The sequence below is a fragment of the Faecalibacillus sp. TM498 genome, assembly GCF_020589955.1.
GTDB classification, from domain to species: Bacteria; Bacillota_I; Bacilli_A; order Erysipelotrichales; family Coprobacillaceae; genus Faecalibacillus; species Faecalibacillus intestinalis.
On sequence record NZ_JAJDKB010000018.1, the window covers coordinates 1 to 50,164 of the forward strand.

At 28.3% G+C, this 50,164-nt stretch carries 44 protein-coding genes, 1 pseudogene and 1 other annotated feature; of the genes and pseudogenes, 40 read left to right on the forward strand and 5 right to left on the reverse strand.

The features are described from left to right. Positions 1-244: 244 nt before the first annotated feature. The 24 genes from LJD32_RS07210 (at position 245) to dusB (ending at position 25,009) form a co-directional block, all read left to right on the forward strand. On the forward strand, positions 245-1,714 hold the full coding sequence (locus LJD32_RS07210) for a family 1 glycosylhydrolase (protein WP_227392063.1): 1,470 nt from the start codon (positions 245-247) through the stop codon (positions 1,712-1,714). 77 nt (positions 1,715-1,791) lie between these two features. Next, a complete protein-coding gene (locus tag LJD32_RS07215; protein WP_227392064.1) occupies positions 1,792-2,358 on the forward strand; it encodes a DUF2232 domain-containing protein in 567 nt (188 codons plus the stop codon). 44 nt (positions 2,359-2,402) lie between these two features. Then, entirely contained in the window at positions 2,403-4,358 is a 1,956-nt protein-coding gene (locus LJD32_RS07220; protein WP_147579773.1) for a DHH family phosphoesterase, read from the forward strand. 5 nt (positions 4,359-4,363) lie between these two features. Beyond that, positions 4,364-4,810 carry a 50S ribosomal protein L9 gene (rplI, locus tag LJD32_RS07225; protein ID WP_227392065.1) on the forward strand — a complete coding sequence of 149 codons (447 nt, stop codon included), beginning with the start codon at positions 4,364-4,366 and terminating at the stop codon, positions 4,808-4,810. Positions 4,811-4,821: 11 nt separating this feature from the next. Next, positions 4,822-6,195, forward strand: coding sequence for a replicative DNA helicase (gene dnaB / locus LJD32_RS07230; RefSeq protein ID WP_022001325.1), 1,374 nt, complete (start codon positions 4,822-4,824; stop codon positions 6,193-6,195). A gap of 11 nt (positions 6,196-6,206) precedes the next feature. After that, the gene (locus LJD32_RS07235; protein ID WP_032091176.1) at positions 6,207-6,821 is read left to right on the forward strand and encodes a thymidine kinase; all 615 of its coding nucleotides are present in this window, start codon (positions 6,207-6,209) and stop codon (positions 6,819-6,821) included. A 196-nt stretch (positions 6,822-7,017) separates the two neighbouring features. Beyond that, entirely contained in the window at positions 7,018-7,992 is a 975-nt protein-coding gene (locus LJD32_RS07240) for an AEC family transporter (RefSeq protein ID WP_227392066.1), read from the forward strand. Between the two features lie 112 nt (positions 7,993-8,104). Next, complete coding sequence (locus LJD32_RS07245; protein WP_032091177.1) at positions 8,105-8,413, forward strand: PadR family transcriptional regulator; 309 nt, start codon at positions 8,105-8,107, stop codon at positions 8,411-8,413. Positions 8,414-8,417: 4 nt separating this feature from the next. Beyond that, positions 8,418-9,575, forward strand: a complete 1,158-nt coding sequence (locus LJD32_RS07250) for a DUF2812 domain-containing protein (RefSeq protein ID WP_227392067.1) — start codon at positions 8,418-8,420, stop codon at positions 9,573-9,575. Between the two features lie 118 nt (positions 9,576-9,693). Continuing rightward, a complete protein-coding gene (locus LJD32_RS07255) occupies positions 9,694-10,320 on the forward strand; it encodes a hypothetical protein (protein ID WP_227392068.1) in 627 nt (208 codons plus the stop codon). Between the two features lie 194 nt (positions 10,321-10,514). Continuing rightward, positions 10,515-11,438: a hypothetical protein gene (locus tag LJD32_RS07260; protein ID WP_227392069.1), complete on the forward strand. Its 924-nt coding sequence runs from the start codon at positions 10,515-10,517 to the stop codon at positions 11,436-11,438. Positions 11,439-11,632: 194 nt separating this feature from the next. Further along, entirely contained in the window at positions 11,633-12,235 is a 603-nt protein-coding gene (locus LJD32_RS07265) for a hypothetical protein (protein WP_227392070.1), read from the forward strand. Positions 12,236-12,308: 73 nt separating this feature from the next. Next, positions 12,309-12,824, forward strand: a complete 516-nt coding sequence (locus LJD32_RS07270; protein WP_227403811.1) for a hypothetical protein — start codon at positions 12,309-12,311, stop codon at positions 12,822-12,824. Positions 12,825-12,938: 114 nt separating this feature from the next. Then, positions 12,939-13,727, forward strand: a complete 789-nt coding sequence (locus LJD32_RS07275; RefSeq protein ID WP_227392072.1) for a YoaK family protein — start codon at positions 12,939-12,941, stop codon at positions 13,725-13,727. A gap of 83 nt (positions 13,728-13,810) precedes the next feature. Next, positions 13,811-14,887, forward strand: a complete 1,077-nt coding sequence (prfA, locus tag LJD32_RS07280; RefSeq protein ID WP_022002396.1) for a peptide chain release factor 1 — start codon at positions 13,811-13,813, stop codon at positions 14,885-14,887. Further along, positions 14,887-15,744 carry a peptide chain release factor N(5)-glutamine methyltransferase gene (prmC, locus tag LJD32_RS07285; RefSeq protein WP_032091181.1) on the forward strand — a complete coding sequence of 286 codons (858 nt, stop codon included), beginning with the start codon at positions 14,887-14,889 and terminating at the stop codon, positions 15,742-15,744. The genes prfA and prmC overlap by 1 nt, the downstream gene beginning before the upstream one ends. A 1-nt stretch (position 15,745) precedes the next feature. Next, on the forward strand, positions 15,746-16,243 hold the full coding sequence (locus LJD32_RS07290) for a GNAT family N-acetyltransferase (protein WP_032091182.1): 498 nt from the start codon (positions 15,746-15,748) through the stop codon (positions 16,241-16,243). A 153-nt stretch (positions 16,244-16,396) separates the two neighbouring features. Next, positions 16,397-18,577 carry a SpoIIE family protein phosphatase gene (locus LJD32_RS07295; protein ID WP_227392073.1) on the forward strand — a complete coding sequence of 727 codons (2,181 nt, stop codon included), beginning with the start codon at positions 16,397-16,399 and terminating at the stop codon, positions 18,575-18,577. A gap of 29 nt (positions 18,578-18,606) precedes the next feature. Beyond that, positions 18,607-19,851 carry a tRNA lysidine(34) synthetase TilS gene (tilS, locus tag LJD32_RS07300; protein ID WP_227392074.1) on the forward strand — a complete coding sequence of 415 codons (1,245 nt, stop codon included), beginning with the start codon at positions 18,607-18,609 and terminating at the stop codon, positions 19,849-19,851. 10 nt (positions 19,852-19,861) lie between these two features. After that, a complete protein-coding gene (gene hpt / locus LJD32_RS07305) occupies positions 19,862-20,395 on the forward strand; it encodes a hypoxanthine phosphoribosyltransferase (RefSeq protein ID WP_022002391.1) in 534 nt (177 codons plus the stop codon). Positions 20,396-20,407: 12 nt separating this feature from the next. Then, positions 20,408-22,357, forward strand: a complete 1,950-nt coding sequence (gene ftsH, locus LJD32_RS07310; RefSeq protein WP_227392075.1) for an ATP-dependent zinc metalloprotease FtsH — start codon at positions 20,408-20,410, stop codon at positions 22,355-22,357. 135 nt (positions 22,358-22,492) lie between these two features. Further along, positions 22,493-23,362: an Hsp33 family molecular chaperone HslO gene (gene hslO, locus LJD32_RS07315; RefSeq protein WP_022002389.1), complete on the forward strand. Its 870-nt coding sequence runs from the start codon at positions 22,493-22,495 to the stop codon at positions 23,360-23,362. A 36-nt stretch (positions 23,363-23,398) separates the two neighbouring features. After that, the gene (locus LJD32_RS07320; protein ID WP_032091186.1) at positions 23,399-23,890 is read left to right on the forward strand and encodes a DUF1307 domain-containing protein; all 492 of its coding nucleotides are present in this window, start codon (positions 23,399-23,401) and stop codon (positions 23,888-23,890) included. A 141-nt stretch (positions 23,891-24,031) separates the two neighbouring features. Further along, positions 24,032-25,009: a tRNA dihydrouridine synthase DusB gene (gene dusB, locus LJD32_RS07325; RefSeq protein WP_227392085.1), complete on the forward strand. Its 978-nt coding sequence runs from the start codon at positions 24,032-24,034 to the stop codon at positions 25,007-25,009. 9 nt (positions 25,010-25,018) lie between these two features. Here dusB and LJD32_RS07330 read toward each other — a convergent pair whose 3' ends face one another. Continuing rightward, positions 25,019-25,636: a TetR/AcrR family transcriptional regulator gene (locus LJD32_RS07330; protein WP_175301754.1), complete on the reverse strand. Its 618-nt coding sequence runs from the start codon at positions 25,634-25,636 to the stop codon at positions 25,019-25,021. 153 nt (positions 25,637-25,789) lie between these two features. On the opposite strand from LJD32_RS07330, the gene LJD32_RS07335 reads away from it, so the two are divergent. From LJD32_RS07335 to LJD32_RS07375, 9 genes are all read left to right on the forward strand, one after another. Then, complete coding sequence (locus tag LJD32_RS07335; RefSeq protein WP_227392076.1) at positions 25,790-27,883, forward strand: efflux RND transporter permease subunit; 2,094 nt, start codon at positions 25,790-25,792, stop codon at positions 27,881-27,883. A 1-nt stretch (position 27,884) separates the two neighbouring features. Further along, the gene (locus LJD32_RS07340; RefSeq protein WP_227392077.1) at positions 27,885-29,456 is read left to right on the forward strand and encodes a hypothetical protein; all 1,572 of its coding nucleotides are present in this window, start codon (positions 27,885-27,887) and stop codon (positions 29,454-29,456) included. A gap of 203 nt (positions 29,457-29,659) precedes the next feature. After that, positions 29,660-30,016 carry a DUF6465 family protein gene (locus tag LJD32_RS07345; protein WP_217498475.1) on the forward strand — a complete coding sequence of 119 codons (357 nt, stop codon included), beginning with the start codon at positions 29,660-29,662 and terminating at the stop codon, positions 30,014-30,016. A 117-nt stretch (positions 30,017-30,133) separates the two neighbouring features. Further along, complete coding sequence (locus tag LJD32_RS07350) at positions 30,134-31,003, forward strand: aldo/keto reductase (protein WP_119362514.1); 870 nt, start codon at positions 30,134-30,136, stop codon at positions 31,001-31,003. Positions 31,004-31,093: 90 nt separating this feature from the next. After that, positions 31,094-31,326: a binding site (T-box leader), on the forward strand. Between the two features lie 33 nt (positions 31,327-31,359). Then, a complete protein-coding gene (gene lysS / locus LJD32_RS07355) occupies positions 31,360-32,850 on the forward strand; it encodes a lysine--tRNA ligase (RefSeq protein ID WP_032091192.1) in 1,491 nt (496 codons plus the stop codon). A gap of 227 nt (positions 32,851-33,077) precedes the next feature. Further along, a complete protein-coding gene (locus LJD32_RS07360) occupies positions 33,078-34,988 on the forward strand; it encodes a BglG family transcription antiterminator (RefSeq protein ID WP_227392078.1) in 1,911 nt (636 codons plus the stop codon). 172 nt (positions 34,989-35,160) lie between these two features. Continuing rightward, positions 35,161-36,447 carry a PTS sugar transporter subunit IIC gene (locus LJD32_RS07365; protein ID WP_107029674.1) on the forward strand — a complete coding sequence of 429 codons (1,287 nt, stop codon included), beginning with the start codon at positions 35,161-35,163 and terminating at the stop codon, positions 36,445-36,447. Between the two features lie 60 nt (positions 36,448-36,507). Continuing rightward, positions 36,508-38,010 carry a glycoside hydrolase family 1 protein gene (locus LJD32_RS07370; RefSeq protein WP_118346966.1) on the forward strand — a complete coding sequence of 501 codons (1,503 nt, stop codon included), beginning with the start codon at positions 36,508-36,510 and terminating at the stop codon, positions 38,008-38,010. A gap of 379 nt (positions 38,011-38,389) precedes the next feature. Then, a complete protein-coding gene (locus LJD32_RS07375) occupies positions 38,390-39,958 on the forward strand; it encodes a prolyl oligopeptidase family serine peptidase (protein ID WP_227392079.1) in 1,569 nt (522 codons plus the stop codon). A 99-nt stretch (positions 39,959-40,057) separates the two neighbouring features. On the opposite strand, the gene LJD32_RS07380 is transcribed toward LJD32_RS07375, so the two are convergent. Both LJD32_RS07380 and LJD32_RS07385 read right to left on the reverse strand, forming a co-directional pair. Further along, complete coding sequence (locus LJD32_RS07380; RefSeq protein WP_147579759.1) at positions 40,058-40,492, reverse strand: hypothetical protein; 435 nt, start codon at positions 40,490-40,492, stop codon at positions 40,058-40,060. Positions 40,493-40,711: 219 nt separating this feature from the next. Next, positions 40,712-41,173 carry a sigma-70 family RNA polymerase sigma factor gene (locus LJD32_RS07385; RefSeq protein WP_117782878.1) on the reverse strand — a complete coding sequence of 154 codons (462 nt, stop codon included), beginning with the start codon at positions 41,171-41,173 and terminating at the stop codon, positions 40,712-40,714. A 251-nt stretch (positions 41,174-41,424) separates the two neighbouring features. Between LJD32_RS07385 and LJD32_RS07390 the strand changes: the two genes are divergently transcribed. Further along, entirely contained in the window at positions 41,425-41,796 is a 372-nt protein-coding gene (locus tag LJD32_RS07390; RefSeq protein WP_227392080.1) for a hypothetical protein, read from the forward strand. A 129-nt stretch (positions 41,797-41,925) separates the two neighbouring features. Here LJD32_RS07390 and LJD32_RS07395 read toward each other — a convergent pair. Continuing rightward, positions 41,926-42,771, reverse strand: a pseudogene (locus tag LJD32_RS07395) (IS3 family transposase); the annotation flags it as partial. Positions 42,772-43,449: 678 nt separating this feature from the next. Here LJD32_RS07395 and LJD32_RS07400 point away from each other — a divergent pair. The 6 genes from LJD32_RS07400 (at position 43,450) to LJD32_RS07425 (ending at position 48,864) form a co-directional block, all read left to right on the forward strand. Further along, positions 43,450-44,568, forward strand: a complete 1,119-nt coding sequence (locus LJD32_RS07400) for an aldo/keto reductase (RefSeq protein WP_227392081.1) — start codon at positions 43,450-43,452, stop codon at positions 44,566-44,568. Positions 44,569-44,686: 118 nt separating this feature from the next. Further along, positions 44,687-45,280 (forward strand): hypothetical protein, encoded by a 594-nt coding sequence (locus LJD32_RS07405; RefSeq protein ID WP_022002375.1) that lies wholly within the window; start codon positions 44,687-44,689, stop codon positions 45,278-45,280. Between the two features lie 158 nt (positions 45,281-45,438). Further along, a complete protein-coding gene (locus LJD32_RS07410; protein ID WP_175301748.1) occupies positions 45,439-46,107 on the forward strand; it encodes a response regulator transcription factor in 669 nt (222 codons plus the stop codon). Continuing rightward, complete coding sequence (locus LJD32_RS07415; protein ID WP_227392082.1) at positions 46,100-47,668, forward strand: sensor histidine kinase; 1,569 nt, start codon at positions 46,100-46,102, stop codon at positions 47,666-47,668. The genes LJD32_RS07410 and LJD32_RS07415 overlap by 8 nt, the downstream gene beginning before the upstream one ends. Before the next feature lie 91 nt (positions 47,669-47,759). Beyond that, the gene (locus tag LJD32_RS07420) at positions 47,760-48,242 is read left to right on the forward strand and encodes an RNA polymerase sigma factor (protein WP_227359339.1); all 483 of its coding nucleotides are present in this window, start codon (positions 47,760-47,762) and stop codon (positions 48,240-48,242) included. After that, positions 48,229-48,864 (forward strand): hypothetical protein, encoded by a 636-nt coding sequence (locus tag LJD32_RS07425; RefSeq protein ID WP_227392083.1) that lies wholly within the window; start codon positions 48,229-48,231, stop codon positions 48,862-48,864. The genes LJD32_RS07420 and LJD32_RS07425 overlap by 14 nt, the downstream gene beginning before the upstream one ends. A 218-nt stretch (positions 48,865-49,082) precedes the next feature. Here the strand turns inward: LJD32_RS07425 and LJD32_RS07430 are convergent. Continuing rightward, the coding region (locus LJD32_RS07430) for a transposase (protein WP_227403812.1) at positions 49,083-50,164 on the reverse strand (1,082 nt) is incomplete at its 5' end.

Sequence of the window (50,164 nt, forward strand, 5' to 3'; positions counted from 1 at the left end):
AAAGAAAATATAGATATCTTTGATTTTGAATTAAATGAAGAAGAAATGAAACAAATCTCATCATTAGATATGGGTTATTCAGGATCAAGAGCTAAACATTTTGATGTTGAATTTGTGGAAATGTGTTTAGCTAAAAAAATACATGATTAATGAGTAAGTATGATTATTTTCATTAAATGAAATAATCATGCTTTTTTTATATAAGGTGTTAAGATGGTTTTAGAGAAAAGCGGAGGATATTAAAATGGTAAAAAAATTTCCAGAAGGATTTTTATGGGGTGGCGCTGTTGCTGCTAACCAATATGAAGGTGGATGGAACGAAGGAGGAAAAGGTGTTTCTGTTTCAGACTGTGCCCGTCACCATTTAGATGTAGATGTTCAAGATTATGCTAAACAAAATGAAATTTCTACAAAAGAAATTTTAGAAGCAATGAAAAGTGATGATACAAGTCTTTATCCAAAAAGACATGGTTCAGATGGGTATCATCATTATAAAGAAGATATTAAATTATTTGCTGAAATGGGATTTAAAGTCTTTAGACTTTCTATTGCTTGGTCACGTATTTTCCCAAATGGAGATGACAAAGAACCAAATGAAGAAGGTTTAAAATTCTATGATGATATTTTTGATGAATGTCATAAATATGGTATTGAACCTTTAGTTACAATGTCACACTATGAACCACCAATCAACTTAGTATTAAATTATAATGGTTGGTATGATCGAGAAATTATTGATATGTTTGTTAAATATGTAGATGTTATTACTGATCGTTATAAAGATAAAGTCAAATATTGGCTAACTTTTAATGAAGTTGATTCAATGATTCGACATCCTTATACAACAGGAGGACTTGTAAGAGATCGTTTTGAAGGTAAAAACTTTACAGAAGTTATTTTCCAAGCAATGCATCATCAATTTGTCGCAAGTGCTCTTGCAACAAAAATTGCGCATGAAAAAAATCCAGACTGTAAAGTAGGATGTATGCTTACAAAATTAACTTATTATCCATATACTTGTAAACCAGAAGATGTTTTACAAGCACAACAAGATATGAGAAGTACGTATTGTTATAGCGACACTCAAGTCTTTGGAGAATATCCTGCTTATTTATTAACTAAATTTAAAAATGAAGGTTTAAATATTAAAATGGAAGAACATGATTTAGAAATCATGAAAAAATATCCAGTTGATTTTGTTTCATTTAGTTATTATTCATCAAGTTGTGTTGCTAAAGATGATGCTGGATTAAAGAAAACAGCTGCTAATACTAATATTGCGATTAAAAACCCTTATATTCCAAGTTCTGATTGGGGATGGCAAATTGATCCAATCGGTTTAAGAGTTTCTTTAGTAGATTTATATGATCGTTATAGAAAACCATTGTTTATTGTAGAAAATGGTTTAGGAGCTAAAGATGAACTTATTGATGGTAAAGTAGATGATCAATATCGTATCGATTATTTTGATGCTCACTTTAGAGAAATGTATAATGCAATCTATGAAGATGGTGTTGATTTAATGGGTTATACATCTTGGGGATGTATTGATTTAGTATCTGAAAGTACAAAACAAATGTCTAAACGTTATGGATTTATTTATGTAGATGCAGATGATTTAGGTAATGGTACTTATAAAAGATATAAGAAAAAATCATTTGATTGGTATAAACATGTTATTGGAACAAATGGAGCTTGTTTATTTGAAGACTAGAGATTCTAAGGAATCTCTTTTTTCTTTATATAAGTGACAGATAAGCGATAAAGTTGTATGATAATCACGGTGATGAAATGAATAGAGAAAAGACAAAACAAATTGTAACAGGAGCATTTATGGCAGCCCTTTTTGGTGTGTTATCGGTTGTAAATGTTTATACAGGAACGATGTTCGATATTATTTTTATTTATCTAATGACAGTTGCGTTAGCTTATTATACGTTTAAGTTTAATGCAAAGATGGCTTTTCTTGTCTTGTTTACAAGTACGTTTATTTTATTTTTAACAGGTGAATTATTTTTTACTTTGTATTCTTTTTTTACTTTACCATTAGGTATTTTATATATTTATTGTATAAAAAAGAATATTGATGGTAAATGGATTTTAAGAGTTTATAGTATGTTGAAGAATTTTGTTGTTTTATTTTTATTGAATTCTTTACTAGGTTTAAATACTTTTACAGATGCGAAAGATATTTATTATAGTATTGTAGGACTTTTTCCTTTTTTAGAAAGTGATTTTTTAAAGAATGGAATGTTTATTATTTTATGGATCGTCTTATCTTTTTCAGAAGTTTATATTATTAAAGTTTATACGAATCTATTTATCCTTCGAATGAATAAAAATAAGATGATGAAATAAATGAATTCATGTATAATATAAGGTAATAAAGAGGAGGGTATTTCATGATTAAGAAGCTTATGCAACTTAGAAATACAATAGTTGCTTTATTAGGTATAGAATTTGTATTAGCTTTATTAACTTATATGTTTTTACAAAATCGTGTTACTTTAGCTTTAATGATTTATATTTTAATAAAAAATGTTGTTTGTATCATTGTTCTCTATTATCTCCATAATATGTTTAGTGAAACAACTTATAGTGTTAAAGAAGCATTAAATAATGAATCAAAGAATGCTTTGATTTTTGGTGGAATAGGGCTTATTAAATATGATGAAAATAGAAATGTTGTTTGGGTCAGTGATTTATTACATGAACTTGGTATTCGTATCGTAGGGAAGAAATTACTTGAATGGCAACCTTTACTCGCAATACTTTTTGAAGATGAAGATGTTAGAACAATAGATATTAATTCTAGAAGATATGAAGTTTATAATTCTAGAAATAATCGTTTATTATTTTTAAAAGATGTAACAGATTTAACAACGATTGAAAAAGAATATAATGATCAACAATTATGTGTTGCCTATTTAACAATTGATAATTATGATGATTCTATTGAATATGCAGATGAACAAAAATCAGTCATGATTGAAACAACTTCAAGACAAATGATTTTTGATTGGGCCAAAGATAATGGAATTATCTTAAAAAGATATAAAGAAGATGGTTATTTAGCTGTTTTTAATGAAAGAATTTATCGTAAACAAGTAGAAGTTCATTTTTGTATTTTAGATGAATTTAAACAAAAGATGGAATCAATTGGTGCCGTGATGTCTTTATCAATGGGAATAGGAAGAGGATCTAAAGTTTTACGTGAATTAGATGAACTTGCTTTTAGTGCTATTTCTTTATCGTATTCTCGTGGTGGAGATCAAGTGGCAGTAAAAACATTAGATGAAGAAATTCGATATTTTGGTGGAAATAGTGAAAATAGTGAAAAAGCGAACCGTGTTAGAGCACGTGTTATTTCACAAACACTAGCAAGTTTAGTAAAACAAAGTCAAAATGTCTTTATTATGGGACATAAGCAATCTGATTTAGATTCTTTTGGAGCGAGTTTAGCGGTTGCTAAGTTTGTTAAAGCATTTGAAAAGTATGCTTATGTGATTGTTGATGAAAATTCTTTAGAAGAAAAAACAGGAAATATTGCACGTCGTTTAATGGCAGAAGATTTATATAAAGGAAAAATTATTTCTCCTGCAAAAGCTATTGATTTAATTGATGAAGATGCATTACTTATTTGTGTTGATAATCATAAGCCAGCATTGGCTATTAGTGAAGAACTTTTGGATAAGGCTGAAAAGATAGTCGTGATTGATCATCATCGTCGAGGGGAAGACTTTGTTGATTCACCAATTTTAACTTATTTGGAACCAGCTGCTTCTTCAACTGTAGAATTAGTGGTTGAATTATTTGAGTATCAAAGAGTTGAAATTGAAGTTTTACCAACAGAAGCAACTGTTATGTATGCGGGAATGTTGGTGGATACAAACTATTTTAGAAATCATGTTGGATCACGTACTTTTCAAATTGCTTCAAAGCTTAAAGAAAAACAAGCGAATGTTTCTAGAGCTTATGAGTTCTTGCAAGATGATTACAAAACGACACAAGAAAAAATGTCTATTTCAGCTAATGCATATCGTTTTGGAAATGATATACTAATAGCATATGGAAATGAAGAAGAAATTTATACAAGACCTCTACTAGCGAAAGTTGGTAATGAGTTATTAAATATTGCTGAAATTAAAGCGGTATTTGTTGCAGGACGCGTAGATAAGGATAAGATTGCTATTTCTGCTCGTTCTAAGACAGAGGTTAATGTACAGTTGATTATGGAAAAACTTGGAGGTGGTGGTCATTTTTCAATGGCTGCTTGTCAGGTTGAAGAAAAAACTGTTAAGGAAACGATCGATAAGTTAGAAGAAGCTATTGATCAATATTTGGATGAAAGAGGGTAAAAAAGATGAAAGTAGTTTTATTAGAAGATGTTAGAAAAGTAGGTAAAAAAGGTGATGTTGTCAATGTATCTGATGGATATGGACAAAACTTCTTAATTAAAAATAAATTAGCTGTTAAGGAAACAGCAGGTTCTAAAAAGATTTTAGAACAACAAAAAGAAGAAGCAAGATTACAAGATATTGAAAATAAGAAAAATGCGGAAGCACTAAAAGAAAAAATTGAAGGTATTACATTAGAATTTGTTTTAAAATCTGGTAAAGATGGTAAAACGTTTGGAAGTGTTTCAACAAAACATATCGTTGAACAATTAAGAGAAAAATATGATATTAGAGTCGATAAAAGAAAATTTATCAATGCACATCCAATTGGAGCATTAGGATATTCAAACTTAAAAGTTGAACTATATAAAGGAGTTATCGCTACTATTAGAGTTCACTTATCTGAAAAATAGGAGGGAGATTTATGCCAAGAGTTTTCCCACATGATTTAGAGGCAGAACGATCTTTACTGGGATCTATGCTTATATCAAAAGAAGCTTGCCAAGATATTTTGAATAAGTGTGAAGATAGAGATTTTTATGAAGAATCACATAAAGTATTATTCAATGCAATGAGTGAACTTTCGAGACAAAATATACCTGTTGATGTTACAACGATTACTTCTTATCTATTAGATCATAGCCAATTAGATAAAGTAGGTGGAGTAGAATACTTAAGACAATTAAGTGATTCAGTTCCAACTTTAGCTCATAGTGAATATTATTTAAAGATTATTCATAATAAATCGATTTTAAGAAAAATCATCAATGAAACAACAAAAATAGCTGAAAATGCTTTTGGAGATATTGAAGATATTGATGGTTTTATTGATGAAAGTGAAAAAACAATGTTGGCCATTACGAGAGATCGTAATGCTGGAGAGTTTGTTGACGTAAAAAAAGTTATTAGAGAAGTAACGGATCGTTTAAATAAATTACAAAGTATTGATGGTAATATTTCAGGTATTCGTACAAATTTTAGAGATTTGGATAAAATAACATCAGGACTTCAAAAAGGAGACTTGATTATTTTAGCGGCACGTCCAGCAATGGGGAAAACAGCTTTTGCCTTAAATATTGCTCATAATGTTGCTTTTAAATCAGAAGACCCAGTAGCTATTTTTTCATTAGAAATGCCTGCGAGTCAATTAGTACAAAGAATTATTTGTTCCATGGGTGGAATTGAAGGTTCTACCATGAGAACAGGTGAAATCTTGAAAACAAATGCAAATAAATACTATGCGGCAGCTGAAAGAGTCAGTAAATGTAATTTATACATAGATGATACGCCAGGAGTTAAAATCAATGAAATTGTCGCTAAATGTCGAAAATTAAAGCAAGAACATGGTTTAAAATTAATTGTTATCGATTATCTTCAATTAATTACTGGAAGTTCCAATAATCGAGAATCAAGACAACAAGAAGTCTCAGATATTTCAAGACAATTAAAAATGTTGGCCAGAGAATTAGATGTTCCTGTTATTGCTTTATCACAGTTATCACGTTCAGTTGAACAAAGACCAAATAAACGTCCAATGATGTCTGACTTGCGTGAATCAGGAGCCATCGAACAAGATGCCGATATCGTTACCTTTATTTATCGAGAAGGATATTATAAAGCAAGTGAAGGAAAAGAAGAGGAAGATAATGGTTTAACAGAAATTATTATCGCTAAACACAGAAATGGAGCAACAGGTGAAGTTAACCTTGCTTTTGAAAAGAATTTTAGTAGATTTACAGATTTAGCACCTATTGGTCCTGATGGAAGTAGTGCGGGTGTAAGAGATGTAAGAGGTTAGGAGAAGAAAGAATGTATCACCAATATCGAGAAGGATATATAGAAGTTATATGTGGATGTATGTTTGCAGGAAAAACAGAAGAATTGATTAGACGAATCAATGTTTTATCTTATGCGAAACAAAAAATATTAGTATTTAAACCTAAAATAGATGATCGCTATTCAGAAATAGAAATTGCATCACATTCAGGAAGAAAAGTCCCTTGTTTTGCAATTGATGATCCAGAAGAAATCTTAGATAAAGTGACAGATGATGTACAGGTTGTCGCTATTGATGAAGTTCAATTTTTTAATTCAAAGATCGTAGATGTTTGTGAATATCTTGCTGATAAAGGCGTTCGTGTCATGGTTGCAGGTTTAGATAAGGACTTTAGAGGTGAAGCATTTGGTGTAATGCCTGAACTTCTTACAAAAGGAGAATTTGTGACAAAGCTTACAGCTGTTTGTGCAAAATGCGGCTCACCGGCTACACGTACACAAAGACTTGTAGATGGTAAGCCAGCATCTTTTGATGATCCTGTTGTTTTAGTAGGAGCAGTTGATCATTATGAACCAAGATGCAGACATTGTCATGAAGTTGTCAACAAACCTATAAAAATTAAAAGAAGAACTAAAAGTTCACAATAAATTAACATAGATCCATTATTATAAGGGTGTAAAAGAAAACCTCCCCTTAATATAAACAAAGAAAAGGCACATGTTGAGATAACATGTGTTCTTTTTTATATCATCTAATAAATAATTATCAATGTAATAAAAAATAATTGATTTATACACTTAAATAGTGTACTATTCTAATAACTACTAGAGGGAAAGTGGTAATTTGAAAATAATATCTTTACAACTAGAGATATTCATCATCATTATTATAGGATACATATTTGCTAGAAAGGGAATTATTACTAAAGAAGTTAGAAAAAAATTAACAGATATCGTTATTGATCTTATATTGCCTGGTGCCATTATTAAATCATTTATGATGAAATTAACACCAGAGATTATAAGAGATACGGCAATTATTTTTATTGTTTCTTTTGTTATTCAACTTTCTTATAGTGTATTTAATCGTATTTTTTATAATCGCTTTGATGATTCAAAAGCAATTATTTTAAAATATGCGACTATTGTTTCTAATGCAGGATTTATGGGATTACCAATTGTAGAAAGTATTTATGGGCAAACTGGTTTATTATATGCTTCAATTGCTTTAATACCGCAAAGAATCTTTATGTGGAGTGCGGGTTTATCATTATTTACACAAACAGATTCTAAAAATATGATCAAAAAAGTTGTATTTCATCCATGTATTATTGCTGTTTATATTGGTTTACCTTATTTAGGATTTAATTTAGATTCTACAATTATTGCAGTGGTTATTATTTCTTTATATCATGGAGCTTATATTAGTGAAGTTGTTAGAGGTGGGATTGAGTCTGTTTCTCGTGGACAATTTGAAGCAGCTGAGTCTCAAGGCTTTACTTTTGTTCAAACAATCATATATATTATTTTATCCCAAACGATTAAATTAGTTATTCCTCAATTGTTACAAACAATTATTACAATATTTAAAGCTTCTTCTTATTTAAGTAAAATTTGTGTAGTTGACTTTATGTATCAAGGTAGACGTTTAATGGCTCATTTTTTTCAAGCAGATCAAATTATGTTTATCTTTGTTTATATGGCAGGAATTTACTTTATTATTAACTTTGGTTTATCGTTAGTAGTAAGACATATGACTTCAAAGAAACGTGAAGCTAAAAAACGTATGAAATTAAGTAGAAAATTGCAAACTGTATAGCCCCCTTATAAGGACAATGGAAACATTGTTCTTTTTTTGTTGTTATATATCGTTTAACGATATATAATAAAAATGAAAAAAGTATCGTTAAACGATATAGGAGATGAAATAAATGCCAAAAAGAGAAATGGAAGTATTGACCCCACAAATGTATTATGTATTACTTGTTTTACATCAACCAATGCATGGCTATGAAATTATGAATGAAATTACTCGGATTACTAATGGTGAAATCACTGTAGGAGCAGGTTCTTTATATACTTTATTACCAAAGTTTGAAAAAGAATGTTATATCAAATTAGTGAAAGTAGAAAATAATAAAAAAATCTATCAAATTACAAATCTAGGAAAAAAGAAATTACAAAAAGAAAAAGAAAGGATGCTTAAACAAATTTCATTATTAGATCAAATAGGAGGATAAAGATATGAAATACAAAAATGTCTTAAGAAATAGTTTGTATTTAGATGAAGAGTTACAAGATTATTTTAATGAAATGTCTAAAAAAGGATGGCGTTTAGATTTTGTTGGTTATTATTATCGATTTATAAAAGATGAACATGTTTATAAGTATCAAATAGATTACACCCCTATATCTAGTGAATATCAAGATATTTTAAAGGGAATGGGGTATCACGAAGTAAGAAATTCATTTGATGATTTTAGAGTTTTAGAAAATGAAAATGTTGATGCACCTGATTTAAATACAGAATTTGTTTTTGATAAAAATAATAAAATGAAACAATTTAAAAAGATTCGCTATTTTATTTATCCAATTTTAGCTTATTTCTTATTTTGGTTAGGTAAGATTTTTATAAAAGATATTGTAGAGATAGGTAAACCTGTTCTTTATTATGAAGGATTTGGTTCATTGTTGATGGGTATTGTTTTTATTGTTTTATCATTTGTACTCTTATTTGTGACAATTTTAAATTTTTCTATTTTATATGCATTAAAAAATGATAAAGATTTAAAAAGTTTAAAAAAACTAAACAGTATTAAAGATCATTTAAGTATTCTATTTTATATTTTGTTAGTAATAAGTGGTGTTTTTTACTTATTAAAATCATTTATAACATTAGATTTAAAAGTCATTGTTTATCTTTTACTTACATGTATTATAGGAGTAGTTTTATCACGTATTATTAAAAATAATAAATATAACAGTGCCATTGCTGCTTTTGTTGCTATTGCTATTTGTGGACTTATTTTTCCTCAGGTACAAATGGATGATTCATTATTTGAAAGTAGCACTGTTAAAACAAAAATTACAAATTATGAAAAAGATATAAAAGATACAACATGTACCTATCCACAATTAGATGTCTTGATTAAAAAAGATAAGTATAAAGATGAAATCTTTAAATACATCATTATCAAAACAGAACATGATACAAGAGATAATCAAAATTTTGAAAAAGCAGTAAATACAAAATCTAATGTCTCATGGGACAGTAATAAAACACAATATGTTCATTATGAAAAAGCTATTCAGTCCTTTAATAAAAAAGGAAATACATATGACAATGGAACATATGTAATTAAAATATTAAAAAATAGAATTATAACGAAATATAAAGAATAATGATATAATCAAGTCAAGATATTGCATAAGATATGATAATTTATTAGAATATAAATATAGGCTAAAATCGTATTAATTATAAGTATTAAGCAGTAATAATAAAAGAGGAGATAATATTATGCAATTAAAAAAATTAATTCCAGCATTTCTTGCGCTGATCGTGCTATGTGGATGTTCTAGCGGTTCTAATGATTCTACTAAAAAAGATAATAAAAGTAATAAAACCGAAACTTCAGAAACAGTTGATACTAAAGATTTAACCACTGTTAAAGGAACTATGGATGTACCAGAAGATTTAAAAGACAAATTCTTAACTGAATCTACTGTTGAATATACTGTTGACAAAAATGGATTAATTCATACATTAACTTTTCATAAAGTAACTAGTGAAGGACCAATTGATGTTGAAAATAGTAAAAATGGAACCTTAGCATATTTATCTGATGATAAAATAGATTCATGGAAAAAAGAAACTGAAGATGACTCTAAAATAAATGATAATGGATTTGAAGTTTCTTTAACATTAGGAGAAAAATTAGATAGTGAAGTTTCTTTAAATATGAATATTGATGAAGTAGGATATAAAGCAACTTATGACTTTTCTTTTAATTCATCAAAGGCTGATAAAACTGCTATTCAAGATGTAAAAGATAGTTTAGATGTAAAAATTAAAGATGGTAAGATTACAGAAAAATCTTTAAAGAAAATGTTAGAATTCTATTACATGACATACACAAATGAATAATAGAGAATAGTAATATATATTGAGAGTGAAAATCACTCTCTTTTGTTTAAAAAATGATATATATATTTACTATAGGGAGAACAGAAATGTGTGGCTAAATAACAAGGATGGTGTAAAAAAAATAATCTTCGCTCGCTGAGCAGCCACTTATTAACGATATTATGAAAAAGAAATTATTAACTATGATGTGCGTTATGTTTTTATTAACAACTGCAACTGGATGCTCATCAAATTCAAATAAACCAAATACAGATTCAAAAAGCAAAATCTCATCAGTCTTCTCAAAAAAAGAAGATAAATATTCAGTGGAAGCAATTGAAAAAAGAAATTTTGAAGAAGCAAAAAATATTCCTAGTGATGATAGTTTTGATATTTTAACTGAAGATACGGGAACTGAATACTGTAAACACGTCGCAAATATGTTCTATACGGAAGAAACGTGGGTATTAATGGAAGATACAACAAGAACAATGCCTTCTGCTGTAGAAATTTATTGCAATGATTATGGAGATATTCCTTCACAACGAGGAAAAAACGCAGAAAACTGGAAATTGTTTCCAGATAATCCTTCATCATATACAGAAGTTGGATTCATTCACTTTAAAGAAACACTTTCTTATTCTGAATTAAAAAAAGAAAAAGCAAACTTAGAAAAAAACGTAAAAAAATATTTTGGGAAAAATACTTTAGTAGATCATTCTCAAGAAAAAAACTGGACACCTCATCAATATGATAATGATATATTTAGTATCAAAGTTGCTGAAGCTAAATCATCTTCAGATTACAAAGTAAACGATGGAGATTATCAATTAGATTTTGCGTTCAATTTAAAAGCATTAAAAGAACAAGTAGGTAATTTGAACACTGAAAATATTAAAAATGGTTTTATCTGGTTGGGATTAGATTCATTTTATGATTCAGAACATAAATGTATTGATGGTTTTAAAATGTTATATAAACAAAATATTTTAGATATTATTCCTCAATTAGAAGGTGAGGAAGAACAAACTTATGAAATGGTACCAATGGATTCTTTTCCGATTATCTCTGTTAAAAAAACAAATGATTATGGAGATAAAATAGAATTTTGGGGTGGATTTTGTCATTCTCCATTGTAAAAGTGATAATTGTTTTTTTGTCTGTTATTAAGTAAAAAATTGAAAAATATATAAAAAATACGATTAAACTTTGAAAATCTTAAAATGTCATGATACGTTAATAATGGAAAATTTAATAAATGAATTTTCTTGCTACTAGTAGAATTAAATCATTGATTAATCAAAACACTTAAATAAAAAAAGGAGATATTTACATGGGGATTTATTCGATTTTTTTAGATAAAGATATGTATTTTGATAAGGGATGTAGTATAAATGGACGAAGTTTTAATCATTTAGCAGAATTTGTAAAAGTATATTTATCAAGTAATGACAAAATAAATAGGATTTACATAGCTGGAGCATGTTATTGCAGAAATTCTACAAGTGCAGATGAACTTGTGGAAGCTTGTTTTGGAAATAAAAGAAAATACAAAATTGCAACAATTAGTAGGTACAGAGGGTTTAATTATAAATTTGTGGATGATGCAATAAAAAAATTTCAAATATTTTTAAATACTTTAGTTAAGAAGAAATACGATCATAGAAAGATGATGTATTTCTTAATAGATGATGAAGTAGTAGCTATTTTAATTGGTTCAAGTAATTTTTCACGTAATACATATATGTATGATATAGCATCAGAAGCAGATATCCTATTGGTAAAAGAAGGAATGGGAAATGAAAAATTTATAAGTGGTTTGATAGAAAGTAATCAAAAAGAATTATTAATATCTAAAACATTAAAAAATAATAATGATAAATATTTACAAAAAATATTTGAAGAAAATTTAAGTCAGTTAACAGAAATAAAGTAATATGTGCAATGAAATGATTGTTAAAAAATTCATACTTATACTAAGTATAGTTATTATTGTTTATGGATTGGTTGTGCCAAAAAATGAATATGTAAATATATCTATTCAAAATGATATTTTTATAGATGTTCCAAATAGAGATAACATGGAAAACTATGCTAAATTAAAAGATAAATATCCAGCTTTTTCAAAGATGAATCTAGTAGATTTTGTAAATATGAAAAAATATAAAAAAATAAAAAATGGGATATATTTTTTAGGAAGTTCACGATGTATTAGTTGTCAAAATACTGCACCTATATTGAATTATGTATTAAAGAAAAATGGAATGTACGCATATTATATAGATATTATCGATAGTAATAATTATAACAATTTAGATTATCAAGAATTACGTAGTGAATTAAAAGATTATTTGAAAAATTATTTAGAAGATAAAAATGTTTTAACATACCCAGCAATATTTGTTGTAAAAAATCATAAGATTGTAAGCTACAAAGAAATTTCATTAAATAATTTATCAATCAAAAAAATAAATAATGAAACAATTAGCAAGTTTAATGATATTATAAATAAAGCTAAAAAATAGATTAGAAATGAATCAAATATTATAAGACGCATACCATACTTCGGTATGTGTTCTTTTTTTAATTCTATCTTGATAACAATTTATCATAGGATTATAATATTCGCGGTGAGAAATATGAAAGATTATGACGAAGTAGAACAGAATGTTGAACAATTAGAAAATGAATTAGAAGAGGTAGAGGAAGAGCTTGAACAAGAAGAAGAAGGCTTTCTAGAGTGTGAACGTTGGCGTTGTTTTTTATTATTGATTACTGTAGGTGGATTCTTTGGTGCTTATACTTTTTCAGTTAAAGGTGGCATTTTCTGTAATGCCCAAACGGCTAATATTGTTTTATTTGGAATGGCTTTAGGAAATATGGATTGGTCGAGAGCAGCTTATTTATTGATTCCTATTAGTTCTTATTTTATTGGAACCATGGTTTCTGAATATTTAGCTTTAAAAATAAAGAAATATAGAAAATTAAGATGGGATACTATTTTAATTGGTATTGAAATTATTACGGTTATTATTCTTGGATTGTTACCAAGTAGTGTTCCAGATCAAGTCTTTCAAGTAACGATTAACTTTATCTGTGCTATGCAGTTTAATACTTTTAGACAAGCAGAAAAGGTTGGGATGGCAACAACTTTTGTCACAAATCATATCAGACAAACAGGAAGTTTCTTTGTTCGTTGGTTAAGAAAAAGACATGAAAAGAAATATTTAAATCGTTCTTTAAGACATTTATGTATGATTTTATGTTTTATAGCTGGAGCAATTTTTTCAACTGTTTTATGTGCTTATTTTAAAGATCGTGCAATTTGGGGTGCCCTTATTTTCTTAGTTATTTTACAAGGGGACTTATTATATGCTGATTTAGTTAAAGAAAAAGAATTATTAGATCAAGTTCCAAATGGGCATTAACGCCCATTTTTTCTTGTTTAAATCGTGTATTTCATGTATTATTATTGTGCTATGAGTATAAAAAATTAATGGAGGTAAAAGCTATGAATGAAAGTATGTTAGATAGATTAGTATCTATGGAAAATAGATATGAAGAATTAGGTCATATGTTGATGGATCCAGATATTGGTACTGATATTAAAAAAATGACAGATGTTACAAAAGAACAAGCTTCTTTACAAGCTGCTTATGATTTGTTTCAAGAATATAAAGAAGTAAAAGATGGTATTGATGGTGCTAAAGAATTAATGAAGGAAAATGATCCTGAAATTAAAGAAATGGCAAAAATGGAATTAGATGAATTAGAAGAAAGAATGCCAGATATTATTAAAAAATTAGAATTAGAATTAATTCCTAAAGATCCAAATGATAATAAAAACGTTATCATGGAAATCCGTGGAGCTGCTGGTGGAGATGAAGGAAATATCTTTGCAGGTGATTTATATAGAATGTATGTAAAATACGCTGAAAGCCAAGGATGGAAAGTAGAAGTTATGGAAGCTGAAGAATCTGAAGCTGGTGGTTTCTCACTTATTTCATTCAATGTGATTGGTGATGGTGTTTATGGTAAATTAAAATATGAATCTGGATCACACCGTGTTCAACGTGTTCCTAAGACTGAAACACAAGGACGTGTGCATACTTCAACTGCAACAGTATTAGTTATGCCAGAAATGGAAGAAGTTGATGTACAAATCAATAAAAGTGATTTAAGAATTGATACTTATCGTGCAAGTGGTGCCGGAGGACAACATATCAATAAAACAGATTCAGCTGTTCGTATTACTCACTTACCAACAGGAATTGTGGCAACAAGCCAAGATGGACGTTCTCAACATGATAACCGTGATAAAGCAATGAAAGCTTTAGTAGCACGTGTTTATGATTACTTCCAATCTCAACAAACAGAAGCAATTGATAGTGAAAGAAAATCGAAAGTTGGTACAGGAGATCGTGCTGAAAAGATCAGAACTTATAACTATCCTCAAAACCGTGTAACAGATCATCGTATTGGACTTACAATTCAACAATTAGATCGTATTATTGAAGGTAAATTAGATGATATTATTACAGCATTAATCAATGAAGATCAACGTCTTAAATTAGAAGGACAAAAATAATGAAAACAGTTAGAGAATTAATTAAAGAAGCCGAAAGTAAATTGGATGATGAACATAAAGATGTCAATGTCGCAAAAGTCTTATTTTATCATCTTGCTAAAAAAGAACCTCATGAACTTTATTTAATGATGAATGAAGAAGTAGAACCCGAATTAGAAAAAGCTTTTCTTGCAGGAATGGAAGAATATTATCAAGGAAAACCTATTCAATATATTAAAGGTTGTGAAAGTTTCTTTGGTAGAGATTTTAAAGTGAATGAAGATGTATTGATTCCTCGTTATGAAACAGAAGAATTGGTAGAAAACATCTTATATCGTATAGATGATTACTTTAATGATTATAAAGAAATTCATTTATGTGATGTAGGGACAGGAAGTGGTGCTATTGCGATTACTCTTGCTTTAGAAGAACCACGTTTAAAAGTCATTGCGACAGATATTTCTAAAGAAGCTTTAGTTGTTGCTCAAGATAATGCGAAAACATTAGGGGCGAATGTTGAATTTAGAAATGGAGATATGTTACAACCTTTATTAGATACACATGAAAAAGTAGATATCTTTGTTTCTAATCCACCTTATATTCCTAATGATCAAGATATTGAAGCAATGGTTAAAGACAATGAACCTCATGTAGCATTATTTGGAGGAAATGATGGTCTTTATTTCTATCGTAAGATTTTTAAAGAAGTAAAACCTTTATTAAATGATCGTGCTTTATTAGCTTTTGAAATGGGATTTGATCAAAGAGAATTGATGGAAACAGCAATCAAGGAATTCTTTGGAGATTATCCTTTTGAAATTATTAAAGATATTAATGGAAAAGATAGAATGTTATTTATCTATTATAATTTAAAATAATATGAATATAGAAACAGAAAGACTCATAATCAAGCCACTTACATTAGATGATGCCAGACGTTTTAGTGAATATCGTGATAAAGAAGAAGTTGCAATGTATCAATCATGGGATGAATATCCTTTAAATAAGGCTATTAACCGTATTGAATATTGTCAAAAACATCCATTTCATGGACAAATTGGTAACTACCAATTTGGTCTTTATTTAAAAGAAAACAATCAGCTTATTGGAGATATTTTTATTGAAATAGATGGGCATACAACTTTTACTTTAGGATATACTTTAGATAGTGTTTACTGGTCTAAAGGATATGCAAGTGAAGCATTAAAGAGTGTATTTAAGGCAATGCATGAAACATATTCTTTTAAAATATGTTTATGTCATGTATATGAAGATAATATAAAATCAATTAATCTATTAGAAAGAAATGGATTTGATAAAATCCATAAATCTTGGTTTTACCAAGATGTACTTTATCGTAAAATGTTAAATAAATAGAGAAAATAGAATTATTCATATTTTTTCTTAAAATGAGTGTGGTCTTGCTAAGTAGACAAAGCAAAATAAAAGGCATCAATTTAAAGATGTCTTTTTTTTAGTGACAAAATATTTAAAATAAACTCTATATAATGATTACGAGGTGGAAATAAAATGGATTTAGTTATCGTCAATAAACAAAAACACGTGCACTATATTTTACCAATCATTATATTTTTTAGTACCATTATTTTAAGCTATGCTAAAATACAAGAAACAGCCTTACCTTTTTTATTACCTTTATTTATTGTATCGTTTTATAGTGGATATCTGTATCTTATGTGCTTTTTAACAGCGATTATAGGAATATCGATTATTAATCAAGATACATTTACAATTGTTGTCATCATTACTTTATTACTGACAATTTATCTTCTTAACTTTACACATCTATTAAGAACAAAGTATATTTCTTTTATTATGACAGCAATTTTGATTCCATTTTTTTATGCGAATCATTACAACATCTTACAAACAACAGTTCTAGTCATGTTAACGTTATTTAATTGTTATCTTGATCAAGAAATTATTCCTTTAATTATTCATCAAAATAAAAATGTTTTAAATATAAAAAGATTACAAGCTTTAATTGTTGTTGTCTGTACATTATTTATTAGCTTTATTCCTTTTAATACAACATATACAATGATTTTTTTAAGATATTTCTTATTGATTTCTATTTACTATTTATCAATTGAAAAAGTCATGCCTATTATTTTATATCTTTCTATTCTTTTAATGCTCATTGCTCCTTCATTAAAAGATGATGTCTTATCCTTAATATTACCAATGAGTTTCTTTTTTATGATACAACCTAAAAACAAATATCTATTCATGTCTATTTTCTTATTATCACATATTACACTACCATTTTTTATTAATTACAATTACTTCTATTATGCCTTTGTGATTCTTGTTCCAGTTTTTTTATTTATGATTTCTCCACAATTTAAAAATAAAAAAATAAAGATCAATCCAGAATTTATAGAAATAAGTTATCAAGAACAACTTAAAAGTAAAGCAGATGCTTTTGCATCTTTATTTCATCAACTCACAGAGGTTTTTAAAGAAGAAAATCAAGAAACCCATTTATCTGAATATGTGGGATATGTTTATGAGGATGTGTGTCATCATTGTTCTTCTAAAAAATATTGTTTTTATAGTCAAGAAGGAATGAGTCGTTTAGGTAAGTTGATTTCTAAGGGGATTCAAAAAGATTTAGAGGTAGATGATTATAATTATATTTATCAACATTGTTTAAAGCCGGATGATTATTTAAAGAGTTTAAAGAATCATCAAAAAGGTTATTTTAAGATGTTAAAAGTTAATCATGCACATGATCATTTAAAAAAAGATTTATTTCAAGAGTTTTCAATCATGGGGCATGTTTTTCAAAACTTTTCTAAAAAGATAGATGAACAAGATAATGAAAAGAAAATCTTAGAACATTTAAAAGCGTATCATTTTGAAGTGTATTATTTAAAGAAAATAAAAAAAGATTATGAAAATTATATGTTAGAAATAGGAATAGAAGATATAGATGAAAAAACTGTAACAGAAGAACTTATTCCTATTTTAGAAAATTATTTAAATGAATCATTAGATCTTGTCTCTATTAAAAAACAACATCTTCAAATAGGCTATACTTCAATTTTATTAAAACATGAACTTAAATATACATTACAACTTGCGAAAAAACAATATGCTTTAGATCAACAATGTGGAGATAGTATTCTTACTTTTGGTTTAGATGAACATCATTATGTAGCTTTATCTGATGGTATGGGACAAGGTTATATTGCTTATAAGGAAAGTAAATTGACATTAGATGTCTTAAGTCAATTGCTTAAAAATGGCATTCAATTAAGAGATACATTGAATACTTTAAATACGTTATTAAAGATAAAGAATCAAGGAGATATGTATACGACATTAGATTTATTTGATTTTAATTTAATGAATTCAAGATTAAAAGTAATTAAATATGGAGCTTATGAAAGTTATTTAATAAGAAATCATCAAATAGATGTTTTACATTCACATTCTTTACCAGTAGGAATGGCTTCTACAATGAAGATGGTTTCTTATGATATGAAAATCAAAGAAAATGATATATTGATTCTTACAAGTGATGGAGTAGGAGAACATTTCTTTGATTTATTAAAAAAATATCAAGAAGAAATTGAAAAGATGTCAGTTTATGAAATTGTTTCCTTTCTTTTTCAAAAATCTTTTCAAAAGAAAGATCTAGATGATATGAGTATTATTGTTATTAAAGTGGTCAATAGAAATTAGAGATATGCTATAATACAAGCGGTGAGATTATGTTAGATGAAAGTTTATTAGATAAAAATAGAAAATATCTTGTAGGAGTATCAGGTGGCGTCGATTCGATGGCTTTATTAGATATGTTGGTTAAAAAAGCATACAATGTCATTGTTGTACATTATAATTATCATTTTAGAGAAGATAGTGATCTTGATGAAAATCTCGTACGTAGTTATTGTCAAAATCATCATCTTCCTTTTTATGTAAGACAAGGAGATAAAAAAGAATATCAAAAAGGTAATTTTGAAATGTTAGCAAGAGAAAAAAGATATGCTTTTTATAAAGAAATAGGTGATTTAAATGGAATTGATACGATTATTTTAGGGCATCATTTAAATGATCATTTAGAAACGATCGTGATGCAATTACAAAGACATAATACAAAGGGATATTTGGGTATAAAAGAACAATCTTATGTTAAAAATATGCATGTTGTAAGACCCTTATTAAAGTTAAAAAAACAACAACTTATAGATTATTGTACTAAAAATCATCTTGAATATCATGAAGACTATACAAACTATGATACACGTTATACACGTAATCATGTAAGACATATCGATTTAAAAAAATATAGTGAACAAGAATTATTAGAAAAGGCAAGTAAACATAATCAACAATACAAAAAACAACAAGCTAATCTCCAACAAATTTATCAAGAATATGATCAAAATCATTTCTTGTATTTAGATAAGTTACCAACAGAATCATTAGATCAAATCATTTATTATATGTTAAAAAAAGATATCTATCCACCACTTATAACAGAAAACTTAGTACAAGAAATTATTAAACAAATTCATTCACAAAAACCAAATATTGAAATATCATTACCTGTTAATTTTGTGTTCATAAAAAAGTATAATAATATAGCCGTTAGAAAAAAAGAAATTGACGATACTTATTATGTAAAGTATGAATCTTTTTATAAAGATCAACAATTACATTATTTTTTAACAGATCAAGGACATCTTCACGATGGTGTTTTTCTTTCAAAAGAAGACTTTCCAATAGTTATCAGATGTTTTAAAAATGGTGATACAATCAAAACATCTGGAGGAACAAAAAAGGTCTCTAGGCTATTTATAGATCGTAAAATTCCTAGAGATGAGCGTAAAATATGGCCAATCGTTGAAAATTGCCATGGTGAGATCATTTTGATCCCACATATCGCCAAAAATATCAAGTATTTATATACAAAACCAAATGTTTTTGTGATAAAATATGACACATGTAAGTGAGGTGTAAGGTATGCACAAGGATATAAAAGAAATATTATATACAGAAGAAGAAATTAAGGCTAAATGTGATGAATTAGCAAAACAAATTGATCAAGATTATGCTGGTCAAGAAATTTTATTAGTTGGTTTATTAAAAGGTTCAGTTCCATTTATGGCAGAACTTGCTAAACATTTAAAAAGTGATGTTAAGTTCGACTTTATGTCAGTAAGTAGTTATAGTGGTGTTGAATCTAAAACATTAGTTGTTAGACAAGATATTAAAGAAGATATTCGTGGTAAGAATGTTTTAATCGTAGAAGATATTTTAGATACTGGAAAGACTTTATATAACGTTAAAGAAATGTTAGAAAAAAGACATGCTAAGAGTGTTAAAATCGTGACTTTATTAGATAAAGAAGAAGGTCGTGTTTTTGATATGAAAGCTGATTATTCAGGATTTAAAATTCCTAATGCCTTTGTTGTAGGATATGGTCTTGATTTTAATGAACGTTATCGTCAATTACCTTATATAGGTATTTTAAAAGAAGATTGTTATAAAAAATAGTTAGGAGATTTTATGGGAAATAAAAAAGGATTGTTGAAGTCTATCCTACCATGGCTTATTGTACTGATGGTTATTTCTGTGGCAATTCCTTTCTTTAATCAAAGTGAATCGTCAGAAATTAGATATGATAAGTTTATAGAGATAGTTCAAAAAGAAAAAGTAAAAGATGTAGAAATCGTTCCTAAATCATTAGTCATTGATGTGAGTGGAACATATTCTAAAAAAGCAAGCAATGGTAAAAAAGAAGATACTAAATTCTCTGTTGTTATTCCAAGAACAGAAACAGAATTAGATTCTTTAATTAGCTTGTTAGATGAAAATGGTACAAAAATCAATGTTGTCAATGATGCTGAAAGAAATCAATTATTGAACTTCATTGTAAGCTTATTACCATACTTGATCTTATTTGGAGGAATGTTCTTCTTCTTGAAGATGATGTCAAATACTGCTGGTGGTAATAATAAAGCCTTTGAATTTGGTAATTCAAGAGCTAAACTAGAAAAAAATTCTAAAACACATTTTAGTGATGTTGCTGGAATGGATGAAGAAAAAGAAGAAGTTAGAGAATTAGTTGACTTCTTAAAAACACCAAAAAAATTTGCTGATATGGGTGCTAAGATCCCACGTGGTGTTTTACTTGTAGGTCCACCAGGGACAGGGAAAACATTACTTGCTAGAGCGGTAGCAGGTGAAGCAAACGTTCCATTCTACTCAATTTCAGGTTCTGAATTCGTAGAAATGTTCGTTGGTGTTGGGGCTGGACGTGTAAGAGACATGTTCAAAAAAGCAAAACAAACAGCACCATGTATTATCTTCATTGACGAAATTGATGCAGTTGGTCGTCAAAGAGGTACTGGTATGGGTGGAGGACACGATGAACGTGAACAAACACTTAACCAATTATTGGTTGAAATGGATGGTTTCTCTGGAAATGAAGGAATTATCGTTTTAGCAGCTACAAACCGTGCAGATGTCTTAGATCCAGCTTTACTTAGACCAGGTCGTTTTGATAGACAAATCCAAGTAGCTAATCCAGATAAACGTGCACGTAGTCAAATCTTAAAAGTTCATGCAAGAAATAAACGTTTTACACCAGATGTTAATTTTGATAACATCGCTCAACGTACACCAGGGTTCTCTGGGGCTGAACTTTCAAACGTTTTAAATGAAGCTGCCTTACTTGCTGTAAGACAAAATCATGATTTAATTACAATGGCTGATATTGATGAAGCGGTGGATCGTGTTATGGGTGGACCTGCTAAGAAATCACGTAAATATACGGAAAGAGAAAGACGCTTAGTGGCTTACCATGAAGCAGGACATGCTTTAATAGGTTTAACTTTAGAAGATGCCAATAAAGTACAAAAAGTTACAATTGTTCCTCGTGGACAAGCAGGTGGTTATAACTTAATGACACCTAAAGAAGAAACATATTTCCAAACTAAGAGTCAATTAAAAGCAACTATTTCAGGATATATGGGTGGACGTGTGGCTGAAGAAGTCTTCTTTGGAGATGTAAGTTCAGGAGCACACAACGATATTGAACAAGCAACTCGAATTGCGAGAATGATGGTTACTGAATTAGGTATGTCTGAACTTGGACCTATTCAATATGATTCTGAAAATGGACAAGTTTTCTTAGGTAGAGATTATACACAAAGAAGTAATACACATTCCGGACAAATTGCTTATGAAATTGATGTTCAAGTACGTAAAATTATTGATGCTTGTTATCAAGAAGCAACAAATATTATTGAACAAAATAAAGAAAAACTTATTTGTATTGCAGAAGCATTACTTGAATATGAAACATTATCTGGTGAAGATATTGAATCTTTATACAATACAGGTAAAATGTTAGAACATCATGATGGAACTTTAACTGAAGAACCTGTTCAAGAAGTTAAAGAAGAAAAACCATCAATTGATGATCAAGATGATTTATTAGATGAAATGAAATAAAGCGAATTTCGCTTTTTTTCATTTAGAAAGGGGATAAATATGAGTACACGAACAAAGAGAATTGTAATCATCTTAATCGCTTTAAGCATGATTATTCCGATATTTTCTTCCGTGTTCTTTTTATAGAAAAGAAAAATGAAAGATTATTTAGTAAGAGGATTAGTCAATAGTAAAAATTGTCGTGTGTTTGCCTGCCAAACAACGAATTTATTAGAAAAAGCAAGACAAGAACATGATTTATGGCCAACAGCATCTGCTGCTCTTGGAAGAATGATGTCAGCTACTCTTATGATGGCTGCAATGAATAAAAATAATGAAAAAATGACTGTCACAATTAATGGTGGAGGACCAATTGGTACGATGATGGCTGTTACGCGTGGTGATGGACATATTAAAGGTTTTGTAGGTGATCCACATGTTCATTATACTTATAATGATACTGGACATTTAGCAGTAGGTGTGGCTGTTGGAACACAAGGAACGTTACAAGTGATTAGAGATATGGGGTTAAAAGAACCCTTCTGTGGAACAGTACCACTTCAAACAGGTGAAATTGGTGATGATTTTTCTTATTATTTCATGGCAAGTGAACAAACTCCATCAGTTGTTTCTGTAGGCGTTTTAGTTGATGAAACAAATGAAATCTTATCTTCAGGTGGTTTTATTATTCAATTATTGCCAGAAGCTACTGAAGAAGATATTTCTTATATTGAAGAAAAAATAAAAGATTTCCCTGCTGTTTCTTCATTGATTCATGAAGGAAAAACACCAGAAGAAATCTTAAAAATGATTTTTGATGATGTTGAAATTACAGATCGACAAGATCTATTCTTTACTTGTGATTGTTCAAGAGAAAAGATGATCAATGCTTTATCAACTATTGGAAAACAAGAACTTCAAAGTATGATTGATGAAGATCATGGTTGTGAAATTACATGTCAATTCTGTAATACAAAATATCAATTTAGTGAAGAAGAATTGCAAAATTTAATAAATCGTTTATAATCACATTGAAAAATGTGATTTTTTAAAGGAGAAAAAATGGAAAACAAGAAGAAATTAATAGCTTTAGTAATAGGAATTATACTTATTATCTTAGTAGGTGGACTTGTTTTCTATCTAACAAGTCATTTAACGAAAACAACGATTTGTAAAGGAAAACTAGATATGATTACAACGGAAGAAGTGGAAGTCATTTCTAGTGATGAAAAAGTTAAAGAAACAAAAACACAAGTTACATATGATTACAGTGATTATGTTTCAGATATGTATCCTATTTCTTACTACAAAGATTATATAAAAAATAGTAATAAGTTTTATAAAGATATAAATGGTGTTAAAGCTTCTTTAAAAGTTAAAGGAAATAAAGTGATTTATACAGTTGATATTCAATACGATAGTGATTATATGAAGGATTTAGTAGAAGCAGGACTTGTAAGTACTAATGGAAGTTATAAGGATATAGAGTATATCTCTTTACAAGATACATTAAAAAATCAAGAAAATGCTGGTTTAACGTGTAAAGAAAAATAAAGGCTCATGCCTTTATTTTTCTAGGAAATCAACTCTTATTAAGATAACTTATATCTATTTAGGGGAGGAAAATAGAGGGAATATATAAGTTATCTGTTTATATTATGTACAATTGTTTAAATTATATACAGGAGGAATTAAATTTTGAAAATTAGAGATATAGAAATCAAAAATCCCGTAATTATGGCACCAATGGCTGGTATTACTAATATGGCTTTCCGTAAAATTGTGAAAGAATTTGGGGCAGGTCTTGTTTATTCTGAAATGGTCAGTGATAAAGCAATTTGTTATGGAAACCAAAAAACAATTGAAATGTTACAAGTAGATGAAGGAGAACATCCTGTAAGTATTCAATTATTTGGTGGTGAAGTAGAAAGTATGGTACAAGCGGCAAAATTTATTGATCAACATTCAAATTGTGACATTATTGATATAAACTGTGGATGTCCTGTTAATAAGGTTTTAAAGGCAAATGCGGGAAGTAAACTTCTTCAAAATCCTCAATTAATTTATGATATTGTCAGTAATATTGTCAAAAACGTAAGTAAACCAGTAACTGTTAAAATTAGAAGTGGTTTTGATAAGGAACATATTAATGCGGTAGAAGTAGCTAAATTAATTGAAAAAGCAGGAGCTAGTGCCATTGCTGTTCATGGTAGAACACGTTCACAAATGTATGAAGGTCATGCTGATTGGTCAATTATTAAAGAGGTTAAAGAAGCAGTTAGTATTCCTGTTATTGGAAATGGTGATATTAGAAGTGTAGAAGATGCTAGAAGAATGCTTGAAGAAACAGGCTGTGATGCAATTATGATTGGTCGTGCAGCACTTGGAAATCCATGGCTTATTAAACAAGTTGTAGAAAGTTTAGAACATGGAACAGAGATACCTGAACCAACTTATAAAGAAAAAATAGCATGGTGTTTAACACATGCTAAAAGGTTGATGACGATTGAACCTGAAAGAATTGCTATGTCACAAATGAGAGGACATGCTCCTTGGTATATCAAAGGTTTAAAAAATTCGTCTGCTGTTAAAAATGAACTTTCAAAAGTAAATACGTATGAAGAATTAGAAAAAATTCTTAAAGATTATGAACAATTTTTAGATACATTATAAAAAAGAGCTTTAAAGCTCTTTTTCATTAATAAGTAAACGAATCGTTTTATAGAGATGAGGTTTAAATTCATCTATTGGAAGTGGTTGTTTTTCAACAATTGAAGTAAAAACAGTTGAACTGACAAGTTCAATAATCATAAATAAAGTCATTTCAGGATATTCTAAAGGAATATCCTTTTCTTTTACTTCTCTTATAAATAATTCCTTAATTCCTAATTCTTCACTATCTAATAAATCAGTTAACTTTTCACTATAAAGTCCTAAAGACAAGTTCTTTTGAATAAACTTAAGAATGTTAGGACGATCAATTAATTCATTAATAATAGAATCTATAATAAAAACAATTTTATCATCTAAACGATCAAAGTGATGTTGATTGGCTTTTTTACAAGCATTCGCAAAGAATTCATGAGAAGTCTTTGCAAGTAAAACATCTTGAAGTTCATATTTATCTTTAAAATACAAATAAAAAGTTCCTTTAGCAATTCCTGCTTCATGAACAATATCTTGAATAGATGTTTTTTTAATTCCTTTTTCAGTAAATAAATGTAAAGCGGTATTTAAAAGCTTACGTTCTTTTTCTTGTTTATTATCATTTATCTTTGATTTTATATCTTGAATTGCCATTTTAACACATCCTTTTAGAAATATTTTATGTTCTAAAATTTAAAAAGTCAAATAAAAATATAAAAAAATGACTTTTAGTCATTTATATATTGACCGATGGTCATTTAAATGCTACTATCATAACTGACCAAAGGTCATTTAGGAGGGTGAACTATGAAAAAGTTAGGAGAAACAATTGGTAAATTTGTTGTAAAACATAGAATACTAATTGTTATTGCATCAATTCTTCTATGTATTCCATCATTATTTGGATACATCAATACAGATATCAATTATGATATTCTTGTTTATCTACCAGAAGATATTGATACGATGAAAGGACAAGATATATTAGCTGAGGATTTTGATATGGGATCTTTTGCGATGTGTGTTGTCGAAAATATGTCATCAAAAGATATCTTAGATTTAGAAGAAAAATATAAAGATATTGAGGGAGTTGTCAAAGTTGTATCAGCCAACGATATGATTGGAACAACAATTCCTAAAGAAATGTTACCAAGTGATGTAACAAAACAATTTAAAAAAGGTAATAGTGAATTGATGTTGGTTACTTTTAAAGATAGTACAGTAGCCATTGATGCAATTACACAAATGAGAGAAATCACCAGTGATAAAGTTGTTCGTATTGGTGGAATGTCAGCTTCTACTTTAGATACAAGTATTGTTGCTGATAGTGAAATTATTACTTATGTTATTGTTGCTGTTATTTTAGTTTTAATTGTTTTAATGGCATCGTTAGATAGTTATGTTGTTCCATTTCTATTATTAGGAAACATCGGACTAGCAATTCTTTATAATATGGGATCTAATATTTTCTTAGGTCAAATTTCATATATTACAAAGGCAATTGCTGCTGTTTTACAATTAGGAGTTACAACAGACTTTTCAATTTTCTTATATCATAAATATGAACAAGCTAAATTGAAAGTGAAGACAAATGATGAAGCCATGACATTAGCCATTGGTGATACACTTGTTTCTATTGCAGGTAGTTCACTTACAACTATTGCTGGATTTTTAGCGTTATGTACAATGCAATTAACATTAGGTTCAGATATTGGTATTGTAATGGCAAAAGGTGTCTTTATTGGGGTTCTTTCAACAGTTACAATTTTCCCAGCATTTTTATTAGTATTTGATAAACTTGTCTTTAAGACAAAACATAAACCAATTATTCCATCATTTAATGTTGTTAAAAATTTTGTTGTTAAACATTATAAAATTATTTTATTAGTCGCATTAGTTATTGCTTATCCAGCTTATTATGGAAATGCACATGTTAAAAGTTATTACAATTTAACAAAAGATTTACCACAAGATTTAAAAAGTTGTGTCGCTAATAGTGAATTAAGTGATGAATTTGATTTAGTTGCTTCACAAGTTATTTTAGTAAATAAAGATATTAAAGATAATGATTTAAATAAAATGGTTAATGAAATAGAAAATGTTGAATCTGTTAATCTTGTTTTATCACCATCAGAGTTATCAAATCTAGCAATTCCTGATGAAATGATCCCGGATGATGTAAAAGGTATCTTTGAAAGTGATCGTTATAAAATGATATTTGTCAATTCTACTGAAGAGATTGCAACCAATAAATTAAATAAAGTGATTGATAAAATTGATCATATTATCAAAAAATATGATAAAAATGCTATAATGGCAGGGGAAGGTCCATGCATGAAGGATTTGGTTAATATAGCAGATGAAGACTTTAAGAATGTAAGTATTGCATCTATTGGAATTATTTTTATCATTATGTTATTTGTTTTAAAATCAGTTTCACTTCCAGTATTGTTAGTTTCTGGAATTGAACTTGCTATCTTTATCAATATGGCAATCAGTTATTACACAGGTGATGTTTTACCATTTGTTGCCTCTATTGTTATTGGAACAATTCAACTTGGAGCAACAATTGATTATGCTATTTTACTTACAACAAAATATTTGGAAAATAGAAAAAATGGTATTGATAAGATTAAAGCAATGGATAATGCAATTAGTAATTCTGCAGGTTCAATCTTTGTTTCTGGAATGTCATTCTTTGCAGCAACATTTGGAGTAGGAATGATTTCTAAATTGAATATGATTGGATCATTATGTAATTTAATGTCAAGAGGAGCACTTATTTCAATGTTTATTGTTATTTGTGTTATTCCAGCAATCTTACTTGTATTTGATAAAGTTATTATTCATACTTCTATCGGTTTTAAACAATTAAAAAATAATGTAAAAGGGGAATGTTAAGATGAAAAAAGCAAAATTAATCACTTCTTCAGCAGTTGTAATGACAATGGTCATGAGCTCAATTGTTCCTGCCTTTGCCTATTCAAAAGAAGAAACAGTTTATAGTAAGTTAAAAACAAATGGTTCAGAAAAAACAACAGTTGTTTCTGAACATCTTATCAATGATCAAAATGAAACATCATTAGATGATCAATCATCATTAAAAAATATTAAAAATGTTAATGGTAAAGAAACATTTAAACAAGATGGTTCTAGTTTGGTATGGCAAACAACAGATGGACAAGATATTTATTACCAAGGTAAAACAACAAATTCATTACCTGTTTCAATGAAAGTAACTTATAAATTGGATGGTAAGAAAACGAAGTTAAAAGATATGCTTGGTAAAAAGGGTAAAGTAGAAATTCAAATTGATTATACAAATAATGAAAAACAAACTGTTGATGGTAAAGAACTTTATGTTCCTTTTGTCGTTACAACAGGAACAATGTTACCAACAAAAACAAATTCTAATATTGAAGTTACAAATGGTAAAGTAATTAGTAATGGTTCTTCTAATATCATTATGGCAATTGCTGCTCCAGGACTATCAAAGAACTATGATAATAATAAAGATTTAGAAAAATTAAATTCTGTAACAATTAAATATGATACAACAAAGTTTAAATTAAATAGTTTAATGTCAGTAGCAACACCATCATTATTATCTGAAACAGATATTAATTTTGATGATTTAAATGATGTTTATGATAGTGTAGATACATTAAATTCATCATTTGATCAAATTGTTGCTGGTGGGCAAACATTACAATCAGGCTTAAAACAATATGCTTCTAAATACAGTGAATTTGATCAAGGTGTAGGATCTTTAAAAACAGGTGCAGCTTCTGCTCTTGTAGGATCACAAAAATTAACAACAGGTATCGAAACACTTTATAATGGATTAATTACTTTAGATGGACAAAGTGCAACATTAGTTGGTGGAGCAAAACAAGTATTTAATACTTTATTAACAACAACACAAACACAAATTAATAATCAATTGGCTGCTACAGGAATGTCTATTGAATTGACAATTGATAATTATCAAACAGTTTTAAATGGTTTAATGGCAAAATTACCAGCAGAAAATCAACCATCAATCAAAACAGCTTTAGCACAATTAGATTCATATAACAAATTCTATCAAGGATTACAAAGTTATACAGATGGAGTTGCTCAATTAAAAGAAGGAGCTAAGAGTGCTGTTGATGGTTCTAAACAATTAAGTGAAGGATTATCTTCATTAAGTGATGGATCTAATACTTTAGTACAAGCAAGTAGTCAATTAAAAACGGCATCAAATCAATTAGCTCAAGGTAGTGATGCTTTAGTTGATGGTTTAACTTTATTTAAAAGTAAAGGTTTAGATAAGATTTCTAGTGTTTTAAATGATACAGTGAAAAAAGATGTAGATACAACACAAGAACTTGTTGATTTAGCTAATGATTATAAAACATTTGCAGATAGTAAAGATGGTGTAGAAGCTAAAACTAAGTTTATCATGATTATTGATTCAAAATCTAAGAAATAGAATTGGGTTTCCAATTCTATTTTTTTACAAATTAAGATAAAAGGTTTGAAGATAAAACAATATTTTATTCTTATGATAAGTGATTAGAGAAAAACGTTGATTTCATGCGCTTTTTCTTAAGAAAAACACTTTACAAATAAAAAAAATGGTATAGAATACTTACCAAGGAGGAAGTAAAAACTGAGGTTTTGAAGTGAGAGAATATGAAAACAATGATCGAAGTACAATACCAAGAAAAGAATGTTAAAAATGGTGATTTAGATAAATACGTTAAAGAAACTTTAAAAGAACAAGGTGTAAAAACAACAGAAGTTGAAACTTTAAATATTTATTACTTACCTGAAACTGCTAAAGTTTTCTTTGTAGCAATTAAAAAAGATGGTTCTGAATTAAAAGGTGAATTAGATGTTAATGCTATGCCTGAATATCCAGAAGTTGTTAAAAAAACAGCTGCAAAAAAAGCACCAGCTAAAAAAGCACCAGCTAAAGCTGTAGCTGCTAAAGAAGCTAAACCAGTTGTTAAAAAAGCAACAACTGCTAAAAAAACTACTAAAAAATAATAGAGGAGAACCGAGAGGTTCTTTTTTTATGCTTTAAATGTATGATAGATGATAGTTAATAAGTATTTGAAGATTTATATAGATGATTTAAAATATAAGCAAAAGGGGGATCATATAATGGAATATGTTACATTAAATAATGGTTTAAAAATGCCAATGGTAGGTTTTGGTGTTTTTAGAGTACCAGATAAAAAAGAATGTGAAGAATCAGTTTATCAAGCAATTAAAGCGGGCTATCGTTTAATTGATACAGCTGCTGCTTATTATAATGAAGATGCTGTAGGAGCTGCTGTAAAAAGAGCAATTGCTGATGGTCTTTGTACAAGAGAAGATTTATTTATTACTTCTAAATTATGGGTACAAGATATGATGGATTACGAAAGTGCCCAAAAAGGAATTGAAGCTTCTTTAGAAAAAAGTGGTTTAGAATATTTTGATTTATATTTATTACATCAAGCTTGTGGTGATTATTTCAGTGCTTGGAGAGCCATGGAAACTGCTTATCAAGAAGGTAAATTAAAAGCAATCGGTGTTTCTAACTTCTATCCAAATATTCTTACAAACTTCTGTGAAGTTGTTAAAGTAAAACCAGTAGTCAATCAAGTAGAACTCCATCCATATTACACTCAAGAAAAGGCATTAGAAACAATGAAATATTATGATGTTATTCCAGAAGCATGGGCACCACTAGGTGGAGGAAGATATAATCCATTTGAAGATGAAATGTTAAAAGGAATTGCAGCTAAATATAATAAGTCTGTAGGACAAGTAATTCTAAGATGGAATGTACAAAGAGGAGTCGTTGTTATTCCAAAATCAACACATGTAGAAAGAATTAAAGAAAATATAGATATCTTTGATTTTGAATTAAATGAAGAAGAAATGAAACAAATTTCATTATTAGATATGGGATATTCAGGATCAAGAGCTAAACATTTTGAACCTGATTTTGTAAGAATGGTTTTAAATAATAAGATTCATGATTAATGCACTTACGTGCATTTTTTCATTATTAAAACTAATTTTATCGCTTATATTGACAATAAATTTGAATTAAGTTAAGATAACGAAGTAGAAATAAAGGCAATGAATAGACAAGTAATAATAGCCCTTCATTCAAAGAGAGTCTTGGTTGGTGGAAAAGATAATGAAACTATTATGAATAAAGACTAGGAGCTGCATCTTGGATGTTTTGATAAGATGACGTAAGCCACGTTATAGGCAAGACTATTAATAGATAGTTATTGAGGTTAATAGGGTGACCTATTGATGAATTTGGGTGGTAACACGATTTAGCTCTCGTCCCATGGGATGGAGAGTTTTTTATATTTTAGGAGGAAATTATGGAAGAAAGAAAATTTAGTGAACAAGAACTTGTTCGTAGAGAAAAAATGCAAGAACTTATTGATAAAGGGATTGATCCTTTTGGTCAAAGATTTGATGTAACTGCTTATTCAAAAGGTATTAAAGAACAATATGGTGAAAAAACTCATGAAGAATTAGAAGAAATGGCTGTAGAAGTATCTGTAGCTGGTAGAATTATGACTAAACGTCGTAAAGGTAAAGTATGTTTCATGCATATTCAAGATAGAGATGGACAAATCCAATTATATGTAAGAAAAGATACTATTGGTGAAGATGCTTATGAAATCGTTAAAAAAGGTGATATTGGAGATATTATTGGGGTTAAAGGTACAGTATTTATGACAAATACTGGAGAATGTTCAATTAAAGTAAGTGAATATACACACTTAACAAAAGCATTACGTCCTTTACCAGAAAAATTCCATGGTTTAAGTGATATTGAAGAAAGATATAGAAGAAGATATGTTGACTTAATCATGAATGAAGATGCTAAAAAAATTGCGTTTACAAGACCAAGAATCATTCGTTCAATTCAACATTATTTAGATAGTAAAAACTATGTAGAAGTTGAAACACCTGTACTAAATCCAATCTTAGGTGGAGCAGCTGCAAGACCATTCGTTACTCATCATAATACATTAGATACTGATTTCTATTTACGTATTGCGACTGAATTATCTTTAAAGAGATTAATTGTTGGTGGTATGGATGCTGTTTATGAAATTGGACGTTTATTTAGAAATGAAGGTATGGATAGAACTCATAACCCTGAATTTACTACAATTGAAGTTTATAAAGCATTTAGTGATCTTGAAGGAATGATGGATTTAACTGAAGGTATTATTTCTAATGCAGCTATGGAAGTTAATGGAACTTATGAATTAGATTATAAAGGACATCATATTTCTTTAGCTCCAGGATTTAAACGTGTTTCTATGACAGAAGCTATTAAAGAAAAAACGGGTATTGATTTCAATGAACATATGTCATTTGAAGATGCTAAAAAATTAGCTGAAGAACATGGTATTGAAGTAGAAGCTCACTTTGGTTATGGACATATTATCAATGAATTCTTTGAAAAATATGTAGAAGAAACAATTGTTGAACCAACATTTGTATATGGTCATCCAATTGAAATCTCACCACTTGCTAAAAAGAATTTAGAAGACCCACGTTTCACACAACGTTTTGAATTATTCATCTGTGGAAACGAATATGCTAACGCATTTACTGAATTAAATGATCCAATCGATCAATATGAAAGATTTGCTGATCAATTAAAAGAAAAAGAATTAGGAAATGATGAAGCAAACGAAATGGATTTAGATTACGTAGAAGCTCTAGAATACGGTTTACCACCAACAGGTGGAATGGGTATGGGTATTGATAGATTAGTTATGTTATTAACTGGACAAGAATCTATTCAAGAAGTTATCTTATTCCCTCAAATGAAACCAAGAAACAAATAAAACAACAATAAAATCAACATTTTTTTGATTTTAAATTTGTGATTAACACATCAAAATAAGACACATCTATTGATGATAAATATACTTAAAATAGTACTTATTTAGGTATAAAAATCATTAATTAGATGTGTCTTTTCTTATTAAAAGTATATATTATAGCTAATTGGTTTTAATATGTTAAAAAGCATGAGTAGACAAATTTCTAGATAAAATATTATAATAGCAATATGAATGAAAGAAATTATACAATATTAAAATATTTAAAAGAGAACGGCGAATATGTGACTTCAGAAAATCTAAGTGCGTTATGTAATGTAAGTACCAAAACAATATTAAAAGACATTAAATTAATAAATGAAGACATGAAATCAACAAAGAATTATATTGATGTCAAAACATCTCAAGGATTAAAATTAGTTATTAATAATGTTGATGAATTTATTAATTTATGTAATTCCTATCGCTCTTTACAAGATTCTTTTGTTTTTAGTGTTAATGAAAGAGAAGATTGGATTCAAAAATATTTGATAGAGTCTAATGATTGGGTTAAATCAGAAACATTATGTGAAATGCTATTTGTTTCTGCTTCTGTATTGTCGCAAAATCTAAAGGGAATTAGAAAATCACTGTCAAAATATGATTTAAAATTAGTACAAAAACCACATTATGGAATGAGAGTAGAAGGAAGAGAATTTAACAAGAGATTATGCTTAGCAGCAATATATATTTCTTATATTGATCAACGCGATGATTTTCCAGGAAATCAGTTTAATTCTAATGATTTGTTAATGATTCAAAATATTAGTCAAATTCTTGAAAATGTAATGGTCAAATATCAAATTTCAATGTCAGAAGTATCTGTTCAAAACTTTATTATTGTTATTCTTGTATCATTAAAAAGAATTAAACAAGGTATTTTATTGAAAGCTACAGAAGAAATGATTATTGATATTTCTCGTTGGACTAATAGTGTTGTTGCTGTAGAATTAGCAAAACAAATTCATAAACACTTAGGAATTGAGATGAGTGATCAAGAAATTGTGTCTCTTTCAATACATTTAGCATCAAAGAGAATTATTAGAAATTTTGATGAAAGTATTCATCGTATTATCAAAGATTTTGATGTTAATCAAATTGTAAATACTATGTTAGTTAATATTCAATCACAATGGCACATTGATTTTTCTAATGATAATGAATTAAGAGATTACTTACTTTTACATCTTATTCCATTAGAGGTTCGTTCAAGATATAATGTAGTTCTTCGTAATCCGCTTATTGATAAAATAAAACAACAAAATATATTGGCTTATCAATTAGCTGTTGCTGCATGTAGTCATCTTGTAGATTATCATGGAAATAATTTAAGTGATGAGGAAATAGGATATATCGCGTTACATTTAGAACTTGCTCTTCTTAGAAAGAAAATAAAAGATAAAAAGAACATTCTTGTAATGTGCGGTGTAGGAAGAGGAACATCAAGTACTTTAGCGTATCAGATAAAGGAAATGTACGGAAAATTTATAAATGAAATTCAAACGGTTGATTATATTGGAATTAAAAGTTATGATTTTGAAGATGTTGATTTTCTTATAACGAGCACACCGATAAAAAATAAGTTGCCTATACCAGTAATAGAAGTTAATTATTTTTTAAATAATAATGATAAACAAAGAATACTCTCCTTTTTGGATGATCAAGATAGTTTTCATATGCAAGAAGTAATTAAGAGGAATTTAATAATAAAAAATATTAATGAAGAAACAAAGGAAGGAGTTCTTTCTTATATTATAAAAAATACTTTAGGAAATGAAAGTATTTCAAAAAAATTGATTGAAGAGGATTGTATAGGAAACTATGAATTAGAAAATATGCTCGCCATCTTATCTTGTTGTGTTGATGAACCAAAGACAAAAATTATTATAGGTATTTTATCAAAACCTATTTTATGGAATAAGAAAAAAGTACAACTTGTTATTATACCGCTTATTGGTAAAAATATAGGGATAAAAATCTTAGATTTATATAAGGAACTTTCTTATTTTGCGGATAATTCTAACTATATAAAAAGAATTATAAAAAAACAAAACCAAGAAGAAATTATAAAAATATTTAATGATATTGAATTGAAAATATAGAAAAAGAATTGGTAATTTATCAATTCTTTTTCTATATTTTGAAAAGTTCCACAATAAAATGGAATTTATATACATTGAGTTCTATAATAGAGGATTTATAATTACATATGAAAGATATAGATAGATCTGCAGAAATAAATTCTTATATTTTTTAGAGAGAGAGGAAATAAAAATGAAAGATAAATTACAAAATGTTTTGTTATCAATAAGCTCAAAAGTCGAAACAAATAAATATCTTGGTTCGATTAAAGAAGCATTTACGATGTTTGTACCATTTATTATTGTTGGTTCATTTGGTAGTATGTTAAATATATTAGTATCTGGAGCTAATGGCTTGGCACAATGGGTTCCATGGTTATCAAATTTATCTCCAGCATTTACAGCGATAAATTTTGTGACTATTTCTTGTATGTCATTACCAATTGCATTTTTAATTGGTTATAAACTTGCTGAAAAAGAAAACTTACCACAATTAGAAAGTGGGTTAATTGGATTATTAAGTTATTTAGCTGTATGTCCAAATACAATAAGTACAGTGGTCGAAGGTTTAAAAGATCCAGTTGTGGTCAATGGATTAGGTGCAGGTGTTATTGGAGCACAAGGACTATTTGTTTCAATGATTATGTCAATGGTTGCTGTAAAATTTTTTGGATTATTGACTAACATTGATGCTATTAAAATTAAAATGCCAGATTCGGTTCCAACAGGAATTGCTCGTTCATTTAATATTTTAATCCCTATTTTCATTATTATTACTGCATTTTCAGTTGGGGGATGTTTATTTAATACATTCACTGGTAATTATTTAAATGTTTGGATTTACAATATTATTCAACTTCCGTTACAAGCGTTAGCAAATACAACAGGTGGTATTCTTGTTCTTGCATTAGCAAATCAATTATTCTGGTTTTTAGGTATTCATGGTGGTATGGTTATTGAAGGAGTTAGAGGTCCTTTATCTGCTGCTGGACTTGCAGAAAACATTTCTGCTGTACAAGCTGGAGGAGTTGCAACAAATATTTTAACAAGAGGTTTTTGGACTAGTTTCGTTGTTGTTGGTGGAGGAGGAATTACTCTATCATTATTAATAGCAATTTTCATTTTTTCAAAACGTGAAGATCATAAATCTATTGCAAAATTTTCATTAATTCCTGGTATTTGTGGTATTAATGAACCAGTAGTTTTCGGTTTACCTTTAGTATTAAATCCAATCTTTGCAATTCCATTTATACTTAATTCAGTTATTGCAGCATTTATTGCTGTAGTTGCTACAAATATAGGATTTTTAACTTGTGGAGTACTTGATTGTCCACCAGGGTTACCAGTATTTGTAACAGGATTTATTAGCTATGGAATTCATGGAATTATTGTTCAAGCTATTATTTTAATTGTTACATTTATTATTTGGGTTCCATTTGTTTTGATGTCTAATAAACAAGCCAAACTTGAACAAAAATAAAATAGTTTGTTCTTTAAAAATTGTTTAATTAATGTAAAACGAAGAAGGAGTAAATGAAATATGAGTTTTCCAAAGAATTTTTTATGGGGTGGTGCTACTGCCGCTAATCAATATGATGGTGGATGGCAGGAAGGTGGCAGAGGAATTGCTGTTCACGACTTAATAACTAATGGAACTAAGGATGAACCTAGACGTATTTTTTGTAAGAATGATCAAGGTGATGAAGTGACAATCCAAATGGGAGAATGCATTCCTTATGGATATGTTGGTTTCTTAAAAGAAGGGTATTATTACCCAAGCCATCAAGCTACAGATTTTTATCATCACTACAAGGAAGACATTGCTTTAATGGCAGAAATGGGATTTAAAACGTATCGTCTTTCGATATCGTGGACAAGAATATTTCCTAACGGTGATGATGAAACACCTAATGAGGAAGGACTACATTTTTATGATAATGTTATTGATGAATTAAAAAAGCATAATATAGAACCATTAGTAACAATTTTACATTTTGATATGCCTTTAAATTTAGCTACTAAATATGGTGGATGGATCAATCGTAAATTAATTGATTTTTATTTAAAATTTGCAAAAGTTCTTTTTGAAAGATGGAAAGATAAAGTTACTTATTGGATTACCGTTAATGAAATAAATGTATTGGGTGGTTATTGGACACTTGGATTAGCTTCGAATCATCGTAAAACTGGAGCTCATTCTAATCAAGGAGAAACACCATTAGAAGATGCGGGAATTAAGTTTCAATCAATTCATCATATGTTAGTTGCCAGCGCAATGGCAAATAAAATGGCAAGAGAGATCAATCCACATTTTATGTTAGGTACAATGTGTGCACTTTCTGGAATTTATCCTGCGACTTGTCATCCGGATGATGTATTTGGAGCATATGAATTCAGAAGAAAAGCATTGATGTTTAGTGATGTTACTTGTCGAGGATATTATCCTAATTATGCACAAGCTATTTTTGATGAATATAATTTTAAATTAAAGATGGAACCTGAGGATGAAAAATGGTTAAAAGAAAATACATCTGATTATCTTGCATTTTCGTATTATCGAACAACTGCATTTGATCGTTTTTCTCCTAATACGACAACTACTGGTGGACAACAAGCATCACCAAACCCATATTTAGAAAAAACACCTTGGGGATGGCCAATTGATCCAGAAGGATTAAGATTTGTTTTAAATGAATTATATGATCGTTATCAAAAACCATTATTTGTTGTAGAAAACGGAATGGGAAATGATGATGTTGTTGAAGCAGATGGCATTCATGATGATTATCGTATTGCATATTTAAGAGAACACATCAGAGAAATGAAAAAAGCTGTAGAAATAGATAAAGTAGATTTATTAGGTTATACAACTTGGGGTTGTATCGATATTGTATCAGCTGGAACTGGTGAAATGAAGAAAAGATATGGTTTTGTTTATGTTGATTTAGATGATAAAGGAAATGGAAGTTTGAAAAGAATGAAAAAAGATTCATTCTATTGGTATCAAAAAGTCATTGAATCAAATGGTGAAGTCCTAGATTAAAAACTATATTTATGCCTCCCAAAATAAATATAATTGAAAATAAAACAAATGACTTCTTTATGAAATGACATAAATAAAAAGTCAATCATATTGAAAGAATATGAAAGAAGGTCAATCATCCTTTTCATAGTCTTTTTTCTCTATCAAAAGAAATATAAAAAATGAAACAATGTTTTATTAAAATATCTTTTAAAAGAAAATGAATTTAAAACACTGTTTAAATTGAATAAAGAAATATCGAAAATAAAAAAGCGTTTCAATAAAATAAAATCAGAAAATCAAATAAAGATAATCTGAAACGTGGAGGTGTAAAAGCATTAAAAATCTTTATTGAAATTTTCTAATAATAATGAAGATAGAAAACAGGAGGGAAAGTAAAATGAATATGAAGAAGATTATTTCTTCTACTCTTATTGCATCAATGCTTTTAGGATCATCAGTATGTTCAGTAATGGCTTTAGAAGAAAATAGCGTTGATAAAGGTGAGTCTAAAATTGTTGCTGAAGTGTTTGATTATGGAGAAAGTGTAACAAGTGTAGTTGTAGATTTGGGGTCTGTTATTTCAGCAGATGAATTAAAAGAAGATGCTTTTGAAGTGTTTGCGAAAAATGAAGAACCAGAAGCATGTATTGGTATTTCAACTGGAAAAACATACTATGAAGGATCAAGGGATATTACAAATATGTATGTTAACAGTACAAGTATTCCTGATGGTGAAGCTGATGCAGAAGGACAATATGTTGTTATTGAATTAAAATATGGTTGGAAAGAGTATGTTGATGGTGTATTAACAACTGTTAAGCAATCTAATACTTGTGATTATGATATAGTTATGAAAGATGGAGCTTTTAGTATTTTTGAATCACTCAATGTATTATTGGATATGCATTATACAATTACTTCAAATCAAAATTTAGGAAACTTAAAACAAGGTGATCAAATCTTATTAACAAATGATGATGTTTATCGTCCAATTGCTGGTCAATTCTCTGCTGGAAAATCCAATGGTTTAACATATCGTTTATATGAACCAACTCTTGGTGAAGGTGAACGTCCATTAATCGTTTGGTTCCATGGTTCAGGTGAAGGTGGATTATCAAATATCACACACATTCTTTGTAATAAAGGTGGGGTAGGATTTGCTACTGAAGAAGCTCAAGAAATATTTGGTGGTGCTTATGTATTAGCCCCTGAAACTCCAGATAACTGGACATTTGCTGGCAAAGATTATACAGAACAAGCTATTGCATTGATTCAAGATGTCATTGATAACAATAATATTGATCCAAATAGAGTTGTTATTGCTGGATGTTCAGCAGGTGGATATATGACTTGGCAAACATTATTAGCAGCTCCTGATATGTTCGCTGCAGCAGTTCCAATTTGTGCACCTGGAATTTATACAACTGAAGATTTTGAAGCAATTAAGGATGTTCCTATTTGGATGGTACATAGTAAAGATGATACAACTGTTGATGTAGAATACAGTTATGCAAACTATTATTTATTAAAAGAACTTGGTGCTGATGTCACTTTAACATTATATGATCATGTTATTGGTTATGATGAAGGATCTGATTTAATACATACATATTCAGGACACTGGTCATGGGTATATGCATTAAATAATGATCCAACAAATGATAAAGGACAAAGTTTATTTGAATGGATAGCAGAACAAACTTTAGCAAATGATGAAGATACAGTTGTGAATCCGGATGAAAACGAACCAGTTGTAAAACCAGATGAAAAAGATCCAGTAGAAACAAATCCAAGTAACAATGTAACTCAACAACCATCAGGTGATCAACTAACTGATGTTGATAATAATCAAACTGTTTCAGTTCCAAATACAGGTGATCATTTGAATGTTGTATTGCCAGTAACATTATTGGTATTATCAGCTGCTATTGGTTATGTTGTTTTAAGAAAAAGAAAAGAATGCTAAAACATAAAGAGTTTATAAAATAGCTTTATGTTTAGATTGAAAGAGGCCACTAAAACATATGGCAATATGACTATATGTTTTTGAAAAGGCTTCTTTTTTTTATTGATTTCTTTTTTGTTTGATGAATTTTGACCAATCAAAAGATTTATTTTCCTTTTCTTTGATTAAAGAATATTTTTTACATGTTTCAGCAAATTCAACTGATAGATTAGTGATTTCCTTGAAGAAAGATTCTGGAAAATTATATATATTACAATATTTTAATGAATATTCTATTTCCTTTTTAATAATAGAGATTTCATTTTCAATTGTAGCATCTAATGTTTGTTCATTTGTTTTGTTGAATATATTTTTTTGCTTAGGATCATTAGCAATGCTTATATGCATTTTGAAGTTATAGAAAATGTCATATTTCAAAATAATAAAATTATAATAATGTTGCTTATACATTGGCTGTATTATATCATGTATCATTTCTACAAGTTTATCGATAATTTGTTTTAATGTTTCATTTTCTTTTTTTATATCATTCATTTTGTAATACCCCTAATAATTATATAAAAAGATAATAGATTATATAGTTTAATCACTTTTTTAAGTGTAATTTAACATCAGTTTATTTTAACTTTCATTAACGATGAATATAGATATATAATCAATTAAAATGGTCATGTGAGAAATTATATATCTTAATTTCAAATGATCTGTACAAATATGCGAGTAAACTAATGAGAAACTATTTTTTTAAATTGTCTATTCATCAATTAACGAATAATCATCCTTGTTAAGAACTTCTTTAAGCTTTTTTAATCCTAGCTGAATTGATAAATGTACTGCTGTTATGGAAACATGATCTTCCCTTGCTATCTGGATTAAGTTTTTTCCTTCTAAATAATATCTTATTATTCTGGAACTTTCTTTTTTTGGAAGTTTCCTAATACAACAAAATATGTAATCCATCATTTCCTTATGTGATAAATCATTTATCATTTTATCTGCTGATAAATTCATATTAAGTGATTCATTTTCTAAATAAGGTTGACTATTTAGAGAATAATAAGACTTATGATATTTAATTTTTTGGTTATAATTCCATTCAGCTCTTTGAAATTCAATGAAAACATTAACGATTTCTTGATCTACTTCAATAAAGTAATCGTTATTATAAAGTTCAGGATAGTATTGTTTTAGATTTATTTTGATTTTATTTGACATAAATTGACACCTCAAGAATTAAGAGGTTTAAGTGAGAAAATTTAATAAATAAATCTAAAGAAAAATTTTACAATAAATAAAAAAAGTGCATAAAATGCACATATATAGCATAAATTAACAACTAATTTTATTAAAAAGAGATAATCAAAATAAAGTGGACCCCATGTCAAGGACAATAAATAAAAAAGTACTTAAAACTGAATAGAAATAAATATATCCTCTAGGTATCTAAGACGGGAGGATATATTTTTATGTCAAAATATTATAGATATGTAATTATTAAAAATAATGAATTAAAAATTTTAAAAACTAAAAAAATGGAAAACCTTGTTAAAAAGGAATTAAGTGTTTTCGATTATCGTGACTATCTTTTTGAAGATGATCTTTCAGTTTATCTCCTTGTAAGAGATTTAAGTATCTATGATAACGATACAACTATCATTTATAGATCTTACCCAGGCGATTGTGATGGTGTATTTAATGGAACTGTTATCTTTACAAAAATGGATGAATATGGCTATGTATCATTAAATGACGACGATATTGATTTGATTCTTAGACATCTATGTAAGTTACCCAATGGTTTATTTGAGATGAGATATTTCGTTGATGACACTTACTAGCTTTTTGATTGTTAGGTTCTTATCTAAGTTTTGCTTTACCTGCTTGAATTTTTTCCTATATTCAGCAGGTTCTTTTGTTATATGATCCAATGGGTAATTTCCTGTTTTATAATATTCAAAAAATTCATTTGGTGACAGTTTGGCAAGTTTATACTGATAACGTTCATTATTATAGTAATCTATATAATTATTGATTACTTTTTCTAATTTGTCGTATGCAGAAGTAGTTTTTATATATTTTCCAAGTTCATCTTTCATATGTCCAAAGAAGGATTCCTGAGGAGCGTTGTCCCAACAGTTTCCTCTTCTTGACATTGACTGCCTTATTTCTAAATTTTTAAGAAGATCAATGAACCTGATGCTTGTATAATGTGCACCCTGATCACTATGAATTAAAGCATCAGTATGAATATCATGTTTATGCTTTTCAAACAGTTGATTTATTGTTTTCAGTACGAAATCTTCTTCCAATGATGTTGATAATACATATGAGAGTATTTGTTTTGTAAAGCCATCTTTAACCACTGAAAGATAGGCTTTTGAATGTTTCGAACCATAAAACAAATAAGTGATATCTGTTTCCAATACATATCCAGGTCCATATTCGTCAAAATGTCTGTTTAAAACATTATCTGCATAATTTGATGTTTTTATTGCCTTGGCCATTCTTCTTGCAGGATTGGCTTTTCTTATCGGGCAAATGTTTTTACTTCTTGTATCCTTGAAACCATCTTCTCTTGCAGCCTGTTTTTTTAAACAATCTGTAAAATTATCTCGTCTTCTTGCTCCTAAAGCGTACGGATCAAATCCGTATTTTTTAAATATCTCTATTGGTTGCATCCCATTTTGATAATCAATCCAATACAGTTCCTTAAATTCCTCTGAATAAGTTATACTTTTTTTAGATGCTTTTACCACATAAGGATTCTCTTCCAATAATCTAAGCTGTTCATCCGTAAAATAATTAGTTCCCATAAATAATACCACCACCATTTTTCTAATAATCATAATACACAAAATAAAAGCCCTGTAAAACGGACACAAGAAAAAAAGTACTTTGGTGCTTAGTCCTGTAACAAAATGTCAATAGTTTTTTAATCACTTTTTCAAAAAAAGGCAAACCTGTATTGTAAAATGAAAATTTAAGTGAATGCACAATAACTTGTGTACTACACGCAAAATATGGTATACTTTATTTGCAAGTCGGAGAACAATTGCATCAAAACGAAAAGGTAAGGATTGGTGGATCCTTACCTTTTCTAACTTTTAGAGTGGTCTAACACTAGGCTAGTTATCGCTTAAATCTTTTGTCTAACCATTTGCATATGTAATAAACTAAAACACCTGCCACGACAGATACTACTAAGTCGGAAAACAATTAACATCACCTCCTTTCAGGGAGGACGATAACAAAACAATTATATCAAATTATGTTGAAAAAGTATGGTTGAACAGTAAAGTAAATGGATAAAAATAGTATTTTATAAACTTTTAATTTATGCTTTTTTTATGCCTTTTTATTTATTGATTACTTTACAAATTTGCTAATGTCGTCTGTCATATTAGCAAGAATGTAAAGTTTAAATCTATCTTGACATGAACCAAGCTTTAGGGTTTACAATAAATGTAGGTTAATTTAGAGAGGATAAAAGGATGGAATATAGTAAAATTGATAAACTTAATGTCAATCCTTCATTATTAGGGTTTGGCTGCATGCGTTTTCCTAAAAAGGAAGATGGCACTATTGATGAGGTAGAAGCAGAAAGAATGTTAGATTATGCTATTGAAAGTGGTGTGACTTATATTGATACAGCTTATCCTTATCATGATGGCGAAAGTGAACCATTTATAGGTAGAGTTTTAAAGAAATATAAAAGAGAAGATTTTTATCTTGCGACAAAGTTACCAATGTTTAAAATTGATTCATTGGAACAAGCAAAAGAAATCTTTGAAGAACAAATGAAAAGACTTGATGTCGATTATGTTGATTTCTATTTATTACATGCTTTAAATAAAGATACATGGAAAAAAGTTATTGATTTAAATATCATTCCTTATTGTGAAGAATTAAAGAAACAAGGAAGAATTAAAAACTTTGGTTTTTCATTCCATGATGATTATGAAGTATTTGAAGAAATCATTAATTATCGTGATTGGGATTTCTGTCAAATTCAATTAAATTACATTGATACAGATATCCAAGCAGGAATGAAAGGATACAAACTTACAGAAGAAAAGAATGTACCATTAGTTATTATGGAACCTATTAAAGGCGGAGCTCTTGCTAGCCTTTCAGATGATATTGAAAAAGTCTTTACTAACTATAATCAAAATGTTAGCATTTCAAGTTGGGCTTTACGTTTTGTGGCTTCACTTCCAAATGTTAAAGTTGTTTTAAGTGGTATGTCAACTTATGCTCAAGTAGAAGATAACTTAGCTACTTTTAAAGATTTTAAACCATTAGATCAAGATGAAGAAAAACTTGTAGAAAAAGTAGCTAATATGATTAAAGCAAAAACTAAAAATGGATGTACAGGATGTCGTTATTGTATGCCTTGTCCATTTGGAATTGATATTCCAGGTAACTTCAAGTTATGGAATGAATATGGTATGTTAGGTCTTAAAGATACAGCTAAAAGACGTTATACAAATCTAGGAGATGCACAAGCTGAATTTTGTAAAAAATGTGGTAAATGTGAAAAACTTTGTCCACAATCTATTAAAATCAGAGAAGATTTACAACGTGTCGTTCAAGATATTAAGAACTTATAAGAGAATGGCGTTATGTCATTCTTTTTTTTGTATTATGTTTTAGTAAAATAAATAGTGATATGTATGGTATGATGTATTTATAGATAAAAGTGAAACAGGATATATGGGGAGACAACTTATGAAGATAAAATATATGGGGAAATTAGATCCAGAAACTAATCCACTTCCAACAAATAAGCTTAAAGAAGGGGCTATTCGATTTAATGAACCAACGGATAGAAAAAAACAGAATATACAAACAAGTATTGTTACTTTTATTATTATATGTATTATGTTTGTACCAGAATATTTAAATGTTCTTTTTAGAGATGTTGATTCTATGGATTTATCAAATCTTTTTAGCTATTTTATACTCGCAAATATTTTATTAGTTCTTTCAAAACTATGTCAGTTTTATTTCTATAAAGAAATTTATATGTTTAAAATACCACGTGTTGGTTTTGCAGGAGTATATACAACAGAGTTTACAAAGAAAAAATATATAGCTATCAATCTTATTCCTGATATTTTATTTGGTTTAGTTCCTTATTATATTTCATTAACAAAATGTAAGTTTTTTTTAGGAATGGCCGCTATGTTTGTTGTTGCAAATTCAGCAGTAGATTTCATGAATGTATATCATGCATTTGTAGAAATGCCACCGGGTTCAAAAACATTCTTATATCAGTTCAATAATTATTGGTATTTACCAAAAAAAGATAATAATAACTAGGGCGAGGGAAACAGTATGATACTGTTTCTTTTTTATATGAAATATGATGGAATAGAGTTGAATCTTTAAGATATCATAATATAAAATTAAATTATTAAAGAACTTACACAAAGATTACAAATGAAGAAAGTATATTAAAGATGAAGGGAGGTATTGTTATGAAGATACTACTTGCTGAAGATCATGATCATTTAAGAGAAATACTAGAAGATTACTTAGTAGAAAATGACTATGAAGTAAAAAGTTTTGATAATGGAGAAGATGCTTATTATTGCTTTTTAACAGAAAGTTTTGATCTTATTTTATTAGATGTAATGATGCCTAAGATGGATGGATTTACTTTATGTCAAAAGGTACGTGAAAAAGAAGAAACACCGATACTTTTTATTACAGCCAAAGTACAAGAAGTTGATCAATTAAAGGGTTATGAATTAGGTTGTGATGATTATATTATTAAACCATTTTCCTTACCTGTATTACTTGCTAAATGTAAAGCTATTACAAACAGAAAACATTATCAATTTTTAGAAAAAGGTATATTAAAGTTAAATACAAGAGAAAAACAAGCATATCTTAATAATCAAAATTTGAATTTAAAAATAATAGATTATAAAATATTAGAATATTTTATAAAAAATCCAAATCAAATCTTATCTAGAGAACAGATTTTATTAAAAGTGTGGGGATTTGATTATAAAGGACAGGAAAGAAGTGTTGATACACATATTAAAATATTAAGAAAAGCCTTGGGACCTTATCAAAAGGGAATAAAGACAGTGATTAAACAAGGTTATTGTTTTGAAACGAAGGTGTTTGAAAATGGTTGATTTTTTAAGAGCATTAAGTATTGTTTTATTATTAGGCATGTTTTATCTTGCCTTTAAAAATAAGAAATTTAAAAGATTTTTATTAATTGAAAGTGTGTTAATTATTGTTTTTATTATAGGTAGGCAGATGTACACGAGTAATCTTAATACAATGGATACTGTTATGTGGTCACTAGCAAGTGATGTTACGAATAAAATGATAACGCAAAGTGATAAAAATATTGAAAATAATATGCATGATGTACTATCTGCTATTTATGATGGTAATGGTTTTGATATTAAACAAAATATAGCTTTTGAATATAAAGTAAAAGATAAATATAAATTAAATAATAAAAACTTTATTATCTTTTTTAAAGATAGTACAAATGATAAGTATACTCTTTTTAATCTAGAAAAATCTTTTAATAAAAAAGAGATAAATAATTTATTAGACTTTTATAATCAAAATCAAGATGGTTGTACTATAAAAAAGATGAGTTTTCATTCAAAAGATAATCAATACATCATAGATCAAATTGTCTTTTATGATGAAAATAGTCATATGACTTATAAACTCGGTAACTCACAAGGAACAATGAATTATTATTCATGGTATAAATATCAAAATAAAAAAGCAAACGATCAAAATAGACTTGGTGATTTTGAATTAATGTTTTTTAATTCAAAACAAACACTAGAAAAGAATCCAAAAGAAAAAGATATTAAAGTAGAACAAGAAACATGTGCTATTTCTTCTGATAAGTCAAAGATATATGTTCATTATGTAAATAAAGAAAATAGTATAAAACTTAATATGTTTATCGATACCCCAAATATTGTTTTAGATAGTCTAAAAGATAGATTTATTTTAATGTTTAGTTTAGTACAAATTATTCTATCATGTATTTATTTTATATATACGTATCTTGAAAATGAAAGAGAAGAATTAAATAAAACAAGAAACTTATTTATCAATGCAATGGCCCATGAAATGAAGACACCAAACGCAGTTATTTTAAATAGTACAGAAATGTTGATAGAAAATGTTAATCCTGAAAAACAACATAAATACTTAAGAATGATCGAAGATGAATCTAAGCATATGAATAATCTTTTAAATCAAATGTTGATATATACAAGAACGACAAAGTCTTATCAGTTGCATAAACAAAATTATAATCTTTCGCCAATGATTGAAGAAGTATTAAAACATTATGATTTAGAATCAAAAATCATTACGATTGATATTGATCCTAAAATCAATATTTCATGTGATCAACAATTGATGATGATTGTCTTTGACAATCTAATCAACAATGCTTTTAAATATGCAAATAAAAAAATAAATATTGTTTATAGACAAGAAAAAATAATTATAAGTAACGATGGATCAAAAATAGAAAATAAAGATATTAATCATATATTTGAACCTCTCTATAAAGCAGATGTATCCAGAAATGATACAAATTCTACAGGAATGGGATTAGCGATTGTTAAAAATATTTTAGATTTACATAACTATACTTGTAAAGTTGTACAAGACGAAGAAGTTCATTTTATCATAGAGATGAATAAGTAATAAAAAGTTTATGTAGAAATACATAGACTTTTTGTTACCTTTTTTCTATATAAAACGTATTATAAGTGAAAGAGCTCTTGAGGAGGCAGTTATGAAGATAGATACAGAACAAGTGATTGCAACATATAAAGATCGTATTTTTGCGATAGGATTAACGATGTTAAAAAATCCTGATGATGCTGAGGATGTTGTTCAAGAAACTTTTCTTAGATATCATACATATAAAAAAGATTTTGAATCAAAGGAACATATAGAATCTTGGTTATATAAAGTAGCAATTAATAAAGCTAAAGATATTCAAAGAAAGTTTTGGAAAAGAAAACAAGTATCTATGGAAGATTATATGGCAACGATTCCATTTGATAGATCACAGGATGAAGAATTATTTCAAGCAGTGATGGCTTTGCCATCAAAGTATAGTATTGTGATTCACTTATATTATTATGAAGATTATTCAATTAAAGAAATTGCTCAACAATTAAAATTAAATGAAGGAAATGTCAAAGTAAGACTTTCTAGAGCAAGACAATTATTAAAAAAACAACTCAAGGAGAATTGGAATGATGAAGAATAAAGAAGCGTATAAACAAGCGTTTAAACATGTTCATTATCAAAAAGAAGTTAATTTAAGTCAAAATAGAATACCTAAATCCCTTATTACTTTTGTCACTTCATTTATTATATTACTTTCCACATTTACCGTAGCTTATGCTTTCGATATAGGGGGTATACAAAGTAAGATAGAGGTATGGTTTCATGGAGAAAAAAGAATGATTCAATATGAAGAAGTGGAAGATCATGTTTATCATTTCTATACGACAGATGAGGATGGTAACGTCATTGATATGGGAACACACTCAGGATCAAAAGGAACACTTACAGGAATAGAACCAATGAGTGGTGATGAACTTGCAGAAAGTATGAATGATAATAGTGAAATTGTTTATGATGAAAAAGAAGATAAATGTTTATTCTATTATCAAGATAAAGCGATTGATATAACAAAGATGTTTGATAAAGAAAAGGAATGTTATTTAGTAATCAATAATGGTGAAAAAGATATTTATTTTGTTATTAGTTATGAAGATAAAATAGATGACGATTGCACTATATCACAGTATAGTGATGAAAATGCGACAGTTACACAAGGTGTAAAGGTCAAAGATATTAAAGATCGATTTGTAAGAATTAAATAAAAATGGAGGATTTTTGAAGTGAACCGAAAAAGTTGGGTAACCAAATAATTTAGGGGGAAAGCCAAATTATTTAGGGGACAACTTTAGGGGTTTTAAGAAAAACCTGTTGAAAGTTAGGGGGCACTTTAGGGGGCAACCTAAAAATTCAAAAGAAAATAAGTTTAAAGGAACAATCAAATAGGTTGTTCCTTTCATTTTGTCTAGATACATTTAACAAGTTATTTTTTAAATTTATATACTTCTTTTTTTGATTTAGGAATGGCTAAAATAGATTCATTTTTCCTGTTAGCCCAAATCAATCTGCTTCTTACATATTCAAAATTACTTAATCCTCTTGAATTTCTTTTGAAATCTTTAGGAGTCCTATTATATCCTTCCATAGGTCCATTAGATAGTCTTCGTTCATTTCCATTATTATCAGTTATATAAATAAATGAATTGATGATTTCTTGTTTATGAGCTTTTAATAGTTCAGAAAATTCTTTAAACATAATCAATGTCGAATGAGAATAACAATCAATAATATTGCTTAAAAGAGTATTGATTTTTTCTAGGTCCCTTTCTTCTGTTTTATTAAATTCAATATATTTTTCTTTTAGACGTCTGATTTGTACAAGGTTATCGTCTAATTGGAAAAACATTTTTTCATAGTCATAAGTATTTAAATAAGCTTTTAATTTGTGGTTGTATCTAACATTACTTTGATAGTCTATATTTTCTACATTTTGTAATATGAGCCATTTAAAATTATTAAGCAGATAGACTTCTTTAGATGTCGGCATATTTTTAAAATCTATAGGTCTGTTATTTTTTATACAAGAGTCTTCGTAAATCTTTTTATCTCTTATTTGGAATTTCTTTTTTAGATCATTGATATAGTTATTTATCTTTCTTATGATCCAAGAAACAACGTGAAAACTATCAATGATGGCAATACTGTTAGGAAAGTAACGCTTCGTATAGTTGATATAGGGATTGTACATGTCACAGATAAGGTATTTAACGTTTTTTCGTTCTTCCAATGGAATAGATAAAAAGTAGGCATTGGTCGTTTCTTCCCATCTGTTGGGAAGAATATCGATAATTTCTGAGGAATCAAAATCCATGATAACCAATGCATAACGATGCTTATAGTCAATATCTAAAAATACTTCGTCGACAGAAATTATTTCAGGTAAAGGAAGACGTTTTATGTTCAAATATTGTAGAAATATATAATGTACGGAAGTATCAGAAATATTATATTTTCTAGCGACATCTGCAGTAGAGATATGTATATTCTTCATTTCATTAAGGATCA

Excerpts from the sequence above, each read along its gene's own strand:
- LJD32_RS07385 (WP_117782878.1), bottom strand. The coding sequence starts at position 41,173 with ATGTCAAATAAAATCAAAATAAATCTAAAACAATACTATCCTGAACTT.
- LJD32_RS07290 (WP_032091182.1), top strand. The coding sequence starts at position 15,746 with ATGAATATAGAAACAGAAAGACTCATAATCAAGCCACTTACATTAGAT.
- LJD32_RS07360 (WP_227392078.1), top strand. The coding sequence starts at position 33,078 with ATGAATGAAAGAAATTATACAATATTAAAATATTTAAAAGAGAACGGC.
- LJD32_RS07345 (WP_217498475.1), top strand. The coding sequence starts at position 29,660 with ATGAAAACAATGATCGAAGTACAATACCAAGAAAAGAATGTTAAAAAT.
- LJD32_RS07340 (WP_227392077.1), top strand. The coding sequence starts at position 27,885 with ATGAAAAAAGCAAAATTAATCACTTCTTCAGCAGTTGTAATGACAATG.
- LJD32_RS07375 (WP_227392079.1), top strand. The coding sequence starts at position 38,390 with ATGAATATGAAGAAGATTATTTCTTCTACTCTTATTGCATCAATGCTT.
- LJD32_RS07370 (WP_118346966.1), top strand. The coding sequence starts at position 36,508 with ATGAGTTTTCCAAAGAATTTTTTATGGGGTGGTGCTACTGCCGCTAAT.
- LJD32_RS07415 (WP_227392082.1), top strand. The coding sequence starts at position 46,100 with ATGGTTGATTTTTTAAGAGCATTAAGTATTGTTTTATTATTAGGCATG.
- LJD32_RS07215 (WP_227392064.1), top strand. The coding sequence starts at position 1,792 with ATGAATAGAGAAAAGACAAAACAAATTGTAACAGGAGCATTTATGGCA.
- lysS (WP_032091192.1), top strand. The coding sequence starts at position 31,360 with ATGGAAGAAAGAAAATTTAGTGAACAAGAACTTGTTCGTAGAGAAAAA.
- LJD32_RS07235 (WP_032091176.1), top strand. The coding sequence starts at position 6,207 with ATGTATCACCAATATCGAGAAGGATATATAGAAGTTATATGTGGATGT.
- LJD32_RS07335 (WP_227392076.1), top strand. The coding sequence starts at position 25,790 with ATGAAAAAGTTAGGAGAAACAATTGGTAAATTTGTTGTAAAACATAGA.
- dnaB (WP_022001325.1), top strand. The coding sequence starts at position 4,822 with ATGCCAAGAGTTTTCCCACATGATTTAGAGGCAGAACGATCTTTACTG.
- LJD32_RS07295 (WP_227392073.1), top strand. The coding sequence starts at position 16,397 with ATGGATTTAGTTATCGTCAATAAACAAAAACACGTGCACTATATTTTA.
- LJD32_RS07400 (WP_227392081.1), top strand. The coding sequence starts at position 43,450 with ATGGAATATAGTAAAATTGATAAACTTAATGTCAATCCTTCATTATTA.
- tilS (WP_227392074.1), top strand. The coding sequence starts at position 18,607 with ATGTTAGATGAAAGTTTATTAGATAAAAATAGAAAATATCTTGTAGGA.
- LJD32_RS07275 (WP_227392072.1), top strand. The coding sequence starts at position 12,939 with ATGAAAGATTATGACGAAGTAGAACAGAATGTTGAACAATTAGAAAAT.
- prfA (WP_022002396.1), top strand. The coding sequence starts at position 13,811 with ATGAATGAAAGTATGTTAGATAGATTAGTATCTATGGAAAATAGATAT.
- LJD32_RS07405 (WP_022002375.1), top strand. The coding sequence starts at position 44,687 with ATGAAGATAAAATATATGGGGAAATTAGATCCAGAAACTAATCCACTT.
- ftsH (WP_227392075.1), top strand. The coding sequence starts at position 20,408 with ATGGGAAATAAAAAAGGATTGTTGAAGTCTATCCTACCATGGCTTATT.
- LJD32_RS07255 (WP_227392068.1), top strand. The coding sequence starts at position 9,694 with ATGCAATTAAAAAAATTAATTCCAGCATTTCTTGCGCTGATCGTGCTA.
- LJD32_RS07390 (WP_227392080.1), top strand. The coding sequence starts at position 41,425 with ATGTCAAAATATTATAGATATGTAATTATTAAAAATAATGAATTAAAA.
- LJD32_RS07220 (WP_147579773.1), top strand. The coding sequence starts at position 2,403 with ATGATTAAGAAGCTTATGCAACTTAGAAATACAATAGTTGCTTTATTA.
- hslO (WP_022002389.1), top strand. The coding sequence starts at position 22,493 with ATGAAAGATTATTTAGTAAGAGGATTAGTCAATAGTAAAAATTGTCGT.
- hpt (WP_022002391.1), top strand. The coding sequence starts at position 19,862 with ATGCACAAGGATATAAAAGAAATATTATATACAGAAGAAGAAATTAAG.
- LJD32_RS07245 (WP_032091177.1), top strand. The coding sequence starts at position 8,105 with ATGCCAAAAAGAGAAATGGAAGTATTGACCCCACAAATGTATTATGTA.
- LJD32_RS07320 (WP_032091186.1), top strand. The coding sequence starts at position 23,399 with ATGGAAAACAAGAAGAAATTAATAGCTTTAGTAATAGGAATTATACTT.
- rplI (WP_227392065.1), top strand. The coding sequence starts at position 4,364 with ATGAAAGTAGTTTTATTAGAAGATGTTAGAAAAGTAGGTAAAAAAGGT.
- LJD32_RS07250 (WP_227392067.1), top strand. The coding sequence starts at position 8,418 with ATGAAATACAAAAATGTCTTAAGAAATAGTTTGTATTTAGATGAAGAG.
- LJD32_RS07330 (WP_175301754.1), bottom strand. The coding sequence starts at position 25,636 with ATGGCAATTCAAGATATAAAATCAAAGATAAATGATAATAAACAAGAA.
- LJD32_RS07350 (WP_119362514.1), top strand. The coding sequence starts at position 30,134 with ATGGAATATGTTACATTAAATAATGGTTTAAAAATGCCAATGGTAGGT.
- prmC (WP_032091181.1), top strand. The coding sequence starts at position 14,887 with ATGAAAACAGTTAGAGAATTAATTAAAGAAGCCGAAAGTAAATTGGAT.
- LJD32_RS07425 (WP_227392083.1), top strand. The coding sequence starts at position 48,229 with ATGATGAAGAATAAAGAAGCGTATAAACAAGCGTTTAAACATGTTCAT.
- LJD32_RS07365 (WP_107029674.1), top strand. The coding sequence starts at position 35,161 with ATGAAAGATAAATTACAAAATGTTTTGTTATCAATAAGCTCAAAAGTC.
- LJD32_RS07265 (WP_227392070.1), top strand. The coding sequence starts at position 11,633 with ATGGGGATTTATTCGATTTTTTTAGATAAAGATATGTATTTTGATAAG.
- LJD32_RS07210 (WP_227392063.1), top strand. The coding sequence starts at position 245 with ATGGTAAAAAAATTTCCAGAAGGATTTTTATGGGGTGGCGCTGTTGCT.
- LJD32_RS07380 (WP_147579759.1), bottom strand. The coding sequence starts at position 40,492 with ATGAATGATATAAAAAAAGAAAATGAAACATTAAAACAAATTATCGAT.
- LJD32_RS07260 (WP_227392069.1), top strand. The coding sequence starts at position 10,515 with ATGTTTTTATTAACAACTGCAACTGGATGCTCATCAAATTCAAATAAA.
- LJD32_RS07410 (WP_175301748.1), top strand. The coding sequence starts at position 45,439 with ATGAAGATACTACTTGCTGAAGATCATGATCATTTAAGAGAAATACTA.
- LJD32_RS07420 (WP_227359339.1), top strand. The coding sequence starts at position 47,760 with ATGAAGATAGATACAGAACAAGTGATTGCAACATATAAAGATCGTATT.